Source organism: Bacillus sp. EB106-04-04-XG123, from assembly GCF_058791855.1.
Window position 1 is genome coordinate 862,193 of the sequence record NZ_JBYTDZ010000002.1, and the last position, 57,671, is coordinate 919,863.

General features: G+C 36.9%; 54 protein-coding genes, 2 pseudogenes and 1 other annotated feature (2 of these 57 running past the window's edge). Of the genes and pseudogenes, 11 read left to right on the forward strand and 45 right to left on the reverse strand.

The features are described from left to right. The 3 genes from licT to AC3WTB_RS09770 all read right to left on the reverse strand — a co-directional run. A protein-coding gene (gene licT, locus AC3WTB_RS09760; RefSeq protein WP_059377348.1) for a BglG family transcription antiterminator LicT crosses the window boundary here: on the reverse strand, positions 1 to 405 show its 5' portion. It extends 438 nt beyond the left edge of the window; only the first 405 of its 843 coding nucleotides appear in the window; the start codon lies at positions 403 to 405; its stop codon lies off the left edge, out of view. Between the two features lie 35 nt (positions 406 to 440). Then, positions 441 to 2,318, reverse strand: coding sequence for a beta-glucoside-specific PTS transporter subunit IIABC (locus tag AC3WTB_RS09765; protein ID WP_126682547.1), 1,878 nt, complete (start codon positions 2,316 to 2,318; stop codon positions 441 to 443). Between the two features lie 359 nt (positions 2,319 to 2,677). Next, positions 2,678 to 3,154, reverse strand: coding sequence for a YxiF family protein (locus tag AC3WTB_RS09770; RefSeq protein ID WP_330545827.1), 477 nt, complete (start codon positions 3,152 to 3,154; stop codon positions 2,678 to 2,680). 245 nt (positions 3,155 to 3,399) lie between these two features. Here AC3WTB_RS09770 and AC3WTB_RS09775 point away from each other — a divergent pair, with 245 nt between their 5' ends. Together AC3WTB_RS09775 and AC3WTB_RS09780 are read left to right on the forward strand one after the other, a co-directional pair. Continuing rightward, positions 3,400 to 4,488 carry an NAD(P)-dependent alcohol dehydrogenase gene (locus AC3WTB_RS09775; RefSeq protein ID WP_224931089.1) on the forward strand — a complete coding sequence of 363 codons (1,089 nt, stop codon included), beginning with the start codon at positions 3,400 to 3,402 and terminating at the stop codon, positions 4,486 to 4,488. Between the two features lie 181 nt (positions 4,489 to 4,669). Beyond that, positions 4,670 to 6,130, forward strand: a complete 1,461-nt coding sequence (locus AC3WTB_RS09780; RefSeq protein ID WP_330545782.1) for an aldehyde dehydrogenase family protein — start codon at positions 4,670 to 4,672, stop codon at positions 6,128 to 6,130. Positions 6,131 to 6,170: 40 nt separating this feature from the next. On the opposite strand, the gene AC3WTB_RS09785 is transcribed toward AC3WTB_RS09780, so the two are convergent. The 4 genes from AC3WTB_RS09785 to AC3WTB_RS09800 all read right to left on the reverse strand — a co-directional run bounded on the left by AC3WTB_RS09785 (position 6,171) and on the right by AC3WTB_RS09800 (position 9,206). Beyond that, positions 6,171 to 6,632, reverse strand: coding sequence for a pyridoxamine 5'-phosphate oxidase family protein (locus tag AC3WTB_RS09785; RefSeq protein ID WP_099663852.1), 462 nt, complete (start codon positions 6,630 to 6,632; stop codon positions 6,171 to 6,173). A gap of 127 nt (positions 6,633 to 6,759) precedes the next feature. Then, complete coding sequence (locus AC3WTB_RS09790) at positions 6,760 to 6,984, reverse strand: non-oxidative hydroxyarylic acid decarboxylases subunit D (RefSeq protein WP_047202077.1); 225 nt, start codon at positions 6,982 to 6,984, stop codon at positions 6,760 to 6,762. Further along, positions 6,984 to 8,411, reverse strand: a complete 1,428-nt coding sequence (locus tag AC3WTB_RS09795) for a non-oxidative hydroxyarylic acid decarboxylases subunit C (protein WP_047202078.1) — start codon at positions 8,409 to 8,411, stop codon at positions 6,984 to 6,986. The genes AC3WTB_RS09790 and AC3WTB_RS09795 overlap by 1 nt, the downstream gene beginning before the upstream one ends. Positions 8,412 to 8,636: 225 nt before the next feature. Next, positions 8,637 to 9,206, reverse strand: coding sequence for a non-oxidative hydroxyarylic acid decarboxylases subunit B (locus AC3WTB_RS09800; RefSeq protein WP_126682551.1), 570 nt, complete (start codon positions 9,204 to 9,206; stop codon positions 8,637 to 8,639). Between the two features lie 132 nt (positions 9,207 to 9,338). Between AC3WTB_RS09800 and AC3WTB_RS09805 the strand changes: the two genes are divergently transcribed. Beyond that, positions 9,339 to 10,235, forward strand: a complete 897-nt coding sequence (locus tag AC3WTB_RS09805) for a LysR family transcriptional regulator (RefSeq protein ID WP_251180873.1) — start codon at positions 9,339 to 9,341, stop codon at positions 10,233 to 10,235. A gap of 81 nt (positions 10,236 to 10,316) precedes the next feature. Here the strand turns inward: AC3WTB_RS09805 and AC3WTB_RS09810 are convergent, their stop codons facing one another. The 4 genes from AC3WTB_RS09810 to AC3WTB_RS09825 all read right to left on the reverse strand — a co-directional run bounded on the left by AC3WTB_RS09810 (position 10,317) and on the right by AC3WTB_RS09825 (position 16,169). Next, positions 10,317 to 11,093: a family 1 glycosylhydrolase gene (locus tag AC3WTB_RS09810; protein WP_461199773.1), complete on the reverse strand. Its 777-nt coding sequence runs from the start codon at positions 11,091 to 11,093 to the stop codon at positions 10,317 to 10,319. Between the two features lie 118 nt (positions 11,094 to 11,211). Then, positions 11,212 to 12,447 (reverse strand): TerD family protein, encoded by a 1,236-nt coding sequence (locus AC3WTB_RS09815; RefSeq protein WP_151284964.1) that lies wholly within the window; start codon positions 12,445 to 12,447, stop codon positions 11,212 to 11,214. A 374-nt stretch (positions 12,448 to 12,821) separates the two neighbouring features. Beyond that, complete coding sequence (bglA, locus tag AC3WTB_RS09820) at positions 12,822 to 14,261, reverse strand: 6-phospho-beta-glucosidase BglA (protein WP_133744906.1); 1,440 nt, start codon at positions 14,259 to 14,261, stop codon at positions 12,822 to 12,824. A 9-nt stretch (positions 14,262 to 14,270) separates the two neighbouring features. Continuing rightward, positions 14,271 to 16,169, reverse strand: coding sequence for a beta-glucoside-specific PTS transporter subunit IIABC (locus tag AC3WTB_RS09825; RefSeq protein ID WP_058838372.1), 1,899 nt, complete (start codon positions 16,167 to 16,169; stop codon positions 14,271 to 14,273). 155 nt (positions 16,170 to 16,324) lie between these two features. On the opposite strand from AC3WTB_RS09825, the gene AC3WTB_RS09830 reads away from it, so the two are divergent. Continuing rightward, positions 16,325 to 17,035, forward strand: a complete 711-nt coding sequence (locus AC3WTB_RS09830) for a GntR family transcriptional regulator (RefSeq protein WP_039182781.1) — start codon at positions 16,325 to 16,327, stop codon at positions 17,033 to 17,035. 50 nt (positions 17,036 to 17,085) lie between these two features. Here the strand turns inward: AC3WTB_RS09830 and AC3WTB_RS09835 are convergent, their stop codons facing one another. Further along, positions 17,086 to 18,045 (reverse strand): hypothetical protein, encoded by a 960-nt coding sequence (locus AC3WTB_RS09835; RefSeq protein ID WP_492333689.1) that lies wholly within the window; start codon positions 18,043 to 18,045, stop codon positions 17,086 to 17,088. Between the two features lie 154 nt (positions 18,046 to 18,199). Further along, positions 18,200 to 20,383: a hypothetical protein gene (locus tag AC3WTB_RS09840; protein ID WP_492333662.1), complete on the reverse strand. Its 2,184-nt coding sequence runs from the start codon at positions 20,381 to 20,383 to the stop codon at positions 18,200 to 18,202. 241 nt (positions 20,384 to 20,624) lie between these two features. Between AC3WTB_RS09840 and AC3WTB_RS09845 the strand changes: the two genes are divergently transcribed. Then, positions 20,625 to 21,521, forward strand: a complete 897-nt coding sequence (locus AC3WTB_RS09845; RefSeq protein ID WP_268501880.1) for a PhzF family phenazine biosynthesis protein — start codon at positions 20,625 to 20,627, stop codon at positions 21,519 to 21,521. Positions 21,522 to 21,560: 39 nt separating this feature from the next. Here the strand turns inward: AC3WTB_RS09845 and AC3WTB_RS09850 are convergent, their stop codons facing one another. From AC3WTB_RS09850 to AC3WTB_RS09880, 7 genes are all read right to left on the reverse strand, one after another. Further along, positions 21,561 to 22,436 (reverse strand): LysR family transcriptional regulator, encoded by an 876-nt coding sequence (locus AC3WTB_RS09850; protein ID WP_492333663.1) that lies wholly within the window; start codon positions 22,434 to 22,436, stop codon positions 21,561 to 21,563. An 8-nt stretch (positions 22,437 to 22,444) separates the two neighbouring features. Next, the gene (locus AC3WTB_RS09855) at positions 22,445 to 22,951 is read right to left on the reverse strand and encodes an LURP-one-related/scramblase family protein (protein WP_144493786.1); all 507 of its coding nucleotides are present in this window, start codon (positions 22,949 to 22,951) and stop codon (positions 22,445 to 22,447) included. A 102-nt stretch (positions 22,952 to 23,053) separates the two neighbouring features. Then, positions 23,054 to 23,395: a darcynin family protein gene (locus AC3WTB_RS09860; protein ID WP_039183409.1), complete on the reverse strand. Its 342-nt coding sequence runs from the start codon at positions 23,393 to 23,395 to the stop codon at positions 23,054 to 23,056. A gap of 70 nt (positions 23,396 to 23,465) precedes the next feature. Further along, positions 23,466 to 24,056, reverse strand: a complete 591-nt coding sequence (locus AC3WTB_RS09865) for a Crp/Fnr family transcriptional regulator (protein ID WP_039182796.1) — start codon at positions 24,054 to 24,056, stop codon at positions 23,466 to 23,468. Positions 24,057 to 24,205: 149 nt separating this feature from the next. Beyond that, positions 24,206 to 25,054, reverse strand: coding sequence for an MBL fold metallo-hydrolase (locus AC3WTB_RS09870; protein WP_492333664.1), 849 nt, complete (start codon positions 25,052 to 25,054; stop codon positions 24,206 to 24,208). Positions 25,055 to 25,120: 66 nt separating this feature from the next. Then, positions 25,121 to 26,287 (reverse strand): MFS transporter, encoded by a 1,167-nt coding sequence (locus tag AC3WTB_RS09875; RefSeq protein ID WP_492333665.1) that lies wholly within the window; start codon positions 26,285 to 26,287, stop codon positions 25,121 to 25,123. Between the two features lie 137 nt (positions 26,288 to 26,424). Continuing rightward, entirely contained in the window at positions 26,425 to 26,727 is a 303-nt protein-coding gene (locus tag AC3WTB_RS09880; protein WP_039182804.1) for an ArsR/SmtB family transcription factor, read from the reverse strand. Positions 26,728 to 26,839: 112 nt separating this feature from the next. Here AC3WTB_RS09880 and AC3WTB_RS09885 point away from each other — a divergent pair. Then, positions 26,840 to 26,944, forward strand: a pseudogene (locus tag AC3WTB_RS09885) (family 1 glycosylhydrolase); the annotation flags it as partial. Positions 26,945 to 27,200: 256 nt separating this feature from the next. Here the strand turns inward: AC3WTB_RS09885 and AC3WTB_RS09890 are convergent. Then, positions 27,201 to 28,047: pseudogene (locus AC3WTB_RS09890) on the reverse strand (MBL fold metallo-hydrolase). A 231-nt stretch (positions 28,048 to 28,278) separates the two neighbouring features. On the opposite strand from AC3WTB_RS09890, the gene AC3WTB_RS09895 reads away from it, so the two are divergent. After that, positions 28,279 to 29,688: an ion channel gene (locus AC3WTB_RS09895; protein WP_492333666.1), complete on the forward strand. Its 1,410-nt coding sequence runs from the start codon at positions 28,279 to 28,281 to the stop codon at positions 29,686 to 29,688. 116 nt (positions 29,689 to 29,804) lie between these two features. Here AC3WTB_RS09895 and AC3WTB_RS09900 read toward each other — a convergent pair whose 3' ends face one another. The 11 genes from AC3WTB_RS09900 to AC3WTB_RS09950 form a co-directional block, all read right to left on the reverse strand. Then, positions 29,805 to 30,710, reverse strand: a complete 906-nt coding sequence (locus AC3WTB_RS09900; protein WP_492333667.1) for a DNA adenine methylase — start codon at positions 30,708 to 30,710, stop codon at positions 29,805 to 29,807. 6 nt (positions 30,711 to 30,716) lie between these two features. Then, the gene (locus AC3WTB_RS09905; RefSeq protein WP_492333668.1) at positions 30,717 to 32,261 is read right to left on the reverse strand and encodes a hypothetical protein; all 1,545 of its coding nucleotides are present in this window, start codon (positions 32,259 to 32,261) and stop codon (positions 30,717 to 30,719) included. Between the two features lie 235 nt (positions 32,262 to 32,496). Continuing rightward, the gene (locus AC3WTB_RS09910) at positions 32,497 to 33,003 is read right to left on the reverse strand and encodes a DNA polymerase III (RefSeq protein WP_087978686.1); all 507 of its coding nucleotides are present in this window, start codon (positions 33,001 to 33,003) and stop codon (positions 32,497 to 32,499) included. Positions 33,004 to 33,052: 49 nt separating this feature from the next. Then, positions 33,053 to 33,304, reverse strand: coding sequence for a hypothetical protein (locus tag AC3WTB_RS09915; protein WP_058336409.1), 252 nt, complete (start codon positions 33,302 to 33,304; stop codon positions 33,053 to 33,055). Positions 33,305 to 33,306: 2 nt separating this feature from the next. Further along, the gene (locus AC3WTB_RS09920; RefSeq protein WP_492333669.1) at positions 33,307 to 34,911 is read right to left on the reverse strand and encodes a ribonuclease YeeF family protein; all 1,605 of its coding nucleotides are present in this window, start codon (positions 34,909 to 34,911) and stop codon (positions 33,307 to 33,309) included. Positions 34,912 to 35,121: 210 nt separating this feature from the next. Next, positions 35,122 to 35,988, reverse strand: a complete 867-nt coding sequence (locus AC3WTB_RS09925; protein WP_144457305.1) for a flagellar hook-basal body complex protein — start codon at positions 35,986 to 35,988, stop codon at positions 35,122 to 35,124. Next, entirely contained in the window at positions 35,982 to 36,647 is a 666-nt protein-coding gene (locus tag AC3WTB_RS09930) for an EcsC family protein (protein ID WP_144626521.1), read from the reverse strand. The genes AC3WTB_RS09925 and AC3WTB_RS09930 overlap by 7 nt, the downstream gene beginning before the upstream one ends. A gap of 21 nt (positions 36,648 to 36,668) precedes the next feature. Continuing rightward, positions 36,669 to 37,367 (reverse strand): helix-turn-helix transcriptional regulator, encoded by a 699-nt coding sequence (locus AC3WTB_RS09935; RefSeq protein WP_144457309.1) that lies wholly within the window; start codon positions 37,365 to 37,367, stop codon positions 36,669 to 36,671. Positions 37,368 to 37,518: 151 nt separating this feature from the next. Further along, positions 37,519 to 39,207, reverse strand: coding sequence for a recombinase family protein (locus AC3WTB_RS09940; RefSeq protein WP_492333670.1), 1,689 nt, complete (start codon positions 39,205 to 39,207; stop codon positions 37,519 to 37,521). After that, positions 39,204 to 39,329 (reverse strand): hypothetical protein, encoded by a 126-nt coding sequence (locus AC3WTB_RS09945; RefSeq protein ID WP_260775064.1) that lies wholly within the window; start codon positions 39,327 to 39,329, stop codon positions 39,204 to 39,206. Before AC3WTB_RS09945 ends, AC3WTB_RS09940 begins: the two co-directional genes overlap by 4 nt. 49 nt (positions 39,330 to 39,378) lie before the next feature. Continuing rightward, positions 39,379 to 41,139: a DUF927 domain-containing protein gene (locus tag AC3WTB_RS09950; protein WP_492333671.1), complete on the reverse strand. Its 1,761-nt coding sequence runs from the start codon at positions 41,137 to 41,139 to the stop codon at positions 39,379 to 39,381. Positions 41,140 to 41,311: 172 nt separating this feature from the next. Between AC3WTB_RS09950 and AC3WTB_RS09955 the strand changes: the two genes are divergently transcribed. Further along, positions 41,312 to 41,764, forward strand: coding sequence for a sigma factor-like helix-turn-helix DNA-binding protein (locus tag AC3WTB_RS09955; protein ID WP_340994320.1), 453 nt, complete (start codon positions 41,312 to 41,314; stop codon positions 41,762 to 41,764). 40 nt (positions 41,765 to 41,804) lie between these two features. Here the strand turns inward: AC3WTB_RS09955 and AC3WTB_RS09960 are convergent, their stop codons facing one another. From AC3WTB_RS09960 to AC3WTB_RS09970, 3 genes are read right to left on the reverse strand one after another with little or no spacing between them, the layout of a single operon-like run. Beyond that, positions 41,805 to 42,101: a hypothetical protein gene (locus tag AC3WTB_RS09960; RefSeq protein ID WP_340994322.1), complete on the reverse strand. Its 297-nt coding sequence runs from the start codon at positions 42,099 to 42,101 to the stop codon at positions 41,805 to 41,807. A gap of 5 nt (positions 42,102 to 42,106) precedes the next feature. Next, complete coding sequence (locus tag AC3WTB_RS09965; RefSeq protein WP_492333672.1) at positions 42,107 to 42,616, reverse strand: DUF1643 domain-containing protein; 510 nt, start codon at positions 42,614 to 42,616, stop codon at positions 42,107 to 42,109. Between the two features lie 10 nt (positions 42,617 to 42,626). Continuing rightward, positions 42,627 to 43,076: a JAB domain-containing protein gene (locus tag AC3WTB_RS09970; RefSeq protein WP_492333673.1), complete on the reverse strand. Its 450-nt coding sequence runs from the start codon at positions 43,074 to 43,076 to the stop codon at positions 42,627 to 42,629. A gap of 160 nt (positions 43,077 to 43,236) precedes the next feature. On the opposite strand from AC3WTB_RS09970, the gene AC3WTB_RS09975 reads away from it, so the two are divergent. Continuing rightward, complete coding sequence (locus tag AC3WTB_RS09975) at positions 43,237 to 46,119, forward strand: DEAD/DEAH box helicase family protein (protein WP_424624296.1); 2,883 nt, start codon at positions 43,237 to 43,239, stop codon at positions 46,117 to 46,119. A 62-nt stretch (positions 46,120 to 46,181) separates the two neighbouring features. On the opposite strand, the gene AC3WTB_RS09980 is transcribed toward AC3WTB_RS09975, so the two are convergent. The 9 genes from AC3WTB_RS09980 to AC3WTB_RS10020 form a co-directional block, all read right to left on the reverse strand. Further along, complete coding sequence (locus AC3WTB_RS09980; RefSeq protein WP_277722562.1) at positions 46,182 to 47,540, reverse strand: TRM11 family methyltransferase; 1,359 nt, start codon at positions 47,538 to 47,540, stop codon at positions 46,182 to 46,184. Further along, positions 47,540 to 49,453: a DNA methyltransferase gene (locus tag AC3WTB_RS09985; protein WP_277722561.1), complete on the reverse strand. Its 1,914-nt coding sequence runs from the start codon at positions 49,451 to 49,453 to the stop codon at positions 47,540 to 47,542. The genes AC3WTB_RS09980 and AC3WTB_RS09985 overlap by 1 nt, the downstream gene beginning before the upstream one ends. Positions 49,454 to 49,621: 168 nt before the next feature. Continuing rightward, on the reverse strand, positions 49,622 to 49,984 hold the full coding sequence (locus tag AC3WTB_RS09990; RefSeq protein ID WP_277722560.1) for a hypothetical protein: 363 nt from the start codon (positions 49,982 to 49,984) through the stop codon (positions 49,622 to 49,624). A 271-nt stretch (positions 49,985 to 50,255) separates the two neighbouring features. Beyond that, positions 50,256 to 50,735: a 23S rRNA (pseudouridine(1915)-N(3))-methyltransferase RlmH gene (gene rlmH / locus AC3WTB_RS09995; RefSeq protein ID WP_492333674.1), complete on the reverse strand. Its 480-nt coding sequence runs from the start codon at positions 50,733 to 50,735 to the stop codon at positions 50,256 to 50,258. An 80-nt stretch (positions 50,736 to 50,815) separates the two neighbouring features. Then, positions 50,816 to 50,986 carry a CxxH/CxxC protein gene (locus AC3WTB_RS10000; protein WP_008360116.1) on the reverse strand — a complete coding sequence of 57 codons (171 nt, stop codon included), beginning with the start codon at positions 50,984 to 50,986 and terminating at the stop codon, positions 50,816 to 50,818. Positions 50,987 to 51,147: 161 nt separating this feature from the next. Then, positions 51,148 to 51,978, reverse strand: coding sequence for an energy-coupling factor transporter transmembrane component T family protein (locus AC3WTB_RS10005; RefSeq protein WP_039182811.1), 831 nt, complete (start codon positions 51,976 to 51,978; stop codon positions 51,148 to 51,150). Next, the gene (locus AC3WTB_RS10010) at positions 51,969 to 53,684 is read right to left on the reverse strand and encodes an ABC transporter ATP-binding protein (protein WP_260775077.1); all 1,716 of its coding nucleotides are present in this window, start codon (positions 53,682 to 53,684) and stop codon (positions 51,969 to 51,971) included. The genes AC3WTB_RS10005 and AC3WTB_RS10010 overlap by 10 nt, the downstream gene beginning before the upstream one ends. Before the next feature lie 19 nt (positions 53,685 to 53,703). Then, positions 53,704 to 54,261, reverse strand: coding sequence for an ECF-type riboflavin transporter substrate-binding protein (locus AC3WTB_RS10015; RefSeq protein ID WP_024424020.1), 558 nt, complete (start codon positions 54,259 to 54,261; stop codon positions 53,704 to 53,706). A 14-nt stretch (positions 54,262 to 54,275) separates the two neighbouring features. After that, a complete protein-coding gene (locus tag AC3WTB_RS10020; RefSeq protein WP_260775078.1) occupies positions 54,276 to 55,136 on the reverse strand; it encodes an SAM hydrolase/SAM-dependent halogenase family protein in 861 nt (286 codons plus the stop codon). A 111-nt stretch (positions 55,137 to 55,247) separates the two neighbouring features. Beyond that, positions 55,248 to 55,518, reverse strand: a binding site (T-box leader). A gap of 192 nt (positions 55,519 to 55,710) precedes the next feature. Between AC3WTB_RS10020 and AC3WTB_RS10025 the strand changes: the two genes are divergently transcribed. Further along, entirely contained in the window at positions 55,711 to 56,400 is a 690-nt protein-coding gene (locus AC3WTB_RS10025) for an ABC transporter permease subunit (RefSeq protein WP_039182821.1), read from the forward strand. Further along, on the forward strand, positions 56,401 to 57,282 hold the full coding sequence (locus AC3WTB_RS10030) for an ABC transporter ATP-binding protein (protein WP_251180855.1): 882 nt from the start codon (positions 56,401 to 56,403) through the stop codon (positions 57,280 to 57,282). A 102-nt stretch (positions 57,283 to 57,384) separates the two neighbouring features. Here AC3WTB_RS10030 and AC3WTB_RS10035 read toward each other — a convergent pair whose 3' ends face one another. Further along, positions 57,385 to 57,671, reverse strand: partial view of a hypothetical protein gene (locus AC3WTB_RS10035; RefSeq protein ID WP_059375747.1) — the 3' portion only. 22 nt of this gene lie beyond the right edge of the window; 287 of the gene's 309 nt are visible here — the last part of the coding sequence; the start codon falls outside the window, past its right edge; it ends in the stop codon at positions 57,385 to 57,387.

The following is a 57,671-nucleotide window of genomic DNA, read 5'->3' on the forward strand; positions in this document are numbered from 1 at the left end:
ATGCAGACCAATACTGAATTCTTCGGGGTAAAATTTCTTCACTTCCCACAGCAGGCGATTTTGTATCGTTAAATTTTCCTTAAAGCGCTTCGTAGCCATGAAAAGGTGATCGGTTAAAGAAATATAAAGATGCTCATTTAAGTGTGTAGATAAACGGCGCTTCGCATAGGATATAATCTCATCTGTCATGATTAAAAATTCCTCTGGGGTCTCCCTCATAAGCTCAGCTAAATCATTAGACGTGCTTTGATCTTCTAGCACATAGATCTTTTGAATATCAGACTCTTGAATAAGACTGCCTGGCTTATTTTTAAATCCAATCGCCTTACCCATTACGATGATTTCCTTACCGTCATCTCTTTTAGCGAGAACCACACTGGTATTCAGCACTTTTATAATTTCCATACCATATCACCTTCCTGGATACATTCAAAATCGATTTATAAGACCGTTAAAAGTGGCTGCTGATGACCAGAAACAGGATTCGTTTTTCCCTCTTGGGGTAAAATTTCTAAATAATCAGCTGTATTTGTAATAATGACTGGTGTTGTTGTATCATAGCCAGCCTTTTGTATATTCTGTTGATCAAATTCAATCAGAAGTTGACCTTGTTTCACTGTATCACCTTTTTGAACATGTGAAGTAAAATATTGTCCATTTAAGTTTACAGTATCAATACCAATATGAATCAGAACTTCCACACCAAGGTTGGATTTTAAACCAATGGCATGATTTGTATGGAAAATCATTTCTACTTGTCCATCAAAAGGAGCAAATACTTTCCCTTCACTAGGTTGAATCGCTGCCCCTTTCCCCATCACTTCTTCAGAGAATACTTTATCATTCACTTTTGCTAAAGGAATGATGTCTCCTTTAATTGGTGCATAAATGACTTCACGATTTCTTGTGCTTTCTGATGTGGAAACAGGCTCATTTTTCTTCTCGATGTTTTCAGTTTCTGCATCTTTAAAGCCGATGATGTAAACAGCAATAAACGCAACGACCGCTGAAACGACTGCACCAATAATGGCAAACGTAAAGTTTGAAGTCCCTTTTTCAATGAAAATCGGCATTGTTGCGATACCAGGTGAAACCATGACAAACGCCTTTAGCTTAATCAATCCAACAAAAATACCTGAAACCCCTGCTCCAATCATACATGCGAGTAATGTTTTCTTAAGTTTTAAATGAACGCCGTATAATGCAGGTTCTGTTATACCAAATAAAGCAGAAATTCCTCCGGACATCGCAATTTGTTTTAACTTAGGATCTTTGGTTTTAAATGAAACAGCCAAAGCACCTCCACCTTGCGCAAAGTTCGCTGCTAGCATAGCCACTCCGATAAGAGCGTCGTATCCTGGTGAAGCAAGAGAGGCGATAACAACTGGATAGAACACCTTCTGCATCCCAAACATGACGATAAAAGGTAAGAAAACGGCTAAAATCGCAACAGCTGCCCATCCCGCAGTTTGCTGGATCCATAAGACCCCTGCGGCTAAGCCTGCACCAAGATACATACCGAGCGGCCCTAAAAACAGTAAACCAATCGGAGCGACAATAATCATCGTAATTAAAGGAACCATAAAGATTTTGACAGGTCCCGGTGATAATTTATCTGCCAGCTTTTCTACATAAGACATCAGCCAAACAATGAGTATGATCGGAATAACCGATGCTCCATAAGAAACAGCTTTTAGTGGGATGCCTGCAAAGACAACTGGATCACCACTGCTAAACAGGGCTGTTAAGTTCGGATGTAACAAAACCCCAGCCAAAGCCATTGATACCATAGGGTTTGTGCCAAATTTCTGTGAGCTTGTATAGGCTAACAAAATAGGTAAGAAGAAGAACGCTGCATCTGAGATGATTTTCAATACCAAATAGGTTTGGCTGTCTTCTTTCATCAAGTTCAGCATCGGCAATAAAATTAATAGAGCCTTCAACATTCCTGCACCAGCGATCGCAGGGATGATCGGTGCAAAAATGCCAGTGATCAAATTGGCAAAACGATTGAAATATCCTTTCAAGCTATGATCTTTATTCTGTACAATCTGTCCGCTTGCTTCCGGATTTTGATCAATCAGTTTTGCAAACTCTTTATAAACATAACCCACATCATTTCCAATAATAATTTGATACTGACCTGCTGTATCTGCTACTTGAATGACGCCATCAAGACGGCTAATTTCTTCAGAGTTTGCGCGTGAAGAATCTTTTAAAGTCAGCCTTAATCTCGTCATACAGTGGATGGCATTTTGAACATTTTCGCTTCCGCCAATATGTTTTAGAATGTCTTGAGCTAAGTCTTTATGATTCATTAAAGTCACCGCTTTCATTTTTGATTATAGGCGCTCAGGGAACAAAAAAAGACCTGGATTGGGTGGGAATATACAAATACAGATATCCCATCCAATCTAGGTCTTGCCTGCCGAACAGTAACACGCCTTATTGAATGTACGCATTATTCTATTTTTAAATTTTCATCGTTTCATGAAACCGCTTTTAACATGTTAATATCTTTATAGTAATTAATTATCTTCACAAAAGCAATGTTTTTTCTCGAAAAACAATAATAAATTGATTAAATATAGATCAAAGAGCACTGTTATATCATCTAATCGTACCTATTGAAAATGAATGGTATTGTCATGCTCTTTCTAATAAAGACCGTCTAAACTTAAAGTCCCCAAGTACTTAACTCATAAAAATATTCCGTCCGTTCAATGCATAATCCAAAATGAAGATCCTCTGTGACTAACATAAAATCTCCATATCCAATTGAAAATTTCGTTTGCTCAAGAAGCTGGCTTAAATGGCTAAACACTTCGTTCACGTTTACTAAAAGAGCTTCAATTTCATGCTCTCGAAAAAACATGATTCTAGCTTCTTTGGGATAACGTTCTGCATTCTTGACCAATTCCTTTAACATTTGTGTAGATTTTTTTATATGTTCTCGATAGTTATCCCCATGTATTTGAATCTTATTTTCTCTTGCATAAAGGAAAGCAAACACCTTCTGACAAAACAATTGATTTTCTTCGATATCTAAAAAGGGGTGTTCTGGAAGTGTCATGTAGCTCAATTCGTTCATTAAGTGCTTTCTTCTGCTTTTTCTTTTTAAGGTTTCGATTTTTGTTTTTCTGTTGTTATTCATAAAAATCAACTTAACAATCCTTGTTTTTTTATACTATCATCACAAGAATTATCTAATAAAACAATCCATTTGTTCAAATTAGGACTTTTTTCTCAAACGGGTACAACCCTTACCACGCTTTCATCGTCACCCTCTTCTTGTCAATTAACCGGAAATCAATCACTTGTAATCTAAACAGTTACAGCATATAATTTCTCTGATTTCTTAATTCACATTAAGAAGAGTTCATAAAAGGGGGCTTTATGATGGAAATTAAGGCGGCTGTCATTGAAAAACAAGGTGAAGATTTTGTATTTGAACAACTAAAGCTAGAAAACCCAAAAAGTAATGAAGTATTAATTAAAGTGGTAGCAACTGGAGTTTGTCATACAGATGCTGTCGCTCGCGATATGGGATTATCACCCTTCCCTGTAGTTTTAGGCCACGAAGGAGCTGGAATTGTAGAAGCTGTCGGAGATAGTGTCAAGTCCGTTAAAGAAGGAGATCATGTTGTCTTATCATTTGCTTCTTGTGGAGAATGTGAAAACTGTTTAGCTGCACATCCTACTAGCTGTATGCGGTTCAATGAACTAAATTTTGATGGCAAGATGGAAGATCATACAAACAGAATACACAAACACAATCATGCAGTTTCTACTTTCTTTGGACAATCTTCATTTGCCACATATGCAGTTGTTAACGAACGAAATGTCGTTCAAGTAGAGAAAGATGTTGATTTGGCTCTTCTTGGACCATTAGGTTGTGGAATCCAAACAGGAAGTGGAACCGTTTTAAATAAATTAAAACCTGAATTTGGTTCGACAATTGCTGTATATGGCTGTGGAGCAGTCGGATTAAGTGCCATTATGGCTGCGAAAATTGCAGGCTGTAAACAAATCATTGCGATAGATGTACATGAAAACCGATTAGCACTTGCCAAGGAATTAGGTGCTACAGATGTCTTTAATGGAGCAAAAGTAGATGCTGTACAAGAAATTAAAAAAATAACAAACGGTGGAACTAATTATGCTGTTGAAACAACGGGTGTACCACCTGTTGTTCGTCAATCATTACATGCTCTAAAGCCGCTAGGTGTGTCCGCAGTTGTTGGAGTCACACCAAAAATGGAGTTTGATGTCCATAACGATATCATGGCTGAAGGTAAGACATTAATGGGTGTGATTGAAGGCGATGCAGTTCCTAAGTTATTCATTCCGAAGCTTATTGATTTCTATAAAAAAGGGTTGTTCCCATTTGATAAGCTAGTGAAATTTTATGAATTCGAAGATATCAACCAAGCCTTTGCTGATTCGAAATCTGGTGCCGTTTTAAAACCGATTGTGAAAATTAGCTGAACATGACAATAAAGAACCTTCCACTCTGGAAGGTTCTTTTGTTCATCCTATCCTATTAAAATTCGAGGAATAAGATACTTAATAGGTATTTTCTTTATACAAAATGGATATTTCCCCTCTTAATATATCATCATTATAATTAAATAATGGCTGAAATTGATAGACACAAGGGGGAATCATTGTGGATTTATTCGCAAAAAAAATAAATCAATATATTGATGGACAATGGAGAAAAGGTTCATCAAATAAAATTCAGAAAGTTTATAACCCTTATACTTCAGAGGTCATTACTGAAGTACATATAGCTTCAGAAGAGGATATTCACGCAGCCTACCAAGCTGCAAAAGAAGCTCAAGAGCATTGGGGAAAAGTACCAGCTTCAAAAAAGGTGAGCGTGCTTGAAAAAGCATATCAGTTCTTTGAAAAACATAAGGATGACATACTAGAAACGCTCTGTAAAGAAGCAGGGAGTTCCTTCGTGAAAGCCAATATCGAACTCGAAGCTACCATGAATGTTTTGAAACAATCAATGGATTATCCACACCAACTAGAAGAGAGATCAGAGCTTCCTGCTTTAATAGAAAACAAAACAAATTATGTCTATCGAGCACCTATAGGGGTAGCTGGTATTATCAGTTCATTTAATTTTCCTCTTCACTTATCTATGCGCTCTATTGCTGTTGCAATTGCTACAGGAAATTCAGTTGTACACAAACCAGACATGCAAACAGCATTATCAGGTGGTGTCGTCATTGCAAAAGCGTTTGAAGACGCTGGTCTGCCAAAAGGGGTTTTCAACTTAATCCTGACCAATACAAAAGAAATTGGAGACTCATTTATCGAACATCCCATTCCAAAAATCATCTCTTTTACAGGTTCAACTGGCGTTGGGCGTCGTATTGGTTCAATTGCGGGGAAAAACCTGAAACGAACAGCCTTAGAGCTTGGTGGAAACAATCCGTTTATTGTATTAGAAGACGCAGACATTGACCAAGCGATAAACGCTGCAATTTTCGGTAAATTTTTACACCAAGGGCAAATTTGTATGATTATTAATCGCATTCTCGTTCATCGTAATCTTTATGATACCTTTATTGAAAAGTACACTGCAAGAGCAGCTTCATTAAAATGTGGGAACCCCGTAGATCCTTCTGTAGTGATTGGGCCTCTCATTAATGAGAAACAAGCTGATCATGTCATGTCGATCATTGAAGAAGGAAAAAATGAAGGTGCCAAATTAGTGTTAGAAGGAAAAAGAGAAGGAAATCTGATCACACCGTTTGTATTTGCAGATGTCAATAACGACATGAAGATTGCACGCAGTGAGATATTTGGTCCAGTTGTTTCTATCATTCCTTTTGACAATGAGGAAGAAGCAATCCATATCGCAAACGACAGTGAATATGGTTTAAGCGCTGGTATCTTTACAGAGAATATTGAAAAAGGGATTACATTAGCAAGACGCATTGAAAGCGGAATGGCTCATGTGAATGATCAAAGCGTAAATGATGATAGCCTGGCGCCATTTGGCGGGGAAAAGGCTTCTGGAATTGGTCGCTTCGGGGGCCAATGGGCTCTAGAAGAATTCACCCGAGTCCAATGGGTTTCTGTACAAAATCAACCAAGAAAATATCCTTTCTAAGAGAAAAAAGGGATGGGCTTAACTAAGCCATCCCTTTTACTTATTCTTTCATTTCTTTCACTGTTTGTTCCCAGCGTTCAATGACTTCTTTCTCATTGAATAAGTCGATGTTGATGCCGGAGATTATTTGTGCATATTTTGCTACATCTTCCCTAGCTAAAACAACCTGAGCAGAGAATCTTTCTCTTACATAATGGCTGTCAGGCGTCTTATCTAGCCTTTTCAAAAACAGTCTAATATAGTGAACCTTTCCTTGACATACCATTACCAAAGTCGCTTTCTGTGTACGAATGATATTGGATGTAGTCGTTGTATTTGGCCATAAACCAATTCTTAATTCTTGGCAGTTTAATGCAACAATTTCCCCCACACTAATCATCGCATTATGTGGCCAGCCATCCTCTCCTACAGTCATTAACATCATAGCTTCGTGCTGTTTATCTGACAGCTTTTTTCCATTCAAGAATTCAAATACCTCAGGAGACAATTCCGTTTTACACATGCTAACACCACCTTACCTTCACCTATTAGACGATACTGAGCCAAGATTCATTAGACAATCTATCGTTACTTTTTTTACTAAATAAGAAGATCTCTAAGCGGTATATAGAGATCTTCTTATTTTTACATTAATCTATTAACTTTGGGATTGGAGGAATTTGATCTAACTCTTTAAATTTAGTTGCATCCAACTTGAAACGTTTATCATATTTTTCGGGGTCTGTGATATTAGGACCTTCTGTATTTCTCCAAGATAGGGTACAAGTATCGCAAATATATACTTCCCAAGCATCCTTAACAGGAGACTTTGTTAATAAGCTTACTTTTTCAGATTCACATCTCGGACACTTCATTATTTATTTCCTCCCTTTTTTATTAAATCACGGAGAATGGCAGACCATTCTTCTGCTTTTTCTGGGGTAGCCAAAAGTTCAGTATCTCGGGCAATATCAGGTGCAATCGGAGTTGTCGCATCAATGACTAGTTTTGTGTGCATACCAGCAGGGTCAGAAGATGGATCTAATGGCATTCCAGGTGCATATGGAATTTTGAAAACATCTTTGTCTGGACGTACCCGAGTGGTTAATGCCCACATCACTTGTTCTAAATTAAACGGATCAACGAATTCATCTACGATAATCGCTATTTTCGTATAAGGCATTCCGTGAGGAGTGGATAATAGCCTCATCGCAACCGCCTTACCGTATCCACCTAAACGAGATTTTGTCGATACAATAGTTCCTATACCGTGTGTATACATTGCGTTTACTGCCTCAACTTCTGGGAAGTCACGCTTTAACTGTTTATACAATGGTAAACTTGTATTTAAAGCCATTAAATAATCAATTTCCGTCCATGGCATACCTAAGTATAAGTTTTCAAAAATTGGATTTTGACGGTGAGTGATTTTAGTGATTTTTACAATCGGCTGCAAACGTGCTCCTGAATAACTTCCAGGAAATTCGCCAAATGGGCCTTCTATTTCTCTTTCACGAGGCATAATGTATCCCTCTAGAACAACCTCACTTCTCGCTGGAATATCTAATTGACCTTGCTCACTTTTCGTTAATTCAATTGCTTCTCCTTTTAAGGCTCCGGCAAAATCATATTCGGATTGAGCATATTCTATCGGTGTACTCGCCATAAAGCTCAAGACAGGATCGTTACCTAAACAAATGGCAATTGGTAAAGGTTCATTTTTTTCTTCTGCATGTTTTAGATGGACCGCTATATCGTGAAATGGAAGTGGCTGAATGCCTACTTTATCTTTACCCTTTACTTGAATACGGTAAGTTCCGGCATTTTGTTCCTCATAGCTTTCAGGCTTATTTGGATCCTTACTAACCACAAGAGCTTTAGAAAGATAAAAGCCCGCATCGAATTCATTAATACGAAACAGTGGCAGCACATCAAATAAATTGATATCTTCCTCAATTACAACTTCTTTCACTGGTGCATCTTTTTTATCTACCCAAACAGGTTTAATCGGATATCTATCCCAAATTCTTTCTAGTTCAAAAAACTGTTCTTTAACCGGTGTGTTCTTGTCCATGTTAAGCATCAAGGCATGGTTTTGCCATGAACCGTGTACATTTAGGACAACAGGTGTTTTATATCCTTTCACTTTTTCTACAAGAACAGCTGGTGCATTCTCCATATCCGGGGCAGAACGGCCAATTGCGCTTAAATCTGGTTCAGGCATGACTTCATCCTTAATACGAACTAGTTGATTTTCTGATTCTAGTAAATCTAGAAACTCTCTTAAATCTCTATAGGACATGGGAAATCCTCCTATTCAGCAATTTTTATGTGATGTGTTTTCCCTTACATCACCATTGTACGCCCCATCATATGATATTAAAAATATCTATTAAATATTTAAAATATACCTTAAAGGTATGCTTTTTAACTAAAATGAAGTTCAACATGAAAATCAAATACAAAAGGTTCGTCCTAAAAGGACGAACCAGATTGAAAAAGCCTCTCAAATCATCTTTTGATCAGCTTACTTCGCTTTTTGTATACCTTCCCATCTCTTAGCTTCTGATAATTGAATACCAAACTGATCTAAGGCTCTGTAAACAATGTGGTTAACAATATCATCAATCTGTTGAGGATGATTATAAAAAGCAGGCATTGGAGGAAAAATGATAGATCCCATTCTTGATAATGTCAACATATTTTCAAGATGAATATCATTAAGAGGTGTTTCACGGGTCATCAATAACAATTTTTTTCTCTCTTTTAAAATGACATCAGCAGCTCGCGTAACAAGATTGTCTGCCAGCCCCATTCGAATTGATGCAAGAGTTTTCATACTACAAGGTGCCACAATCATTCCATCTACTCTAAAAGATCCGCTTGAAATTTTCGCACCTAAATCCTTATATGAATATGTGAAATCAGCTAATTCTTCAACATCCTTTACTGTGTAAGATGTCTCAACATTTATGGTTGCGGCTGCCCATGAAGACATGACCAAATGAGTTTCAATATCTGTGTGTTTGAGAATTTCTAGAAGACGAATACCAAAAATGGCTCCTGTAGCACCAGACATTCCAACAATAATCTTCATATACGCTTCACCTTCTTTAATATTAATGATTCATATCTCTAAATAAAGTATACTCTCCAGTTTAATATATTGATAATATTCATATTGTTTATATATAATACTTACAAAGTATAAAAAGACAGGAGAAGACATATGGATATTCGACAACTGCGATATTTTATAGCCATTGCAGAACAAGGTACAATCTCTAAAGCTGCAGAATCCCTGCATATGGCTCAGCCGCCACTTAGCAGGCAATTAAAAATGATGGAAGATGAATTAGGTGTTGTTTTATTTGAAAGGAATAAAAAGAAGAAAGTCACTCTAACCGCTCAGGGAGAACTATTTTTAAAAAAGGCTAGAGAAATAGTTTATAGCATGGAGGATGCTATTCATGAAATTAAAGAATTTAGTGAGGAAATAAGCGGAACTCTTTCAATTGGTTCTACTATTTATTGTGCACCGATTTTACTTTCAGCTCTTACCGAATTTAGGAAAAAGCATTCGCATGTTAAATTTAATATTTGGGAAGGAAACTCTGCGCACTTAATGACATTATTGAATAATCGGCAAATTGATGTTGCAATCACAGGAGGACCTTTTCCTAAAAAAGATATGAAAGTGAAAAGTTTGTATACAGATCCTTGTGTATTAGTTGTCCCTAAAGAATATAAGATAGATGAAAAAGAAATAAGCATACAAACACTTTCTGACATTCCGCTTTTATTACTCCGTCCAACAGAGGGAGTGGGATTATTTGATCAAATAGTTGATACATTTCAACAGTTAGAATTAACGCCTAATATATTATGTGAATGTCACGACTCTGCTATGTTATTCAGTTTAGTCAGAAAAGGATTCGGGGCGACAATCTTACCTTTATCCATGGTCAACCATCCACTTACGAAAGAATTTAAAAAGATCTCCATTCAAGATCATCCATGGATTTCAGATCCTTCATTAGTTTGGAGATCAAATAGCTACTTATCAGCTTCGACAAAAGAGTTTTTGAAGTTTTTTGAGGAACAGAGCAACTACACCGACTATTAAGTATAGAGGAGTCTGGGTGACTCCATACAAAAAAAACCGAACAAGCGATACCATGCTCATTCGGCTCTCTATTACCTATCTTTACACTTCTTCACCGTTCGTTCCGATGACGTTTTGATACCAAGTAAACGAATCTTTTTTGAGGCGCTTCATTGAGTCATTTCCTTCGTTGTCGCGGTCAACGTAGATCATGCCGTAGCGTTTTTTCATTTCGCCTGTTGTGAATGACACGATATCAATGATGCCCCAAGGTGTGTAGCCGATGAGGTCAACACCGTCGCATTCTATTGCCTTTTTCAGCGCCTCGATATGAGAAGCGAGATATTGAATTCGTTCTGGATCGTGAATAGAACCGTCTTCTTCCACTTGATCAATGGCACCAAATCCATTCTCGACGATGAATAGCGGGATTTGATAGCGATCGTAAAAACGATTCAATGTATACCTTAAGCCTGTCGGGTCAATGGACCAGCCCCAGTCACTTGATTTGATATAAGGGTTATCTACACCATGAGGCAGTGCTCCGTTGTGATCAGACACCGTATCACTTTCTGACAAAGCATATTCATCTTTTAAATTTTGATCAAGCTCTCTTAGATCTTTGACCGTCTTTTTTCGTTCATCTTCCGCATCTTCTATTTTTTCGTCAAAGTTTTGGCTATCAAATACTTTTAGAGAAATGAGGTCATCAATGTCTTGAAAAATCGTTTTCAGTGCCTTTTTTTGATCTTTTACAATGCTTTTGGCATTTTTGATGCCCATATGTACTGCGTTGTCTAAAAAGTGTTCTTCTACAAAGGTATCGCCGCCAAAGTTTGTATCATCCAGTGTCCCAAAAACACCTCCATTATTGATCATAAAGTCTATTTTATGGTGGCTTTCAAAACGGAAAAATAGGCTAAATGACGTTTTCAATTTAAAGATCAATAAAATAAGCTAGACAATGCACTTTGCTCTGTCTAGCCATACATTCGTTTTATTTATAATCATTGATTGGTCCTTTATCCATCAAAACATCAATTTCATTAGAAGACTTCATTTTTAATTTAGGCCTGCGCTCGGAATTTGGTTTGCTGTAAAGCTCTAGCGGACGGATGATCACACCATCATTTGTATTTTGAAGCATACCCGGCACACAAGAATAAATCCGATCATTATCATTCGCATGTTTGGCATGAATTGTCACAGACGTTCCTTGGTGATTATCGATACTCATAGATACCCTATATCTATAAAAGGAACCTGTTCCGTTTGATTGAGCAGAATAAACAACCGGAACGATAGCAAGAATATCGTCATTTAACCGTAATTTAATGACTTCTGTTTTCATCAATTCACGGTCTCTACCGACATCTCCCATATGCTCTACAGCCCCGTTACCGTAACTTTTGAGAGCAGGAACACCTTTTGCGCCAAACATGGCCACATCTATTTGTTTTCCTGACTTTGTATAAACCAATGCATAAATATCATAATCGGTTCCAGACTCCCAGGATACTGTAGCTGTAATCTCAGGCGTTTTTTCAATGATGATCGGTTTATGACCTTTGTCTAGACTAATTTTACCTTGAACTTTCTCTAAGCTAATTGGTGCAGCGACTTTCTCTTTAGCAGCTGGCTTCATTGGAGCAGGCTCATCAATTAGTTTTTCAGAAGTCATTTGAGGAGGTGTAGAAACATCCTGTTCATCAGGTTCAACATCTACCCCAAAAAGCTGACATAACCCTTCTAATCCAGAATCGAAGCCACGCCAGATGGATCGTGCTTTCGTTTCACCATTTCTGATATATAGCTCTACTACGACAATACCCTTTTCATTTGTAAAGCTTACTGGTGTAAGGTATAGTACCTCATCGCCTGTTTGAATTTCTGCTTGCAGATTCTTCACTTGAGAAAAACCAATTCCTTGATCCTCTGTTAGTGTAATCGCCACCTTTGTGATTCCAGCAGGCACTTTGCTCATATCAAAATTCAATTGATGCCTTTTCAACTGACCTGATATCTCTGCTGGTAAAAGTGTCGCGACACCCGTGGCACTCTCCGGCTGATTGTAAAAAATAATGCCATGATCTCCTTGAACTAGATCTGAATCTGTTAAGAGAAACGCTGTTAAAGAAATATCAATTGCAGATGATACTTCATAACTGATGGATACTTGTCCCTTTGGAGAGTTTAGTACAGTATTGGCACCCATTTGCAGAGTTTGATTCATTTCAACAACTCCTATTCTATATCTACCATTTATCGCTTTTATAGATCAATTATACCAAATGGTTTAGTAGAGCCTATTAATATCTTTATCTCATTTCAATCTCTGCCATGATATGAGACAATGCCAATTAAAAACAAACTACTCTCGAAAGGAGAATCAATGTGTATAAAAAAATCATTCCTGCTGTTATGGTGATATTCGGTTTTTGGATTCTTCTTCAAATTTCCTTGAACATTAAGATCTTTCACAATCCAATGAACTATTTTGTCGCTATTACTCTCTTTTTTCTTTGTATTCAGGCATTAATAAAACATAAACAATGAAAAACCCGAACAAGCATATACCACGCTCGTCCGGGCTTCTATTTTCCTTTATTACACTTCTTCACCATTCGTTGCGATGACGTTTTGATACCAAGTAAACGAATCTTTTTTAAGGCGCTTCATTGAGCCGTTTCCTTCGTTGTCGCGGTCAACGTAGATCATACCGTAGCGTTTTTTCATTTCGCCTGTTGTGAATGACACGATATCAATGATGCCCCAAGGTGTGTAGCCAATAAGGTCGACACCGTCGTATTCAATGGCTTTTTTCAGTGCTTCGATATGAGAAGCGAGATATTGAATTCTTTCTGGATCGTGAATAGAACCGTCTTCTTCCACTTGATCTATCGCACCAAATCCATTCTCTACGATGAATAACGGGATTTGATAGCGATCGTAAAAACGATTCAATGTATATCTTAAGCCTGTCGGGTCAATGGACCAGCCCCAGTCACTTGATTTGATATAAGGGTTATCTACACCATGCGGCAGGGCTCCGTTGACAATGTCTCCGTTGTGATCAGACACCGTATCACTTTTAACCGTTGTCGACATGTAGTAGCTAAAGCCTAGATAATCCACTTTCCCTTTTCTTAAGCTTTCTTCATCTCCTTTTTCAAATGGAATGTGATAGCCTTCGCGTTCGAATTCTTTTAATGCATAGCTCGGATAGTAGCCGCGCACCTGTACATCTGGGAAGAAATAGCGCTGTCTCATATATTCCTCTGCCAGCATGACATCCTCAGGGTTTGAGGAATATGGATAGATTGGCACGTGAGACACCATCGCTCCAATTTGGAAAGCAGGATTAATTTCTTTTCCTTTGGCTACTGCCCATGCACTTGCAAGTAATTCATGATGTCCTGCTTGATACATGACTTCTTTGGCATTTTCGCCTTCTTTGACTGAAACCCCTGAATTTGTCCAAAGGAACAGCGGGTTGTTGACATCCATTTTGTTATTGATTTCATTAAATGTCATCCAGTATGTGACCTTGTCTTTGTATCGATTGAAGCATACTTCTGCGAATTTCGCGAAATACTCAGCGACTTTTCGGCTGCGGAACCCGCCGTACTCTCTTGCTAAATGGAGCGGCATCTCAAAATGAGACAGCGTAATCACAGGCTCGATGCCATGCTTGAGCAGTTCATCAAATACATCATCATAGAATTGTAACCCTGCTTCATTCGGTTCTGCTTCATCTCCCTTAGGGAAAATCCGGCTCCAGCCAATCGATGTACGTAAACATTTTAAACCCATTTCGGCAAACATTGCGATATCTTCCTTATAACGATGGTAGAAATCGATCGCTTCATGGTTCGGATAAAATTTATCTTCTTCTATCGTTTCAGTTATTTGTCTCGGTACTCCGTGAGCACCTGCTGTCATCACATCTACAACACTTGGGCCTTTTCCTGCTTCATTCCATCCACCTTCAAATTGATGTGCAGCTAATGCTCCGCCCCATAGAAAATCTTTTGGTAATGTCATTATTCATTCCTCCTATTTCACAATTGTGATCATGACGTCTGTTGGCTGACATGTCGATTGTTCTTCTACAATCACATCTTCGTACGCTTGTGTATTGGTGATGATGACTGGTGTGATTGTTTTTAATCCTTTGCTTTCAATGGCTTCTTGATCAAATGTCATCAACAAGTCACCCTTCTTCACCTTACTGCCTTCTTTGATATGCAGAGTAAATGCTGAGCCATCTAGGGAAACCGTATCAATTCCTACATGAACTAGTAACTCCACCCCGAATTCTGAACGCAGTCCAATCGCATGCTTTGTTGGCGCAAGCATGACGACACTGCCGTCAAACGGTGCATACAGCTTGTTGTCTGTCGGTTCAATCGCAAACCCTTTGCCCATCGCCCCCGAGCTAAATACGGCATCTGGCACTTCAGATAACGGGATCACTTTCCCTGCAAGCGGTGCAGGAATGGTCTCTTCATTATTCATCGAAGCATTCATTTTTTCTCCAACTTGCTCTTTATCAGACGTTGCACCGGCTGTCTGTTCCACTGTATCTTCCCCATAACCAAACATTTGAATAAGCACAACTGGTAAGATCAGCGCAATTGCGACACCAATCAATATGCCGATAATTGATGTTGGATAATCTGAACTAATTCCGTTTACAATCGTCAGTGGACCAGGCAAACCTGCATACGCAAAGTAATAAGGCGTAAAGAAGCTGGCAGCAATGGCACCGACCGCTCCAGATATACATCCGAAAATAAATGGTTTTTTGAAACGCAGGGTAACCCCATAAATCGCAGGCTCAGTAATTCCAAAGAGACCCGTGATTCCCGCTGAAACCCCGACTTTTCGTGTTTCGCGGTTTCTTGCTTTTAAAATAACCCCTAACACTGCGCCGACCTGAGCGATAACAGCGATGGTTTGATATGCCTGGAAGGAGTCACGTCCATATTGTTCAAAGTTGGCGAGCACCATTGGTGTGATGCCCCAATGAACACCGAAAATGACAAGCACTTGCCAGAATCCTCCGATAATAGCACCTGCTAAAGCTGGGACATTTTCCGCTAAAACATTGTATCCGTTTGCAATCCCATTTGCACCGGCTGTCGAAAGAGGACCAATTAATAGAATCGTTAACGGAACCATGACAACCATGCAGATAAATGGGACAAATAACGGTTTGACCACCTCGTGAATGCGTTTGTTTAAAAATCTCTCTACATATGAAAGGATCCATACCAAGAATAGCGGCGGCAAAACAGATGACGTATAAACCGTTTCAGATAACGCTATGCCTAAAAAAGTAACGCCTTCCCCTGATGCCACGCGTCCAGCAATCTCCGTCCAAGCTGGACTGACAAGCGCTGCTGTACACGCTACGGCGATATACATATTCGTTTTAAAATGCTTGGCTGCTGTGATGGCGATAAAGATAGGCAAAAACGTAAACGGCGCCCATGAAATAAAGCTAAAGACTTCATACGTTCCCGTTTTCGAGAAGCTTGGAAATAATAAATTAATGAGGATAAGTGCACCTTGTAAAATACCTGCTGCTGCCAAAATATACACAAATGGCGCAAACACAGCAGACATGGTCGCGATGACACGGTTCAGCACCGTTCCCTTGTTTTCATTTGGCTGATCATCATCAGACGGCTGCAGCTGAACAAGGCTTGAAAAATGCTCATATACCTCACCAACATGCTGACCGATAACGACCTGAAATTGACCGCCATTTTCCACCACGGTAATGACGCCAGGCATCGCATTGACTGCTTCCTTTGCCTTTGGATTCGAACGTTTCAAGACCAAACGCAGCCGCGTGGCGCATCTTGCAGCACTCACCACATTTTCTTCTCCGCCAACTGCCTCTAAGATGTCTTCTGCAAGCTTTTGATAGTCCCTCACTTTTGACATATAAAACCCCCCTTTATCACTACTAGTATATGTACATTATAATTATACCGGTACAATTTATCAATACATATATAATTTTAGATAGCATATCAAAGGAAATTAGGTATGTGCTATAATACAAAGACAATAAATCGTGAAAACAAAGAGGAATAGCCATGTTAAAGTATCAACAAATTGCGAGCGATATTGAAAAATATATTGTCACCCATGAGATGCAACAAGGAGATAAGCTCCCTGTACTCGAAACACTCATGAGTCAATTTGCTGTGAGCAAAAGTACCATTATCAAATCGTTAGAATTACTCGAAAAAAAAGGAATTATCTATCAAGTGAGGGGCAGCGGCATCTTTGTTCGAAGACACCGGCGCAAGGGATACATCAGCCTTTTATCCAACCAAGGGTTTAAAAAAGACTTAGAGGAATTTCAACTGACATCAGAGGTTTTAATGCTAGACACCATCAAACCGTCCGAAGAAGCTGCACTTAATTTGAACATTGAACAAGATGAAGATGTTTTTTACCTTAAACGCATTCGTTACATCAACGGACAAACCTTATGTTTAGAAGAATCCTATTACCGAAAAACGATTATTCCTTATCTCAACACAGAAATTGCCGCCGATTCTGTTTTTAAATTCGTCAGTGAAGGTTTGGGGCTCAAAGTCGGTTTCTCCGATATGTACTTACAAGTAGGCAAATTGAATGAAACCGAAGCGACGCACCTCGGCCTCAAACAAGACGATCCCGCCCTCCGCGTCGAGACGGTCTTTCACCTCACAAACGGCCAGCCCTTCGACTTTTCGAAAATCACATATAACTACACACAATCCCAATTTTTTATTCAAGCCAATAATTATTATGGGTGATGGACGGAAAAAGCCCCTCATAAACTGAGGGGCTTTTTGCAAATAACCTATCACTTGTAATAGTTATAATCATTGAACGTCGCGATCATATCTTCTTGTGTGCCTTTCTTCCCGCGATTTGTATTAAAATATAACGTTCCGTCATCAAAATCAACAGCTTCTATTTCAAAAAGAGTAAATGCACTGCTCGTAATTCGAAATGAAAGGTCTTTTCTAGTAAACAACTCTTTTGAAAAATCTTTTGCAGGTGTTTCCTTTTGCTCTTTCAGGATTTGATTGATATTTAATGGATATGTGAGAATGACACTCACATTAGAAGCCCCTCCATTGGAGTCTGGCTTAGATAATGGTACATATAATGTTCCTTGATAGAAAGAAATGCCTTGAAGAATGTACTTAGAAACATCCACCACTGATTGATTTACAATCGCTTTCGTATAATTTAATGTAAACGTTGCCTCATATTCAAATTGTCCTTTTTGGTCATTAAAATTCCCAATAAAAAAGCGATTGCCAGACCTGACAATAAACTTGTCCGCTCCAACAGAATATGTGATGCCGCTAATTGATAAATTCGCCCCTTGGTACTGAAGGACATAGGATTTAGCCACTTTGTACGTATTTTTCTTCGTGTTCACACTTAACTTCACTATCTTTTTTACATACTTTACACCATCGGCCATAGGCGCTACATATAAGCTAACTTGCTCATCACCTTTTTGAGCTTTCACAGCTAAGTCATTAGCATGTCCTAAGTCATTACTAGTACTGTTGGTGTCAGAGTTTTTAAGGAGCTTAACAATTCTATTGCTTGAAGAGCTGTTCATTTTAATAGCGTACAATTGCGTCAAGTGATTTGACGTATTTATTTTTGCAGCATAAATCATATTATTATTACGATCTACAGCCATCCCTTGCATAGAAGTGTAGAACCCAGAACCGGACATTGCAGAATACGTTGTATATGTGTTGAAATATCCGGATTGTGCCTGAACAGTCACGGACCACATACTGCAGCAAAAGATGACAGCCGTTAGGATAAAACACTGCAATTTTTTCAATATAAACACTCTCCTATCATTGGAATTTATATCGTTTGGCTTTTAAAAATAAAATCGTCACCATAGAAATGAATGACGATTTTTTTTAAATGATCATTAAACTCTACTTTTCAGCTTTAAACGCCTTTACCGTTTTACTACTTTCCGACATGCCTTTCCCAGTGACGGTGAAGTAGAGTTTTCCTCCCTTAGCGCCTAGTTGTTTAAAAGTGACTTTTACAACTTTGCCTTTAGTAGCTGTTGACTTCCCAATAAGCTTTCCCGAAGAATGATAGATTTTGACAACATCTTGATTGGTGAGTTTACTGACCGTAACCACGTCTTTTTTCTTTTTGTTGTTCACAATGTTGATTTGGTTGCTTTTTAACGAAGCAGACGGCTCACCTTTAAAAGAAATGGTTTGCTTTCCGCTTTCCAGCATCTTATCGCTGCTACGCGTGATATACACTTTACCGCTCTTAGTCCCAACTTGTTTAACGTACAATTTGATGGACGAGCTGGTAGCTGGTTTTGATGCAGCTAGTAATTTCCCGCTTGTTGAGTAGACTTTAATTACATCTTTTTTCTTCAATTTACTCACTGTAATGATGTCATTTTTATTTTTAAGATTATTGATTTTGACTTGGCTGGCTTTTAAAGCCTCTGACTTTTCACCCTGATAACGAATTGGTACTCGATTTCCCTCTTTTAAACCAGGCTCTTTTATACTGATATAAAGCGTTCCACTTGTTTGACCCAATTGTTTGATGGAAATTGCCATGTTCGAACTTGAAGCAGTCTGCTGGGCTATCTCTTTACCGCCAGAGGCTGGTTTAAATATTTTGATGACTGATTGCTTTTTGATTCCTTTTATCGTCACCGTATCGTTTTTCCCTTTATTGTTCGCCACCTTTACTTGAGATGCTAGAAGTGGAGATGTGACGACTTTTTTGACGGTGAAGGCTGGCAAGGCGACCTTTCTCTTTCCACTTTGCAACGTGATTGTTACTTTAGATCCTTGTTGTAATTTTCCCGTTTTCAATTTAAAATCTTTGCCCGGCGTAATGTTGAATGGTCCAAATTTCTTTTTCGTTGTGCTAGCGCTGAGTTTCGACATTGCTTTTATTGTGTTATTCGCTGAATCAGATTGCACCTCTACAATAGCTTGATCGCCAAACGTACTCATGCCATTAATGGTCTCACTTGAATCATCGATTTCTTCCACAAAAACTTTCTGTACATCTTCCTGAGATTGATCCGTTTCACTCGGATTATCAGCCATGAACGACTTGACTGTAATGAAGTCACCACCGATTAACTTTGAAACAGGAACATCATAGACGCCATTAGAGTCTGTCTGACCTTCCCCAATGACTCTTCCCTCTCCATCTAAAATATTGATCATACTTTCAGGAGTTGCAGTTCCGCCCACTGAAGTTGAAAGCTGAGTAAAAGGATCAATAGTCGGAGCGGTTGATCTCAGTTGGAAAGTGGTCTCATACAAAGCATTATCATAAGAAGGTTCCAACACTTGAAATTTACTTTGATTTAATGACTTTATTGTGTTTTTGTCTAAATTCAACTCAAAGTTGCCATCACCATCTGCAGTCATCGATTGAATGATGTCACTTGATTTTTGATTTTTAAAGACGATCTTTGCATAAGGAATTCCCGTTTGGCCTTTCACTGATTTAGACCATTTTGTCGTAGGAATAAGTGAGATTTTCTTAGGATTCACAATTTTTTTGTAAACGTCGATATTGCTGCCAGTCGTCATTTTCACTGTTAGGAATGTCCCTGCACTTAGGGCAGGCAGCTTCAAATGAATGGCATCATTGAATGTGCCTGAGGCAATTACTTTGCCATCTTTCATGACCTCTACTTTTGTGTTCTTCACAGTTTTCCCAGTTAACTCCTGAGAAGTATCATATATCGGATCTAATGAGCTAAAAGATTCCTTGAAAACATACACTTTGTTTGAAGAAAGCATTGTCCCATTTTGGTCATACGTATCTAACTCCGCCGTTTGACCTGAACTAATGTTCCAAGAAAACAACTTAAAGTTTCCATTACTATCTGCTTTTGCGTAGTGCATATATTTAGATTTCCAGTTACTCGGAACACCCCAATCTACGAATGCAACGATTGCGTTTGGCGCTGTTTTACCTGTCAGATAATTATCACCATATTGATAACGATCAACCGTTGTTTTCGTTCCACCCTCTGTGGCACTCACACTTTCTTGTATATGAAAACTCAACATCATCACACATAGAATAGAAGCTACTAATTTCAGGACCATTTTCATAAATATATCCTCACTTTTCCTATTAATGTTTTTATATACAAATATTATACATTTCATCTAGTATAGATACAAGAGTTAATAACATGACTAAAGACTTATCAAACTACCAATTTAATAGGTACAGTGAACCTCCTCTCTTACATGAACATCTCCGATTTAAAACATCAAAAAGATTCATTTTACGAATGCATCAAACAAACTTATGATAAACGTAACAAAAATGTATAGGAGGGTTCGTCAGATGAGAGACATTAGAGTGTATCATGTTGATGCGTTTACAACTGAGAAATTTGGAGGAAATGCCGCTGGGGTGGTGTTGGATGGTGAGTTTTTAACAGAAGATGACATGCAGAGCATCGCCAAGGAGTTGAATTTACCGGAATCCGTCTTCTTGCTGCCTGCCCATGATAAGGAAGCCGATTATCGGGTCAAATACTTCACGCCGACGGAAGAGGTCAATTTTTGCGGGCATGCGACTGTTGGATTGACTTGGCTTCTGGCGACGGAGCTAGGGCTGGCTAAAGAGAGATCAGGGGTCGTGTTAGAAACAAAGATCGGCAAGGTTCCTGTCGTATGGCACGAAGAAAATGGCAAGGTCGTTGATGTGGAAATGACTCAGGTGACACCGAAGACGCGAGATTTTGTCATTGATTTAGAAGAGCTTAGTGACATGCTTGGTGTGAGCATTGACCGCATTGATCCATCCTTTCCTATCAAATTAGCAAACACCGGTAACTGGCATCTGCTTGTTCCGATGAAGGACCAACAGGACATTGATCAAGCAGCACCAAACTTAGCGGCTTTAGCTAGAATGAATAAAGAGCATGTCATCTCGACAACCCACCTTTATACGTTCCACACCTCAAAAGAATGCGATCTTTATACGAGAGATTTTGCACCTGGGATTGGTATACCCGAAGATCCTGTGACGGGGGCAGCAAACGGGGCATTGGCTGGATATCTTTATTTGGAGGGCATCATTTCTCAGCAAGAAATCACTCACCTGAACATTGCCCAAGGCGATGCCATCGGCAGACCTGGCTTGCTTCGTATCACAGTCATTCCAAATGAATCAAAGCCGGTGATCAAAGTGGCAGGCGCAGCTGTCATCACGATCCGCGGCGTGTTGTCTTTATAAAACACCAGCTTGAATGGGGACTTCCTGTTCAAGCTGATTCTATTTAAAATGATTTTTGACCGTTTCGATCCACCTCTTGGTCGATGGGGAAGCTGCTTTGAACGATTTGAGCGCCAAGTTGACCTCACGAAAGACGCTCGTCTCCAGTGGAATGACTTTCGTATGAGGTATGTGCGGCGGTAACACTAATTTTGGAATAATCGTGACCCCAAGCCCTTCTTGCACCATAGAAATGAGCGTATTGTTGTCTTCAATTTCAAACAAAACATGAGGCTTCACGCCGCCTCTTTCTTTTAACAGCTTCTTGACGAGTATGTCGCAGCCCGCTTTCGGCATGATAAAGGCTTCATCATGTAATGAATCAACTTCGATCACATTCTTCGTATGAAAGCGATGATTCTCTTGTATGAGCACCACCAATTCATCTTGAAAAAGTGGAATGGTCTCGAATTCCCTCGATGACTGCGTTAAAAAACCAACATCAACCGTGCCTGAAGCGATCCATTCCTCAATCTCCTCATAACCGCCTTCATATAACTCCAGCTTGATATGCGGATAGCATTGCGTAAAACGGTGAATAAGGCGTGGTAGAACATTTGAAGAAAAACTAGGAAATGTCCCAATCTTGATGCTCCCCACTTCCATCCCTTGAATTAGCGCCGCCTCCTGCTCAAGCAATGCCGCATGATGCAAGATTTGCCGGATATGAGGCATCACCCGCTCACCTGCGTCTGTCAACGACAGCCCGTTTCGATTCCGTCGAAGCAGCACAATCCCGAGTTCCGACTCAAGCTTTGCAATATTATGACTCACCCCAGACTGCGTCAGCCCAAGCTTCTCCCCGGCTTTTGTAAAACTGCCGCATTCGACGACTGTTAGAAATACTTTGTATTGGAATGTGATCAGTGTGCTCACCTCACTTATTAATTCGTCGTGGCCGACGACGAAGACCTAGACGCTGCTTCATCAGCTTTCACACAATCAATCGCAACAACGAGCGCAATCATCACAGGCTCCATTTCTTCTTTCAAAATATCAACCTTATAGCTGTCACCCCAAGTAAACCATTCCTTCTTCACCTGACCGATCACTTCGCCGTTCTGGAGCACCTGGAAATTCATATCCCACCAGTTACCTTGTACTTCAATCCCAGCAGCATCAATTGAATATTTTGCTTTAAAAAACGTAAACTCTTTTTTAATCGTCAATACCTCTTGACCATCAACTTCTACTAAAAACTTCGGTAAAAAGGTAAACATTTTCTTCGTAATCACAGCGATTTCATCTCGTTCTGTATTCAAAATGGTAAACGTCTTTGGCATCTTCATAAAGCTGCCTTCGACCACATACACATCGTCCTCCTGCTGATCCTTTACCGTAAACCTGCCGCTCAGACTAAATATTTTTTGTTTCATATAAAGCTGTTTCATATGTACCTCCGATTCAGTTCAAAAATTCCGTTCTTACATTACCTCTGATTATACCAAAAAATAGAATGTACAAAAAACCACCTGCTATCAGGTGGTTTTCGATTACTGATCCATTTTCAGAGACTCTTTTTCATATGTTTGAAAAGCATTTTCCATTCCCATGATGACTTCTTTAATTTTGACATAACCACTTGTGTAAGGAATAGAATCCCTAATCTCTTCCCACATAAAATGATAGAACTTCAGGTCTTCCGTTTCACACATCACAAAATCTGTGTAATCTTTACCTGGAAGAGCTTCAGCATCAAAAAAGCGCACCGTCACATGTTCCTCATATTTCTGCATCAACTCTTGCAGCGAAGCCGCATGGGTTCTGCGCTCCTCTCGTGGTAAAGCAAGCCAAGATGGGTAGAACTCTAATAAAACAACCATCATATATTTCATCATCATACCCCCGATTCTTCTATGATGTGATGATTGTACGTCAGATCTAGAGATTGTGCATTAACATAGGTTAATGTTCAGCAGGATGGAGCAGCCTGCTCAACGAAACCGGAGAAATACCAATATATGAGGCAATATGATATTGAGCGATACGTTGATGTAACCCGGGATATTTCAATAAAAACGCCTGATATCGCTCAATTGCTGGCAAATAAAGCAGTTCCCTCTCACGCTCTTCCTTTCTCGTATACAGCCTCTCTACACTAACCCGAACAAACCGCTCCCACATATGACTTCTATCCATCAACATTTGAAGCAGATCATACGGAATTTCAATCACAATAGAATCCTCCATCGCTTCAATCGAATAAGGAGAAGGCTGCCTGTTGATCATACTTGCATAAGAAGTAGCAAAATCATCTTCCAACGTAAAAGCCACGTTGTACTCCCTTCCATCCGGTAACAAATAGAAGAGACGGAAGAGCCCCGTTATGCAGAAATAAGCGTGTTTCACAAGATCGCCAGCCTTGACCATGCATGTACCCGCTTTTAATTGTTTAATTGTTGTTCCATCTTTGAAGGCTTGCCAATGATTTTGTTCGATTGGATATTTGGATATTTTGGTTTTGAAAGTGTCGTATGGGTCAGTTATTTTGTCCATCTGTTTTTTACCTCCTAATAAGGAAAACTCAAGCCTACTTGGGGATTGTTTTTATTATCAATGCTAAAAATAAGTCTGTCACAATACGTGATGCAAAAAAAGTCTCGTTTGAGGGAAATCACTCAAATGAGACTTTTTTTAGTTATGATTTAATACCCATTTACAAAGTAAGCAATAGTTTCTAATTCATCTTCTTTCAGTTCTCTGTTCACGTAATGTTGATATTCTTTCGTGATTTTCTGCTTATCTCCACCACATTGATCAGTGAATTTCGCTATCATCCGAAGTTTGTCTGTTTCCTGACGAAACTCCTCTTTTGTCCACGGTCTTTGGTGTGAAGGAATATACGTATCGGCATCAAAAGCATCTAACTCATCTAAAAGACGCAATATTTCTTTCACCGTATAATGAACTTTTTCGGCATACATTTTCGGATAAATGCAATCACCAAGAAAAAGGATTTTCTCTTCTTTCACATACACGATCACGGAATCTGCCGCATGGTCGCCTCCAACATGCTGCACGATGCAAGTGACCCCGCCAAGATCAATCTCTATCCGACGGTCAAACGTCACATCCGGTAAAACCACCTGAATTTCTCGATGATTCTTATATTCTTCTTTAATGGCCTTCGCGCAAAACTCAATCTCCGTTCCTTCCCTCACCCGCTCATCAATCGCCTCATCTGACCACGAAAACGGAACAAGCTCCTCCATTTCCTTTCTTGTCTTTGCAGAAGCAATTGAAACCGTATCAGGCAGCGCAGGCAGACCAAAGATATGATCCCAATGCCAATGCGTGAGGACAACCATATCTGGCTTGGCGTTCTCGTGTTTAAAAGTTTTCTGGATAAAATAGTTCGCATGATCTTCTGAATTGCCTGCATCGATCATTAATGTTTTGTTATTGCCTACGATCATGCCTAGGATGGGGCGGTCAGTAAGTGCTACTGGTGTGATGTACCAAAAACTCTGACCTATTTTTTTAATTGAGTGCAAAGGTGCTTCCTACTTTCTGTCATTATTTTTTAAATTGAATCACGTTTTTTCCCATCGTTCTACTGTTTAAGTATATCGAATTTCTTTACTCGAAGTAGCACGCGAAGCCAATATTGTTACAATGATCGCGATTGCAACGCCTAAAGCACCTGCCCAAGTAACGGAAGATAGAGAAACCCTCTCTACAAAGATACCTCCAATAGCTGCACCTGCAGCCATCGCCAATTGCATCATTGACTGATTGAGACCTAATAGTATACCTGATGACTCTGGCTCCATTGTAGCTAAGTGATATTGTTGAGTCGGGCCAGAAGACCATGCAGCAAATGACCATAATATTAAAATGAGTAATACTCCAACATAAGAATGCGTAACTAGTGAGAGCAATATGAGCATGATGACATGTAATGCCATTCCACTAATCAGAGTAAAATTCACACCCCATCGATCGGTACTAAATCCACCAAACTTTGACCCAACTAGACTAGCAATCCCGAATACAAGGAGAACTCCACTCAGCAATTTGCTGCTTACACCCGATATATTTAAAAGGTAAGGGGATAGATAGGTGTAGGCAATTGAATAACCACCTAGCCAGAAAAAGGTGATGGCTAATCCTAACACTACTTTTGGTTTTTTAAAAAGAGCGAGTTGTTGAATTAAAGGTACAGGTTTATCCCCTTGGATTTTTGGAATCGTAAGAGAAATGATCACCATGGCTAATAATCCGAGTAAGGCTATTCCTCCAAATACAGCTTTCCAACCGAAGAAATCACTAGTCATTCTGCCCAGTGGGACTCCAATGATCAATGATGCTGTAAATCCCATTACTACTGTAGCAATAGCGGTACCTTGCTTACCTTTTGGTGCAATTTTTTCAGCAATTGTTAATGCAGTAACTACGACCATCCCCGCTCCAAGAGCCATAATAATTCTTGACACAATAAATAATTGATACCCAGGGAGGACGAATGCAAGAATATTACCTAGAATAAAAACGCTAAGTGAAAATAACATTAACTTGCGTTTATTCATTCCCGATGTTAAAGCCATTAATACTGGGGTGAAGATGGCATACACAAGAGAAAAAATCGTAATTAACTGGCCAGCTGCAGCTATCGTAATCCCTAATGATTCAGAAATATTATCCAAAATGCCAGAGATGATATACTCTGATGTACCAACTAAAAAACTGACAATAGCTAAAATGTAAATCTTTACAGTGTTTGACAATATAGATCACTCCTTATATATAATACATTCACATATCTAGAATTGTTAATATGTATGGACAAAAAAACATATTACGATAAGTCGATTTGTATTTAATAAATGAAACTGAATTCTGATGTATGAATTCAGTTCATTTATTAAATATTTTTTTCTAGAATCTCAGCAATTTGTTTTATGGCATTTTCATCTCTTTTATAATACGTGTATTTACCTATACGCTCTGTCGTGATTAATCCAGCTCGAAGTAAAATTGAAAGGTATTGAGATGCTGTTGATTGCGTCATTTTCAATTTATCTGTTATTTGACTAACACATACCCCTGTAGTATTCATATCAATCCCTTCATGGGGTGTAAAATGACGATCAGGTTCCTTTAACCATTGTAAAATTTGCAGTCTTGATTCATTGGATAAGGCTTTGAAAACTTCTATTGGCTCCATACAAATCATTATATCGATAAATAACGATATGTCAACATGTGTTGTTTGAGATCCTTAAAATTTCTATTTTCCTTCTTCCTCTGGTACAGTTCACCGTGGTGCCTTTACATTCATTGAGCCTGTGATTACGCTGTCTCACTTTGAGATGCCACTTCATTTGGTAAGAGAGTATGGCAGGTTCGGCAGCCTAAAAGTTGCTGAGTATTTCGTGAAATTCATACTTCAGCAAATGCAACTGCTGTAGGTGTTTACCTCATTCCGTTGAATTTAAAGGAATTATCCGTATTGATGAGAATGATGAACTGCAAATTGAGCCGACTTGGGATTGTGTCATTATTATTAATGCCAAAAACATGTCTGTCACAGTTCGTGATGCAGAGATGTTGTAGGTTTGCCGTAGAAATTAATAAGTCTCATTTGAGGAAAATAGCTCAAATGAGACTTATTTAGTTTAGTAACCTTACCATAATTATTTAATACCCATTTACAAAGTAAGCAATAGTTTCTAATTCATCTTCTTTCAGTTCTCTGTTCACGTAATGTTGATATTCTTTCGTGATTTTCTGCTTATCTCCACCACATTGATCAGTGAATTTCGCTATCATCCGAAGTTTGTCTGTTTCCTGACGAAACTCCTCTTTTGTCCACGGTCTTTGGTGTGAAGGAATATACGTATCGGCATCAAAAGCATCTAACTCATCTAAAAGACGCAATATTTCTTTCACCGTATAATGAACTTTTTCGGCATACATTTTCGGATAAATGCAATCACCAAGAAAAAGGATTTTCTCTTCTTTCACATACACGATCACGGAATCTGCCGCATGGTCGCCTCCAACATGCTGCACGATGCAAGTGACCCCGCCAAGATCAATCTCTATCCGACGGTCAAACGTCACATCCGGTAAAACCACCTGAATTTCTCGATGATTCTTATATTCTTCTTTAATGGCCTTCGCGCAAAACTCAATCTCCGTTCCTTCCCTCACCCGCTCATCAATCGCCTCATCTGACCACGAAAACGGAACAAGCTTCTCCATTTCCTTTCTGGTCTTTGCAGAAGCAATCGAAACCGTATCAGGCAGCGCTGGCAAGCCAAAAATATGATCCCAATGCCAATGCGTGAGCACAACCATATCGGGCGAAGCGTTCTCTTGTTTTGAGGTTTTTTGGATGAAATATCTTGCATGATCTTCCGAGTTGCCTGCATCGATCATTAATGTTTTGTTATTGCCTACGACCATGCCTAGGATGGGGCGGTCGGTGAGTGATACTAGTGATGTAGGAGAAGGTTTGGCCTATTTTTTTGATTGTGTGCATGAGTATACCTCCTTTCTAAGAAAGTCTTCTATATATGATGACTGTTCACCTAACTTTATCAAAAATCTCGATTTTTTATTATTAGTTCATTAACAAATGAATTTATAAAATCCCTCTAAATTATAAATAAAATCACCGATATATACAAAGAAAGGACAATAAAGATAAAAGTTAATTTTTTTTAAGATCTCTACCTTACAATCTTTTATTCATATTTAAAGGGGGATAGATTTGAATAATCTAAAAAAGATATTATTTGCATTATTTATTTCGTTCTTTTTATCGAATTCTGCTTCAGCAAAAGAAGATATTATTACAAATGTAATTTCTGTAGATACATTAGAGATTAACAAAACATCTACAATCAAATTGCACGGAATATCAAAAGAAATCTATGAAGAATACAAAGAGTTTGCAGAAAAACATAATATGCAGTCAGATACTGATTATCATATGATGGGAGAATCGGAATTATATACAATAGAAGGTAATACATTTGTTGAAGAAGACGCCCTTAAAGATTTGAAAGAACTACTTATCAATAGAAGTGTACATATTAAAAAAGTTAGAAACGATAGTTATTTATTATATTTTTCAAAAAAAGATCATTATAGTATTAATCAATTATTAATTGCTAAGGGTTTTGCATCGGTTGATAAAAATATTATTTCTAATTATAAGATGGATTTTTTAAAAGAGGAGTTAAATGCTAAAACCAATAACTTAGGAATTTGGAACATTAGCTTCAAAGCAGCATACTCTAGAAGTGCTGATTCTACATATTCTGAGATAATATATATTCTGTTGTCTGCATTTCTTTTCTCCAATATATGGGTGTTGATGTTCTCACTGAAGAAGTTATCTTCTATACCCAGTTGGAAAGGACTTTTCTATGGTTTTTTTTCTTTATTATTAATACCCTTTCCATCAACAGTTATTACAATCCATTCATATCTAGGTGCTAAAGTATACTTATTATTCATTTTGTTGTTGATAGGAAATATTTTTCATCACTTGACAAAATTTATAATAAAGCATAAAGAGGTTTTAACCATTAAGAAGCTCATAGCACTAATGATAGGTTCTGTATTTATAGTAATTTCTTATTTTACCTTTGTTTATGATGCATTCGACAATCCTCGTTCAATAACAGTTCTAGAACAAGGTTTTTCTCAAGAGAATATTATTTCACATACCACTGTTCCTGAAGATAATTATTTATTAGTAAATGACCAAACATACTTTTTAAATAATCTTTATGACTATTTATATTTTAGTATAACAACATTTTTTGGTGGGTCCTACGGTGATATAGTTCCCCATGGAAACATCCGGTATATTGTAATTATTGAAATTTTCACTAGTTTTATACTACAAATGGTTTTTTTCGGTTTAATAATAAACATTATCTATGAAAAATTTAGTAGAAATAAATTTAAATACTCGTCTGAAAAAGAATTTTATATTCAGAAAGTTTCTTTTCCAAATAATGTACGTAAGCATAGTAATCTTGAGTTAACTGAAATTCTCCAGAAAAAAAACCTTCTAAAAGAAACTAAGAAAAAAACAAACAACTCGTTTTTTTTATCTATTATAACAATCATATTAATTTTAATTTCTCTTATTAAGAAAAAAAAATAGTTTAATATAGTGCCTGTACTTAATTAAAAAAGTCTTTATGAATACTCAAGCAAACAAAATAAATTGAATAATTTTATAAATTTATTCAAATAATATACAAATTAGAAAAAATCCCATCAACAATTGATAGGGATTTTTTCGAAAACAACTTTATCAAAATTTGTAACAACTGTTTTATTATTGTGAAATAAATATTCACTCTCTTTACGGGAGTTTCTTGCAGAGTATTGAAGAGTGTAGATTTTTTTTGGAAATGATTTATATATATCTAAAATATTTTCTTCGAGATCATATGTTGTAATCCAATGAAAATCATGTAGCATCATAATTTCTTGGGCTAGCTCCTTATGATCTTCATGTTTAAAAAAATTTGTATAAAGGTTCTTTCCTTGCTTATAATAGGGCGGATCGAAGAAAATAAAAGTATTTCTTCTATTTAATTCCTTTATTACATATTTAATAAACAATTTAGCATCAAAGTTATACAATGAGATATCATTTCTTCTTTTAGATATATTAGAGATTTTCTTTATTAATGCAACCTTGTTAAACCTACAATCCAATTTATATTGACTTAATTGTTGTTTCCCCCCTATAGGACCGCCTGTTATAATTCCAGAAGTGTTCGTACGATTTAAAAAGAATGTCGCAAACCCTAAATCTAATAAATCATATGCTTCTTTATTTTGATATATTAATTTTTGCCTTTCCCATTCCACCATATTAATAGGAGTCTCTAATATTCTTTCAATAAACTCACTTGTATGGAATAAAATAGAATACCATATGGCGTATATCGCGCGATCATAATCGTTTATAACTATATGTGCGACCTTATTTTTTAATAGTAAATCTATTGCAATCCCAGCCCCACCTGCAAATGGCTCTACATATATAGTATTATCAATACTATTAATATCAAGCAAGTTATTAACGAATTTTGACATTTGAGACTTCCCACCTGGGTATCGAAGAGGGGAAAGAATATTTGGCATAAAAGACACCTCATACATTTCTTTCATCTTTATTTATTGTATTTTATTATTTAAGTCTTCTATCATATGTTGTAAAAACAATTTCCATCTACGTTCAATATCCCACAGAATATCGACAGATGGCAGATTATACTTCCCATGCGATATTGAATTCAGTTCATCATGATCCTTTTTCGAAAAAGCTGTGGTTATAGTTCTTTGGTAATTTCTATTAATACTTAGAAACGTTTTATTATTCACACAGTACTTTAACAAATCTGTAATTGATGGGTCTATCTCGGTTTTTTTCCATTTTCCAAAAAGCTGATTTTCCACTAAATACTCTTGTAAGGTGCACTCCAATAGAGTCCTAGTTAAATAGGTAGCACTTAGACTATGAGTCGAGATTCGCAATCTGTGCAATTCATAAAGTGCTCTGCTAATTCCTGGGTGTCGCCCAGTGTAAATAATACCTTGAAATAAAAACGAACTACTTTCTGGTTTGGACTGCTTCTTTTTATCAGTTGGTTCAGGTTGTAACAGCTTAGTCTCATTATCGTTTTGAATATTGTTATCCTCTCTGTATTCCAATCTTGGCCCACGATTATTATGGTACTGTTCGTCCGCTGGTTCTTGCTGAGAATCTTTGTCTTGTCCTTCTCCTGATGCACTAGAAGAATCTTTGTCTTGTCCTTCTCCTGATACACTAGAAGAATCTTTGTCTTGTCCTTCTCCTGATACACTAGAAGAATCTTTGTCTTGTCCTTCTCCTGATGCCTCATTAGATTTCAAAATTGGGCTAATAGGCAGTTTTACACTTTTCCAACTTTCATCATCTTTGAAGTATTTATTGTAAAACTCCTGACGATCACCTTTATAATAAACGTCACTTACATTTATTTGCTTTGATTTGATTAAATATAAAATAAAATAGATTTTTTTAAGACTATCATTATTCACCAATTGGATTTCTGGTTTGTTTTTATTAATAATTATTCCCAATAAAATCCTCATATCGGGATCACCAAAAATTCTTTCCATTGTTGAAAATGAGCGTTCTACTTTTAATATATTATCTAGAAAATCAACAAGATATATTTTATAATCATCATTTTTAAATCTAGATTGTGCTTTATAATTCCATTGCAGACGTCCTGTACCATCATTCTCACCAGTGTGCTTATTTTGAATAGTCCTTTTCATCGATTCTTCCTCAGCAGGAATATCATATAAAACAGACTCAACTTCATAAATAGGATTGTAATTATTATCATTTGCGATTTTTTTTATCCGTTTTAACAAACGATCCCTTTCACCTATATCGCGAGGTAAAAAATCTGGATTATTTAGCAGTTTAATGCACGATATACGTCTGTTTCCATCCATGATTTTATATTTTTGAGGGATGTCTGCTTCTATTATAATTATTCTTTCTGATATTTCAAAGCCATACTTTGCAATTGATTTCATTAAATTAAAGAATTTCCTCTCTTCATTTAATAATATTTTTATTGCACCCTCTTCATTCTCTTGTGGCTCATCTCTCGGATTTTCTTCATTAATATAGAGATCATCAATTTTTACTGATTTAGGCTTCAACCTACTTTTCCCCCTTCTAATTCTTTAAACTTATATTTTTAATTACCTGACTTTAATTTTTGGCTGAAATATAAGTTTTCCTAAATTCCTACTCACTTATGATAAGGCTCACCGTGATGCCTTTAAATGAGGTTATTAAAAAAACCTTGGTGGAGACCAACCTCTACCAAGGTTCTTAAAATATCATTTTATGTTAGAAGATCTCTAGAACTACATTTAAATTAGAAAGTGCCTATCATTCTTCACAAAAACTAATGATTTCCTTAGGTACAGGTTCAAATATTAATACCTCTGGCTTTGGATAAGGCCTTTTCCTCAAATAATCTTTGAGTGGGATCATACTTTTCCAGTACTGCTCAATCCAATAATCAATCGTTTCTCCAGTGTCAAAATTTAAAGCTTCCTCATCAAACTCTTTCATATCTTCATAGAATGCTTGATCATAAATAGAAAGTGAAATTTCACTATCAAATACAAATATCTTGTCCGTAAATATAGGAAAACAAAAAGACTCGGAAAAACGATTGATTATATCAGCGCCTATTGCTTCTTTGAAATTAATCCATTTAGGAATATCAGAAGGTCTTAAGTTTTCTGTTATCTCTAATTTCACTCTCCCACCATTACTATATCTATGATTTGACTTCGTAGAATATTTAATGCCACTGTTCATGACTTCCTGCTGTGAAACATGAAACTCATGACTCTCGGGAAAATATGCATGGTATAGTAAATCACTCATGTATCTCATCTTCTTATTTCTTGATTTATGAGTTTTGATTGAACCTTTTTTATGACTCAAAAGCAGTTCTTTCTGGGAATACTCCTCCCTCTCTGATTAGGCAAACTGCTAACCTTTGAGCAGCTCTATCAAAATAAAATTTTGAGGGAATATTCTCATCTGGTATAGCTTCTATTTCTGAAACTTTTCTCGTCAATTTATTCAATTCAATTTTCCCCATACTATTTTCATTTGGACCAAATCTATATATGACTGCATCTTTACTTTCAAATTCTTTTAGTAACAAGACGTATGAAGCCATCTTCATTCCTCCTTTAATGGATACCAAGGACGACCAGACTCTACTGTTTTATCATGTGCTGTCCTATAATTAGTTTTAAAAATCCCCTCGAACTTTGATTCAAATATTTCATGATTTAATAGTGCAATATCATTCTTATTATAACTTCCTTTTTGTAGCCTGTCCCATGCCTGTGCAATTTCATAATCAGGATCAAAGCGTCCGACACCATGCTCCTTTATGTGTTCCTTAATAAATAAATGCTCTTTAATTCTTTGAACTCTTTCTTTAGTCATTCCTGTATTTTTAGAAATTAACTGAACATCAATTTTAGATTTTCTAAAATTAGCATACATTTCTTCTGCTCTATCAAGTTGTTTTAGATAATCATCGATTGAAATTTCCCTACCACCAGTTTGAATCCCACTTGTACCCTTAGTCCCCATCTTCCCCTGAAACCCTTTCGCCCCAAACGGCAAAAGCATTCCAAGTGCCGCATTCATACTCGCTTCCTGCTGTTCTTTCGAGATCTTATTTCCAAACATGTCTCTCCCTGTAATCGCTTCGCTGAAGCCGTTCGTGGCGGTAAGGCCATATAAACCTTTTTGAGATGTTTTTAAGGTATCAAAGGACTTTTGGGACGTCTTGTAGATGTCGACTGCCCTAACTGCGGCTGATGTGGCTTGGGTGGTTTTATAGACCGCTTTGCCGCCTTTAAAAATGCGACCTGCCCAGCCAAAGATTGGGATGTAACCTGCTGCTGCCATGCCGCCTGCCGCGACTCGCTGGCCTGCGGTGAGCTCTTCACCTGTGATTGGATCGACGCCTGTAGCGGCACGTTTTGCATCGTTCACACCTGTCAATTCATTGACAATATTCCCGCCATAATCAAGGGCTTTTTCATACCAAGGACGGTTGGCGAGTGCTTCTTGTTCCTTTGCGATCTCTCGGGCCTCTTCTTGTTCTTTTTTGATGTTCAGATATTCAGAAGTTTGCTTCTCAATATCGCTTTTTGCCTTGTAGATTTCGCTATTTTGATACGCTTTCTTGTCAAAATTCATCGGCGAAATCGCTTTTCCGTCATTTGTCGCATTGATCATTTCAGCGTACAATGCCATTGTAGCCTGTTGCTCTGTCTCTGACAAAGCATATTCATCTTTTAAATTTTGATCAAGTTCAATCAAATCCTTAACAGTGTTTTTCCGTTCATCTTCCGCATCTGCAATCTTTTCATCAACGGTTTTACTATCAAATACCTCTAGAGATATGAGGTCATCAATATCTTCGAAAATCGTTTTAAGTGCCTTTTTCTGATCCTTTACAATGCTTTTGGCATTCTTGATGCCCATATGTACTGCGTTGTCTAAAAAGTGTTCTTCTACAAAGGTATCGCCGCCAAAGTTTGTATCATCAAGTGTACCAGAAACACCTTCATGAAAGGCTTTTTGCTTATCAATGAAGCTAATAAACATGTCCACATTGCCAGCCAGCTCTTTGTAGAAGCTTTTAATATTATCGGCGCCTTTTCCAGTGAAATCGTCACCAAGGTTTGCCACGCCCTGGAGCGCCTTTTTTAAATCTACCATTTGTTCGCGGAGTGCCTGATAGTGTTTTGCCCTTGTATCCATGGCTTTTATAAGTGCTTTTGCATCAAGTATTTTATTCAGGGAAAGTCACCACCCTTTATTTAATTCACATGTATTATTTTACTATCTCTATCTATTAATTGGAAATATTTCGAGTTCATTAACAAAAATAGCAAAAAGCCACACGCTAAAGCTGTGCAGCCTTTTGTGACTTTTAGGTTTTCACTGGATTCGACTTTGTCCTACTTCACATCATCTCTTAAGCTGCATAAGTTCAGCCAATACATCATCAGAGGTTGTCAGTGTTCTTGCGTTTGATTGAAACCCCCGTTGAGAGATAATCATCTCGGTCATCTCATCCGATAAATCTACATTAGACATTTCTAATGTACCTGATCTCAATTTGCTATCATCATTTGGATCATATTGCTCATCACCAGAACTTGCAGTTTTACGATATAGGTTTCCACCGATCTTGTCCAGTCCTGCTGGATTATTGAAGGTTGCTAGAACAATAGGTCCTGCTTCTCTTAATGTACCTTCATCACCTACAATCGTATAATAAACCGTTCCATCTTTCCCAATTGATTGAATATTAACATTTGGGCGTTCCTCTCCAGAAGTAGCATCCCAATCAGATGGCTTTGGAATTATAATAGATTCTAGAAGAATCGTGTTATTAAATGGTGGCAATATTTCACCTGTTTGATTATTTCTAGCTAATCCTTTAATCGGAACACCATCTTGATTCACGAGTACACCATCAGCTCCAATATAGAAGTTACCTGCTCTTGTAAATGTTCTTGTATCATCCGCTCCTTTTTGAACTATAAAATACCCTTCTCCTTGGATAGATACATCTAGTGTTCTTCCCGTGGTTTCAAGACTGTTTGGAGCATGTTTAGTATGAATTGCACCTACAGATACACCTAATCCAACTTGTTTAGAATTCTTGTTTAATGAAGCAGTTTCCAGTGTTTGGCTCATCATATCTTTAAAAGTAACCTGATCTTTCTTATAAGATACAGTGTTTACATTGGCAACATTATTACTTATAACATCAAGTTTTGTTTGAAAGGCTTTTAAACCAGAAACACCAGAATACATTGACCTTAACACGTCTCTTCCCCCTCTGCTTTTTCTCGTAATGTGTCAAAAGGAACAAATACTTCTTTTGCTACCTTTGCAATGATCATATTTCCACTAGCATTAAACGAACCATTAATCACACCACCAGCAATTGGGACAAGTTTAATTAAGTTAACAGCACCTTTTGATCCGAACTTTGTTACAAGTCTAAAACCAACTTTTTGATTAATCTTCACTAGTAGTTGTCTAGGGACTTTGTGTATTGTAGTTACAACCAATTTTCCTCCTATAGTTAAACTCAATTTTTCGATTAGTTCTATTCCACTCTTTCCAATTAAACAAATGTATACAAATGTTTTCACTTTATCGTCTTGCAAGTCGTATCCTCTTAAATAAGCAATACACGCAATCATACGAATTTGATTATATAAATTAGTTACCATATCTGTTGGGACAGCAACAGGCAGAGTCATTACACCACCCACACCAGTTAAAAACCCAGTTGCACCGACTTTTGCGGTCTGCCAACGTATTAAAGCGTTTACTGCATCTTCTCTAGATCGATGCTTTTTCAAATAATCCTCCGCTAACTGCTTTGCAGAAAGTGAGGTTGAAAAACCATTCAATGATTTCTCAAAACACCAGTCAAGTAGCTGCACCATTTTGTGTTGAGTTAATTCTTTCCCCATAGAATTTACACCTTTCTATATCTAAATCATTTTCTTTAGCATTTCTCCATCAACTCTAAAATGAGAAGGGACCTGAAATTTTTCCGATAATACATCAATCTTCATCTCCTTCTGTATGAGAAAAACATTTGGTAAACGCTCTTTTGTTATTTTTTCTTTCAAAAATCCTGTAAGATAGAAAGAGTTTTGGTGTAATAGAATATCTACTGGTGCAAAGACTATCTTTCCCTTTTCTGAGCTTAATAATTGTATCCATTTTTTCTTTTCAATTGCCTCAGTCAACAATTTTAAAGTGTTCAATACTGACGTTGCATCTTTTTCAGTATCACATTCATGCAAGTACCTTGAAAAAAATTGAGTTGTTTGTTGATCTTGGATAGGGATTGAGAAGAGAATCTTTTCTAATAATTTTCTTGATTCATTTGATGTTAAGCTGCTACTGTCTAACACAATTTTAAAGAGAGCCATCATTTCACCTTTATGTAATTGCATACTCTCGTTTATTGATAGAGTATAGCCTCCTAAACGCCGATCATAGATGAGTTCTAATTGATAATGAAACCTTTCAATATAATATTTCAGATCAGCAACGTCTCTTTGTATCGTCTTGAGCGTCACTTGAAAACGATCTGATTCAACTTGCTTTTTAATCACTTCTTTGTTTAAAAGTTTTTCATACAAGAACAGCATCCGATTAGTTTTGTTTCTTTCAAATTTCAACACATACACCTTTTCTGCAATTATGTTGGTTGTTTTTTACTATAACCAAATACATGGACACAACATGTCCATTCCAAAAAATCATTAGACTGTTTAAAATTCCCCCATTCCCCCTATGATTCTGAAACATACCTTCAAACATCACTTCCTCTCACAAATGACAGATATCAAAACAAATAGAAAAAGGAGTAGCAAAATCATCCTCATTGGATGACTCCGCTACTCCTTTTTCGTTATGAAAATATTTTAAGACTCGATGATTCAACGTTATTTGAATACTTTCAATTTCCCTTTTATCAGATATTGTGATTTGATCAATCATCAACCTCATTAACTGTTTCATTTGTTCGTTGGTCAATTGTTTTTTTAATCTCGTATGAAACTCTTTCATTATGGCTGATACAATATTATAATCTATTGGTTTCGTGTGACTTTCACCTAACTTCTCTGTAATGAGGCGCATTCTCTCCTCTAGCTTTTCTTGATCAGAATTGATGTTTTTCAATCGATTTTGCAAATCTAATTTAGTAATTGTCCCGTCCTCGTAAATCTCAATTACTTTTTGTTTCTTTGATTGCAGGTTTGATAGATCAATTTTCAACTGTCTATATTGTTTCTCTAATTCAGGCATTTCATTATTTTCACTATTATTGAGTTTAGAAAGAATAGCATTAATAACCTTCTCATTATTCGCCACTTTAGAAATCTGATTCAAAACATATTTGTCTGCATAATCAGCACGCACTCCATTTGATTGACATACAGTAGACCCTTTATTCTTCCACGCACCACAAACATAATATTCTAATATTCTTTTTGTTCCATCTTTTCTCTTATTGGTTGTTCTTCCTATAACCATTCCTGACCCGCAAACAGGACATTTCATAATGCCCGTTAAAGGGAATTTGCCATTATGGATTCGATTTGGTTTTCCCGATTTGCTTTTCATAATAGATTTTGTCTTTTCCCATGTTTCTTCGGTAATGATTGGCTGATGTTTGCCTTTCTCTATGACTGGATGAGGATTAATATTATTGCGTCTCTTTTCTTCCCAATCTCTTCTTACATTAAAACGAATCATGCCTACATATAATGGATTTGTTAAAATTGTTTTTATCGCTGATATTGAAAATGATTTATTCTTTTTAGTTGTGAAACCTTTTTTATTCAAATGATTAGCAATAGATTTATAGCCATGACCTGTGTTATACATGTGAAATATTTCTCTTACTATTGACGCTTCTTCCTCATTGATGACCAATTTAGATTGTTTTCTTTTACGGTTATCATCAAAATGACCAACCACATCGTAGCCAAGAACCTGTCCACCGTTCCATGATCCTTCTCTTGCTCTTGCAATCATTCCCATCTTTACGTTCTCTGCTATGTTTGCTCTTTCAAACTCGGCTATAATCGCCATCATTTGGAATTGCATAACACCAGATGGCGTTTCGGTTTCATGACGCTCTGTTAAAGAACGAAATGAAATATGCTTCTTCTTTAACAAATCAACGATAGTTAACAAATCTAACGTTTTCCTTGAAAATCGATTCATTTTCCAAACAAGAACCATATCAAAGGCATGTTCATTTGCATCTCTAAGTAATTGCTGTAATGCAGGTCTGCCTTTTATTGATTTGCCGCTTATACCTCTATCATCATAAATTTTGAATACTTCATATCCTTCACGATCACACATTTCTTTCAATACTCTAATCTGTTCTTCAATGCTATACCCTTCCTCCGCTTGCTCTGTTGTTGATACTCTCACATATAACGCAGCCTTTTTCCGTTCTAATGTCGTATTTAGATCCATTATTGCTTTTGTCGAATTATTCATCTTCCTTCCTCACTTTTCTTTGATTCTTTGTCAATATCACTAATTGCTTCTCTTACAACATGAGTCATCATTTCTATAACAATATCAAAATCTTTATTCTTATCTTCGTAAAATAAATCCATTATCCTCATCCTTTTTTATGATATATATTTGAACAATATATTAATTCATTCAGTTAAATAAAAGGGGGAATGGGGGAAAATCCCCCCCTGCTGCTTCTAATATAAAATTCTCATATGGCTTTTCTAAAGATAAAATATCCTCAGAAAAAACAATACAGATCGTATAAACACCATTTTTTGATTGATTACTCGCTCCCTTTATATTTTTACGAATTTTCAGTTTGTTATTTTCGTGATGTAGCACACCTTTTTCTTTTAATGCATGTAGTACCAATTTGTCATTTGGATAACCCAAATAAGTTACAGCTTCTTTAAATACATTGGACAAAGTGTATACGTATGTTTTACCTTTTTCGTATTCAATTGTGCCCCAAACTTCAGAGCCACCTCCACTAGATCCTTTTTGATAATATTTTCTACTATGTTGAATGACATGGTCCATAAACTGTCTATGAAAATTTTCACCAATATTTCGATCTTCACAAGATTTTTTCTCTTGATCAATTAGCATACTCTTAATCTGATCACGACATAATTTATATCCAAATCCTTTTTCTAAAAGATCAACAGTTGTTAATATAAGAGACATTTTTCCAGAAATGCGGTCAACTAAATGACTAACAGGCATCTCTTTTTTTAATTCTTCTTTATTTCTTTCTAGCAACTCTTCCAATTCCCTAGATGGATAACGATTAAGGAGTCTTGCAAATGCTTCTCCAAAGAATCCATAGTTTTGTTTCACTGCCTTTTTCACATTTTCTGCATGAGTGGCATCTTTAAACCAGTTGATCCCTTCAAATTCAAACAATCGAACCCGAAGCCCAGCATTTTTTTCTGCTCTATTAATAATGGATTGCTCTCCAGTAGTTATAATCGTTGTACACCACGTGCCACTTTTCTTCATGGTGGAATCTTGATTAAGGCGTGTTCGCTCTTGATTTTGTGAAAATTCATAAATAAGGGAGCTTAATTTCTTGCTTTCCATCTCATTCATCGTTGTTTCATCGAAGACGATTGGCATTCCAAAGTTGCCAGTCAATGAGGAGATGAGAGCATTTTTTGTTCCATTAAAAGAACGGATAAGACCTTGATGATTATTATTTGGATTACCAAAAGGTGATACTGCAAGCATACTAGCGGTAGTCTTGCCAGTAGATGAGAACCCATGGATGTGACACATGAGCGACCAATCCCATAATGATTCACCTGACTGATTAAGAAATCCTAACAATGAAGCAGAGAGACCTATGCAAAACATTAGCTCGAGAGGAGCATGTCCTAAAACGTACTCTTTTAATAAATCTTCATACCCTTCAAGAGACCCCTTTGGTTGTAAATTGATTTCACCCGAATACCTTGATTCAATTCTATTATTATTGATAAGTGAATGGCTTTTATAGTTCATAAATCCGTTTATTCGATCCCATCCTAATCCTGTATGGAAATATCTTGGATGAATGCTCTTCTCGTGCTCACTAAGGAATGAAAAGACTTCTTTTGTCTTTTTATCACCAATAATATCCATGCCTTGATTCAAAAATTTCTTTGTGTTTTTTCCATCTAAATCCGATCTTTCAATATCCATTATGATCCAACAATCAATTGACCAAAAACTGATTTTCATTTTTAATTCGCCTGTCTCTAAACAGCGTTCTATGGATTTAATTTTAGCTGCTTTGGAGATATATCTGTATTCCTCCGTTTTTTTATCAAATTTAAATAACTGATTCCCTTGAACACGATAAGGGAATAATTCAATGTCCTCACTGGGTGGTACTAGTATAGCTGGTTCACAATCTTTACGTATCACTAAAATCCCTCCTTAATAAAATCAAAAACACCATACTCAAAATCATAATTTTAGAAAGGTGCCTATAATATATTGTTCTTTTATAATCAATATAATTAGATGAATGCCATATTGTACTTTTAAATTGATCCACGTTACAATTAAATAATGATGCTGAGAAGGAGGGTATCATTTGATTTCAATAGACAAAAAAAAAGAAATTTATAACTTATGGTTTATTAAACGCTTAACACAGCGGAAAATTAGTCACCAGTTGGGAATTAGTCGAGGAACGGTTAGCAAAATTATCAAAAGGTATCAGAAAAAAATGTATGAACTCAACCTAGATGCAGATGCTGATCTATCGGAATACATAAATATGATTGATGTAAGCTCCACAATACACAGAAAACGAAAACCTTATAAATTAAATGAAGATACTTTATGTACTATTGAAGAGTTAGTTATTCATAACGAGAAACTTAATAGAATCGGATCAATTGACGCATTAAACATTAAAGAACTCTTTGAACATTTCCAATCACTTCATAAAGAGAAGTCCAATATTATTACGGACTTCTCTCTTGATTATTTTTATAAAATTGTCAGAAAAATAAAAAGTAACATTCATGAAAATGGACTCTGATTTCATTAGTGATCAACTTTAGAACATCCATAAATACTTGTTAATCTGTGTTGAATATTTGCTCATCGACTTTCTTCCCATCTTTTAAGCAAATAAAATAGAGTGGCTGATTTGTTATTGCCTTTAATGCAATACCTATCAACCACTCTGAGTCTTCTTTATAAGTATATGTGTGAATCAAAACAGGATTCGGAAGTAATTCTAACAAATGATTTGGAAAGAGGGCAGTATCAAGTTCGTCATGATACAGTAAAACCGTCTCATTTCCTAAATTATTTGATTCCATTTTGACTCCAAACTTCTTTTTAAATAAATTGATTAATTGCTCGGTATTCATTCTATTTACCCCTTCTCTCTGCTATAGGGAACTAACTTCCATTGATTCTTTAATGCTGGATATAGAGGATGAAAACCTTTTTTTCCAGAATTCGATTCTATCTCTAAAATATTTGCTTTCTTATCAAGTAATAAAGCTAAAATCATATCTAGTCTTTTCATTGCTCTCTTATTGATTTCGGCTCCTTTCCCGATCGCAATAATTACATCATCTGAACTTTGGACTGCTTCTTGTATGCATTTCATATTTGTGGTTATAGATTCTTTTGTTTCTTTTCCTTTGATTGTAGGGAACAGATTTACGATATTTACACTACCATAGCCCAATTTAAAGAGATTATTCGTAACATACATGGTTGTTTGATCTAACAATATTTCATTTGCTTTGCCTGCCTTTTTCATGATGACAAGAGCCTTTTTCTCGTACTGATTCCATTCTTTTTTGATTAAAAACTTATTGTGCAAACCATCATCATAAATGACTTCTGTCCTGATCATATTTTTGATTAATTTCATTTTCCCGCTCCTATTGAATATATCCTTTTTCATTTAGAGATGTATATTTTCCATCGCCAATAATTAAGTGATCTAGTAGAGTAATTCCTATAAGTTTCCCCGCTTCAACAAGACGTCTAGTCACCTCAATATCTTCTCTAGATTCTGTTATGTCTCCAGAAGGATGATTGTGAGCTACAATTATACTAGCAGCGGAAGATAATATTGCGGGTTTCATGACCTCACGAGGGCTTACAAGAACAGCGTTCAAGCTACCAATATGGCAAATATTAATACTTAATGGTTGATTTTTAGTATCCAATGACACTACTATAAAGTGTTCACGATCTTTCCCCTTGAAGAAATCCTTTACCAATTCATACGCATTATTAGGAGAACGAATCCTCCTATTTTCATAAAGAATACTTGATTCTTTAACAAGTTTAATTGAAACAATATTTACTCTTTTTGATGATTTCACTATTTAACCTCATTTCTAAGTTAAGTATTTCTGGTCTTATTTATAATATATATTTGATTTCTTATTATTTAACTTTTAGGTTGACTTTACGACAAAAACGGAATACACTGCATGTATGATTTACACGTTTAAAATTTTTTTTACGGTAAGGGGGATGTGTATGATGAAAACCAGTACTCAACTTTTAACAAGAATATTTAACTCTTGGATTGAATTAGAAAATGAATTAGAGTCCATCGAATTAAATACCGAAAAGGGAGATTTAATGGAGTATTTCGCAAAATTTTATCTCGAATACTTTAGTTCTCTTTATGAAATAAATAAAGTTTTTATGAGACATGAAATACCTGAAGAAATTATTGACACTCTAAAATTAGAAGCGACTGATAGAGGTGTTGATGGAGTTTATATTAGAAATGATGGTAAATTAGTCGCTTACCAAGTAAAGTTTCGTACTAATAGAGAGCAACCCACTTATCGTGAGTTAGCTACTTTCTGGACTGAGTCAGAATATGCGGATTACAGATTGATTTTCAGTAATGCAAATTCCTTACCAATTGAAAATGTTAGACGGAAAAAGCAAATGGCTGTGTTAGGAAATGATTTGGATAACCTCGACAGTAGTTTCTTTGAGGCCTTGTCCATTAATTTTAAAGGTCAACAAATCCCTGAAAAACCACTTCCTACACCATTCCCTTATCAGACAAAAATTATAGATGATGTAATATCTAGTTTTGAAGAATATGACAGAGGTAAGGTTATAGCAGCATGTGGAATTGGTAAAACTTTAGTGTCAAAGTGGATTCATGATGCAATGGGTTCTAATTACACTCTTTTTACTGCACCTTCTCTTTCCTTAATTAAGCAAACAATTGAAGAATGGACTACGAAAACGAAACATCCTTTAACATTTTTGGCCGTTTGTAGTGATGAATCTGTAATATCAAGTTTACATGAAGACACAAATGAATTAGGTATAAATGAGGTTAACTTCCCTGTTACAACAGACCCAGAAGTTATTAAAGACTTTTTAACAAAAGAGTCCCAATATCCAAAAGTTATCTTTAGTACCTATCATTCAGTCGATGCTATAATGAACGCACTGATTAAGCTTGAACATGAATTTTCATTCGACTTAGCTTTGTATGATGAAGCTCATAGAACAGCTGGAACTAAGGATTCACGAATGTTTGTATACGCTTTAGAAGATAGATACATCCCAGTGAAGAAGAGATTATTTTTAACAGCTACAGAAAGAAATATCACTCAAAGAGTCAAAAATTTTGCTCAAGAATCAGGAATTGAAATTTTCTCTATGGATGATAAGTTGAAATACGGGCCAACATTCTCGGAATTAAATTTTGGAACAGCAATAGAAAAAAAGATTATTGCTGATTATAAAATAGTGGTATGTGCAATGGCAGAGGATGAATTATTAGAACTAGCAAAAGAAAACTCCTATGTACAGGTAGATATAGGTGATGGAACCTCTTCAACCACAATTGAAAATTTATTAAAGCAAGTAATTCTTGCTAAAGCAGTAAAAGAATTAGGCATAAAAAAAATTGTAAGTTACCACAGTAGAGTAGATATTGCATCAAAATTTGTAAGTGGGTCTAAGAATCAACTATCTTTAAGAGACGTATTTTCACAAGTAGCTCCATCGATTAAAGACTCTTCTTTATATCTAAACCATGTTAATGGGGGCATGTCCGCTGGAAAAAGAAAACAAATTCTGTCTGACTTTGAAAAAGGTGAATTTGGTGTAATTTCAAATGCTAAATGTTTAACTGAAGGAATCGATATACCAGCAATAGATGCTGTATATTTTGCCGATTCTAAAGATTCAACTGTTGATATAATTCAGGCAGTTGGAAGGGCATTGCGTAAGAAAAAGAACGATGATAAAACTTCTTATATACTCTTACCTGTAATTTTACCTTCAAAAGAACAGTCATTTAGTGGATTAAAATCGGAAACATTTGATACTTTACACAGTGTAATTCAAGCTCTTCGTGACCAAGACCATACACTTGCTCAAATTATTGATGAAGTAAATTATAGTATGGCTGCATTAGGATATAGTCCAAAGAGAGGTGTTATCAACAAAAAATTACAACAAAAATTAGTGCTATTTGCGCCTAATAAAATTCGAATTGAGAACTTTGAAACATCACTACAGTTTAGAATTGGTGAAATTAATAAAAAAGATTCTAAAGATACAGCAAAAGTAATCTTTACAGGTGCTAAAGGTGAAAGAAAAGGGAGTATTAAACGTGTATTTACTTCCATGGGAGACTATAATATGGATGCATATAAAAGTAGCCTAGTTATCCCTACACTAAGTAAATTTTCTTCTATGCAGGAGCAACTTTCTAGTAGTGATATTAAAATTAATAACAATAATGTTTCACACACTTACCGCTTAGGTGCTATTGAAAAAAGTGCTAAGGTTTTTTCAATAACTGAAATTGGTAAAGCAATAAAAAAAGATAACAACATCTTTGAACCAATCTTTAAAAGTCAACTTTTGAGATACCATATTTTCAATAAAGAAACCAATGAATTTCTATTTCCATACAGGGCATGGCTTAAAGTAATAAAAGAAACAAACAGGATTAGAAAACTTGATTTTATCTATGGGCTTTACCCATTAAAGTCGACAGAAAGCTCTGTAATTGACAATGCAATCGACCAAATTATTTTCCTTCAAAACACATACTCTGCTGTTGAAATACTCAATGATGATAATAAAGAAAAAGTTTTAGAAATCCTAAACAAAAAATTCGACATTGAAATAGACTACAAGGATGTATGGACTTCTAGAGGTACTTCTTATAATCAGTTTAATTATTTTGTAAAACATCTCCTTTCATTTGATAACATCTTTCAGATGAGCCCAACGGAGAAGCATGTGATTGAAATGAAACCAGGAGCAAAAATCAATATCGAAACCTTGTTAGAGGAATCCAATGAATTGGAAGAATTAGCATCCAAAACAAAAGACGTTGACCTATTAAGAAAAAAATATATAACACTCTAATTTCATACAAAAAAGGGAATTTCTAAATAATTAGAAATTCCCTTTTTATATTTTTATTGTTCCTACTTTTTTTCTAATACTACTATACTTTCCCTTAAAGATTCTGCTAAGTAAGGGTATTTCTGAAGCTGTTGTCCTGATGTTTTGGCTTTTCTACAAATGATAATCTCTTTAACATTAAAACCAACTTGTTCACCTAAATATGCTAAAAATAAGTCTGTTGGGACAATTTTCCCTAGATATGAGCTTTGGTCGACTACTATGCAACATTTATGACCAGATTCTAATACCTTGCCGCACTTTTCGAGCACCTTCCCCATATCGTGAAAGTATCCCCTTATCATTTGGGGTACTTTTCTAGTTCTACTGTCTTTTTTTCCAGTATAAGTTTCTTTTAAAGGAATTGCTTCTTCAATTTCAATAGCCATTAAATCAATAATCTCGTCTACTTCAATAGGATCTTTGGCCGCTGAAACAAATGACCTGATTGCTAGTCTTCGTAAGTCACTTAAACCTTTTACACCTAAACGTGGAATAAAGTCACCCATTCGAAGTTCCATCTTATAAGATTCAAAGTAATCAAATGAATTAGCGTATGGTGGCGAAAATACGATCAATCCTGGCTTTTTATTGATTTCTTCTGAGAACTCATGTACGTATTTATCTAACTGTGTTGCAGATCCAAAGTAACCCTTTCCTATATTACAAAATGAAGATTCGCTGATATCTGCCATAAGTAACTTCATTTTATCATAGTAAAAATCAATAACTGAAGTTACTTTAGAAAGCGATTTTTTCAACCCATTTCCATCCCTTTTACGGTCTGAACTGTCCTCAATTATTGATAAGAAACCAGAGAAGAAAAGTTCTTTCACACTAGGTTTAGATATATTATTAACAAATTCTTTTATTGCTAGAAGTGCTCTAAAGTTATCTTCCCTAAAATATTGCTGTATATCCTCGTAATCAATTATTTCTGTCTGATCAAGATCAATAGAAGGAATTTCCTCAATCAATAACTTTACTTCTTCAATATCTGCTTTTGAATAGCTATTCGTCTTTGCGTTTGTTACTGCAACAGACATCGGATTGACATCAATCCCCATACTATCCAAATTATTAACTGCAGCCTCTACTAAGGTAGTACCAGCACCACAGAAAGGGTCAACTATAAATTCTTTTTTTGTATCAATTGTGAACCTAGTAATCATCTCCCTTACTAATGTATGTGAATAGCCTTCTCTATACTTAAACCAACCATGTAAAGGAATAGAATTGTTTTGGGAAAAGTTAACTAACTGATTAAAAAATATGACTTCATCTTTTATAATGTATTTCTCTTCAAGATATTTTATAAAGTTACTTAACCTCTCACTATTATAAATTGTGTTCTCATTTAAAACTTTAACTAATGACGTCATTATTTCTTTTCCTCTCTTAAGCACCACTTATTTTCTTCAAAAATCAGTTCCGCTTTAAGAATTCTATCTATAATATCATTAGACTGCTCTTCAATTTGAGCAAACCAACTATCGTTTGCATTAATATCAATTACAATTAAATCTGATAGGACACTGATTAAGTCATAAAACAGTTCTTGGTAGAGTTGCGCTGTAGTATAACTGTATTTCTTCCTAAATAACTCTTTAATTTTGGAGGATATGGTTGTTTTTATATACTCCATTGGCTCGCTATTTCGTAAAGATTCATTAATTTCATGCTCACCTTTTACAAATGAGTAAATAAAGTCTCCATGAACATTACCTGAATATTTTAGATGAGAAGTGTTTTTATAAGACTGCACAAAATCTTGGAATATAACTCCATTTTTTGCTATAATAAAGCCTGCTCGAATAGTTGCTTTTAGCATAGCTATCCACACTTTTAAGTTTTTATTATTAAAAGTAAAGACTAAATATCCATCATCTTTTAAAACCCTATTACATTCATGAAAAACTTGATACAGAACCTCTTCATAATGATGAACATCTTTGAAACCATTTAAAACTTTTTTTCGATTCATAACAGCTTCTTCTCTATTAAAGATAAAGTCATCTAACTGCTTATAAGCTTTAAGCCAAACATTCCAATATGAACTCAATTCACCGTATTGAACATTGCTACCATATGGCGGGTCTGTAATTACTGCAGATATACTTCTATCAGGAATAGGCAAATTAGAAGAACTTTGATTTAAAATCATATATGAACTACCATCATCTTCTATTAGCTCCTTAAAGTTTTGAGCTAAAGTTGGTTTATCTTTCATTTTATCTACTGTGAAATCTAAGCCCTTCACTACAGCACTCATTCTACGTTCAAGTGCTTTTATAACATTTGCTTCGATGTACTGGTTAGGCAACCAATAAGCATGTTTGTCCATTGAAGTAGGATTACCATTTTCCCAATTTTCAGTGACTCTAGACATATTATTTGTATATCTCAAAGAAGAACTAAAAGCAAAATATAGACAGTCTAATAAATCCTTAGATACACTACTCCTTAAAGAAAGAATATCATTGTATATTAGAACGTTTACTATAAAATTCCTTTCAGTAAATAAATCGCTGAATTTACTTACTCCTTTTTCGAACAGTTTATCTTCATGAGTTCTATCCCAATCATTAGGTATATCCCCATCTGGTTTAACTAATTGTGAAGTTAAGTAACAGGAGTAGTCTTTTTTAAGTATATTTCCAATTTCCCGATCAGTAAGTACATGTACAAAAGTATTTGAGTTTTCTTTATTACTAACTTTTAATCTAATTGGAGTGCTCGAAAGAGGTTTACATTCAGTTCTTTTAACTCCTATTTTAGTACCCTTATTAGTTGAGCAATCTTTATTCGGACAGTTATAAAAGCCATTCTTATACTTTCCATCTTCCTTCATAACTTTATTTTCTTCTCTTAAAACAATTGAGCTGCTACAAATTGGACAAGAAACAACATATGCCCATTCAACCCACTGAATATCATAAGTTGAATCTTCTAATTCAAATTCATAGAAATGGTTATATTTTTCTTTAGCTTTAGTTAGAAATTGCTCAAAAAGTTTTTTTAAGTCGTCTATAGGCACATATTTAACTTGCATTTCTGTAATAAAGGTTGCTAACGGATTAAGGTCAACTCCAATAACCTTTCTACTTAAAGCCAAGCTTTCAAATACAGTTACTCCTCCACCACAAAATACATCAAGAACGACATCACCTTCTGATGTATAATGCTGAATTAAGTTTTGAAAAACATTATATGGTCTTCTTGCGAAGTACTTATGCATTTTATATGGTGCTGTATGCGAGCTTGCTTTTACTGATTTTGATATTGGTTCAATCAAAAGTAACACCTCATTCAAATATAGAACGTACATTCCTTTAATACTTAATTATAACACACGCTCTACTAAGCTTTCTATACTCTATAGCAACTCTTAAAAGACTTCATCCATAAATAAAACCAAATGGGTTCTTCATTAACAAAGTTCCATCTGGTTTTATTTAAATTATTATCTTTTAACCCTCTGTTTTACTTCTTCCATTTTATCATAAAAATCTTTTTCTATATCACGTTCAAAAAAGTTTGCTAATTTACACAAGTAAGCAACACAATCAGAGATTTCTTTACCTAAGTCATCAGAAATCTTGCCCTTTGCATACTTAAAAGCTTCAATTTCAGCTAAACCTTCAATTTTTTTCTCATTTGTAGTAGTAAAAAGCTCCCTTAGAAGCTCAGCTATTTCAGCTACTTCAGTAGAAAGTAACATATGATTCATTAGTAGGGATTCTTTACTTCTATCATAATTATCTTCCTTTATATGATAATCGAGTTCCTTTTGATATTTTTTGGTAAATTCCTGTAATTCTCTCACTATCAATACTCCTTTATGTATTTCTATAACATTATTAAACATCAGGAATAGTTTCCATCATAACTTGCCTTCTAAACCTTTCTAATTATATCAGAATGAAGATTTACATTTTGGCTAATTATTTTTGTGAATATGATTATAAACATATCATAAATAGATATTCCTCTTTGTCTGCTCGCTTTAAGGATTTTAGTTATGAAGCAACGAGTGCCATTAAGCATCTTAAGTTGCCTTTGATATACATATCAGATATAAATTTTATAAACCTCATTTACTTATGGTACGGCTCCCCCCGCACAATCCGAAACGCCCGATAAATCTGCTCCACCAGCACCAGCCTCATCAACTGATGCGGAAACGTCATCCTCGAAAACGACAATTTCTCATTCGCACGCTGCATCACAGCATCGCTTAAGCCAAGGGATCCGCCTATGACGAAACATACTTTGCTTTTTCCGTATGTTGCCAGCTTATCTATTGTATCGGCTAATTCTTCGGAACTTTTCATTTTTCCTTCGATGGCGAGGGTGATGACATGGGCGTCTGGGTTGATTTTGCTTAGGATGCGTTCGCCTTCTTTGTCTTTGATGATTTTCATGTCTTGATCGCTGAGATTCTCGGGTGCTTTTTCGTCCGCGAGCTCAATGATTTCGAATTTCGCATAGGCTTGTAATCGTTTTGTGTATTCGGCTATGCCTTGCTTTAAATATTTCTCTTTTAATTTTCCTACTGTGATAATTGATATATTCACAGGTCATCCCCACCTTAAGAACAAGTTATTCATATAAGTTATCAACAATTGTGGATAAAATTTGTGTATTTTGTGTCCGATCATTCGTTCCCCACTATATATATTGCAGGTTCATCGCACAATTCACAGGTTGTGGATAAACTGTGTGTATGTTCGATTTTTCTGAATTCTGGCGGCGTTTCGTGATCATCTATGTACATGTCTAATACGGTTTCTATGTGTTCTGCACAAGCATAAAGTGATTTGTTCATAAGTTTCTAATTCCTCCAATATGTTGTTTCGTTATTCACAAGTGTTTCGCTCATTGTTCAATATAACCGATTTATTCACATGTTAATAGTCTTTTACCATTTTCCACACCTTTTATCCACAAACCAAACAAAAAAGCCTCCACTCCTGTGAAGGCTTCTTTCTATAAAAACGGATTATAAAATCTCGTTCCTCTAACAAATGTAATCACTAACGAAACAATCAGTACCACACCAACAAATATGAACGCCACATAATCTGCTTTTTGAAAGTCTTTTGTCGTAAACCATGTACGCTTTTTATGCTTTCCAAACCCGCGCAGCTCCATCGCATTGCTGATCGTTTCAATCCGCTCCAAGCTGGAGAAAATCAGCGGCATCACAATCGACAGCGCATTTTTAATGCGTTTTCCAAGTTTCTCATTCTTCGATAAATCAATCCCTCTTGCTTGCTGAGAAATCGCGATCGTGCGAAAATCCCGCTGAATATCTGGAATATAGCGCAAGGCAATCGCTACCGCATAGGAAATCCGGTAGCTGACCCCAATTCTGCTGAGCGATGAGGCGAATTCACTTGGATTTGTTGTCACAATAAATAAAAGCGCTGCTGGCATCACGGTCACGTATTTTAGCGTAATGTTCAACTGATAGAAAAGCTGTTCAAGTGTGACGTTGTACCAGCCGGCAATATGAAACAGCTCATGCTTTGCTCCGTAGATGGCGACACCTTGCTGAGGCGCAAAGATGTAAATGGCGATGTTATTAATCACTAGGAAAATCGCCAGGACGATCACCACGAAGGAAATATCACGAAATCGCACGTTTGATAGCTGAAAGAACACGATACTAGCAACTAGCATAAACACTAAAACGCCTGTATCATACGTGAGCATCGCTGCGGATGACCAGAGGATAAAGCAAATGAGTTTGGTGGCACCTGTCAGCCGGTGAATCGGCGACGGGCGATCGATATAGGACAGCATGTCTACAGCCATGTCATTCGTTCCTTTCTGTCAACCTCAATGAAGCGATCCACGAGTTCATTTGGATTCGGCCAATCAGCTTTCAGCGCCAGTTCATACAGCGAAGTTTCCTTTAAGCTCGCCTTTTGGACAAGCAGCTGATCTGTCAGTACTTTGGCTGGTGTATCATCTGCGATTTTTTCTCCATCTGAAATGACAATGGTTCTTGTTGTGTATTCTAGCATTAAGTGCATATCATGGGTGATCATGAAAATCGTGACACCCTGCTGATTTAATTGTTCTAAAAACGTCATCATCTCTGTGTAATGTTTAAAGTCCTGTCCTGCGGTTGGTTCATCTAGGATGAGGATTTCTGGCTCTAATACAAGAATTGACGCAATGGTGACGCGTTTTTTCTGTCCAAAGCTGAGCGCTGAAACCGGCCAGTTCCGAAATGGATACAGCCCACACACTTTCAGGACCCGCTCCACCCGTTCTTTGATCTCTTCTTCCTTTACGCCTCTTAAAACGAGACCGAGTGCGACTTCATCAAAAATCATTTGTTTTGAAATCATTTGATTGGGGTTTTGCATGACGACGCCGATTCGTTCGGAGCGCTGTTTGATCGTATCTCCTGTGATGTCATCACCATTTAAAAGAATTGAGCCTTTCGTTGGCTTTTCAAACGCACAGAGCACCTTAGATAATGTTGTCTTGCCTGCTCCATTGGCTCCTGCGATGCTGATCATTTCTCCTTTTTTGACCGTAAAAGAGATGTTGCTCAGCGTGTTTGGTCTTGTTGGATAATCAAAACTCAGCTCACGCACTTCTAGTAAATCCTGTGCTGCAATCTGCTCTACTGATGGTTCAGACGCTTCCATCCACTTCTCAATTTTCTCTTTTGCCTCATCGTCTAAGATGAGACGCTGTAAATCAGCGATTTGATCTCCAGGCGCGACCGGAATGCCTGCATATTTCATCGCCTTTACATATAAAGGCTCACGTAAATACGCCGCTTCTAGAACATTTGAGGCGAGCAATTCATCTGGTGTCATATCCGCTACAATCGTTCCTTCATTGACAACGATGATGCGATCCACATGACGGAAGAGGACGTCCTCTAATCGGTGCTCAACCATCACAATGGTTTTTTTCGTTTGTTTTTGCAGCCGGTCAATGAGGTCGATGACTTCTTTACCTGTTGCGGGATCAAGGCTTGCAAGTGGTTCATCAAACAGCAAAATGTCGACATCGTTGACCAGTACGCCCGCAATGGCGACACGTTGTTTTTGTCCACCTGACAGCTCATGCACGGACGATGCCAGCTTGCCGTCTACCTCTGTTAATCTTGCCGCTTCCTCGACACGTGTTTTCATTTCTTCACGTGCGACTTGATCATTTTCAAGTGTAAATGCGATATCTTCTCCAACGGTCAGCCCGATAAATTGTCCATCAGGGTCCTGAAGCACCGTTCCGACAAGCTGGGAGAGGGTGAAAATGTTCTCTTTCTCTGCATTTTTCCCGCCGATGTGAAGACTTCCTTCCATAGAACCTTTATAAGACGCAGGAACTAGCCCATTGATACAATGGGCTAGTGTGCTTTTTCCCGATCCAGACGGGCCTGCGATGAGAACTTTTTCTCCTTCATAGATGGTCAGGTTGATATCCTTTAATGTTGGTTCTGCCTGACTGCGATACTTGAATCCGAAATGTTCGAATTGAATCATCGGTTTCTTCATTTATGTGTTCCACCTTGCTTCATGATGTTTCTTTCGATAGACTGCCGCTTTTGCTTCTCGTTTTTGCATAGGCTGCAATGATGATGGTTCCTAATACACCAACTGTGATGATGTTTGAAATCCCTGCCACGATGCCTTGAACAAATACTTTGTTCGCAGGTTCTGCATAGATCACAATGTCGAGCACAGGAGCAATGATAAACCAGCCTAATGCTTGTGCGCCTGCTTGTACGGCGTTGAAGAGCGTGATTTTCTTCCAGCCGAAGTCTCCCTCTTCTACTTTTAAACGGTTAGAAATGAAGCCGATCAATAAACCAACCACACCCGAAACAATAATCCAGCTCCACCAAGGGCCAAATGTGGTCGCATCTTTAATGAGATGGCCAATAAAACCAATCAGTGCGCCTGCAACAGGACCAAATAGCACGGCCATTAATGCAAGGAATGCGTATGAGGTTTCAATTTGTGTATTCGGAATTCCAGTTGGAATGGAGACAAATCGTCCTAAAATCACAAAGACGGCTGCGCCAATTCCAATAGCAACGACAGTTTTCGTTGAAAGTTGTTTTCCTGCCATGATGTATCCTCCTCTTATTCGTATATAATGCGCGGAGCTTTGCGAATCGAAAGGCGCCAGCCTGTGCCTGTACCGATGTTATAAGCCTTTGCAAATGACCCTTGATTGATCGCCACGCCTAAATGGTCTAGTGAATTGACATATACGAGTGGTTCGCCTACCTTTAAGTCGGCAAAAGATCGTCCATAGGTCATGATATTTTTATACACATTTTTTGGCCCGTTGGCAATGGTAACTTCTATTGCATCCCCATAATTAATTGAAAGCTGTTCAAATAGCGTGTGATGAATGTTTGTCCATAGGTTTCCAAATCTCACATCTAAAATATCAATCGTCCCTGTGATCACATCTTCTTCCGCATATGCCTGTACGACTGGAAGATGGATAATATCATCAATATTCGCCTTTGGCCCAACCTCTTCAAAAGAAATGACACCTGATGCAATTCTTGCCCCTGTATAAGCGTAAATATCTCTCCCATGGAATGTATGTGATTTTCCCGACTTTGGCAGCCGGTTAATGGTTTCATCTAAATAACGGGCTTCCACAATGCCAATATCCTGCGCGACGTGCGTGAGTGTCCCGTTATCTGGGGTAATGATATAGTGTGAGCTTGTCGTTTTGACAACAAGACTTTTTCTCTCTGACCCAACACCTGGGTCAACGACGGAAACGAATACCGTCTCTTCCGGCCAGTATGTGACGGTTTGAAGCAGACGATAAGAAGCTTCCCAAATGTCATACTGCGGAATATTGTGTGTTAAATCAAAAATGCGGATGCGGATGCTGACCGTATTTGCGACTCCGTACATTGCACTGACAGCTCCATCATCAATGCCGAAATCTGATTGTAAAACCAATGCATGTTCACTCATGTCAATCTCCCTTTCATTTGAAAAAATGGATGTGGTGTTTCACGTGGAACATTTGAACAATTGTATGAAAAAAAGTGGACAATAAAAAATACCCCATCCTTATCTTTGAATCATAAGGACGAGGTATTTGTCTCGTGGTACCACCTTTATTTACTGTTTGCTCGCGCTAAACAGCCTCTACAAGTACAAAGCTCCAATCTGGCTCATATACTGTGGTTTTGATAACGAGTACCAACTCTCGTCGTCACCTACTAATATCATAGATATGTTCAGCACGAGGCTCAGAGACCATTTTTCGAATCATTATTTTTGCTTCTTTTCAGCTACCGAAGCTCTCTGTGGAAAAATTGATGATTGTACTTTCTCTCGTCATTGCCTGTATAATTATCTTGAATTAAAGCTATCATACATGATGTTTTTTCATAAATCAAGATATTTTTCTGAACATTTTTAAAAATGAGTCAACTGGTGCTGGAAGAGTCTTCTTTTTATGAAATTTAAACAAATGTTAAAGAGCAAGATATGGTGTCTTTCTATTCTAGGGGTATAATAAAGGTGAAGGGAGGTACAGCGTGTGTGGACCATCTGTATGAATGAGTTTAAGCAGCTCTTCAAAAGCACAAAATCTATTTTAACAATTGTTATTATTTTCATTTTATCTACTTTTGTTTCAAGTCTTCCGTTTATCGCTGCTCATCAGGAACAATGGGAACTGGCAAAGGATCCTTATTCTATTGGGAATGAACTGGTGATTTCTTTATTTGGTTTTTTCCTTATTTTTTTGTTGTCTCATGATATTTTAAGCCGCGAAATTCATTTGAAAACCATTCGTTTTCTCGTCAGTAAAACAACCCGTTTGAACATCATCATCGGGAAATATCTTGGACTGATGCTGTTTTGGCTTAGCTGTATTATGACGACATATGTACTGAATATGGTGATCTCACACCGTTTTCTGTTCTCTGATGCGTTAAAAATCTTAACCTTTATCAGTGTCGGTATCTCATGTGCTTTATTTTTGTCCATGCTCTTTCCAACACCGCAGAAATCAATGTTTGTCGGCATGTTATTTTCCTTTCTTTTCCCAATCGTCAGTATGATTTCTGTTCTTTCTTCTGAACGAATGATTCATTGGTTCCAATATATGACGCCTTATTATTATGCGCGCTGGAGTGAACCGCTGACCTACGTCCTAATGAACACGGCATTGACCGTTATCTTACTCATTGGAACTGCACTGCTGTTTCAAAGGAGGGATGTGTAGATGCTTCATACAAAAGGGCTCACAAAAAAATATCGTACAAAAGTCGCAATAAATGATATTAATCTTGATGTCAATCAAGGCGATATCTTCGGACTCATTGGACCAAAGGGATCTGGTAAGACGACGTTTTTCAATATTATTACCGGAATCTCCCGCCCTACCTCTGGTACGTTTACAGTGATGAATAAGCCTTCGCTAAAAAAAGTGAGGCAGCATATCGGTGTTCTACCTGAATATACGGATTTATATGAAGGTCTCACGGCTCTTGAGCATATTGCCTATTTATCAAAAATCACCGGAACACGCCAGAAAACGAGTGATTATGAAGAACTGCTCGAATTTGTCGGCTTACATCATGATCATCAGGAGAAGGTAAGTGCCTTCACACCTGGTATGAAAAAGCGGCTTGGAATGGCGCAGGCCATTGCCCATCAGCCGGAATTTATTTTACTCGACGAGCCTTTTGCCGATATTGATGCAGATTCGATTTTCCACATTCAGCGGGTCATTGAAGCATTAAAGGATGAAGGAAAAACCGTCTTTTTAACAGCTGACCGCCCAAGGTTCACCAATAGTATTTGTACCAAAACTGCATTCATTTCTGAAGGAAAATTAGTGTCCCCACATACTCATCCTCAAGAGAAAACCATCACATCCTCAAACATACGTGCAACCTTCAAGCATGCATGGATTGATGATGAGGTGAAACCTGTTCTCACGCAGTACCTACAAACTGTCGGAACAGATCTTGTGATCAGTGATGACGAGACCTCATTGTTAATTCGTTCAGAAGCTCAAGTTCCAGCGATCATTCGCGCTTTCGTGAAGTGTAAAGTCGATTTGTACAGAGTCACGGCTCAGGATGCCATGATGTCCTCATAAAAAAGTACCGTACGCTTTCTGCACGGTACTTCTTCTTTTTTTATGGCTCTGGTAAACTTTAGTGTCGATCATTAATGAAATTAAGAGGGAACCAGCCCATATTTAGTAAAACTCGGATACATTTTTACAATGTTCCTCTAATTCAACTATTGTAATTAACTGTGTTTTTGGATATTGGCTTGTGTTATCTGCGGAATACGTTAAATGAACTAATGCGAATTTTTTTAGTTCACTTATCCAATAAACTATATCATCGTTATCTTCCCTTTTTGCAACTGCGACAGCCTTTTTTCCGTAGAGAATGTGATTTGGATGAACTTCTTTCTTTAATTCTGCATTAAAAAACTCCGACATACTATCATTAATTATCCACCAAGGTTCATCCATAA

Excerpts from the sequence above, each read along its gene's own strand:
- AC3WTB_RS09945 (WP_260775064.1), bottom strand. The coding sequence starts at position 39,329 with ATGGATTTATTTTACGAAGATAAGAATAAAGATTTTGATATTGTTATA.
- AC3WTB_RS09860 (WP_039183409.1), bottom strand. The coding sequence starts at position 23,395 with ATGAAATATATGATGGTTGTTTTATTAGAGTTCTACCCATCTTGGCTT.
- AC3WTB_RS09765 (WP_126682547.1), bottom strand. The coding sequence starts at position 2,318 with ATGAATCATAAAGACTTAGCTCAAGACATTCTAAAACATATTGGCGGA.
- AC3WTB_RS09800 (WP_126682551.1), bottom strand. The coding sequence starts at position 9,206 with ATGAAGATTATTGTTGGAATGTCTGGTGCTACAGGAGCCATTTTTGGT.
- AC3WTB_RS09930 (WP_144626521.1), bottom strand. The coding sequence starts at position 36,647 with ATGGGGAAAGAATTAACTCAACACAAAATGGTGCAGCTACTTGACTGG.
- AC3WTB_RS09880 (WP_039182804.1), bottom strand. The coding sequence starts at position 26,727 with ATGGAGCCAATAGAAGTTTTCAAAGCCTTATCCAATGAATCAAGACTG.
- AC3WTB_RS09785 (WP_099663852.1), bottom strand. The coding sequence starts at position 6,632 with ATGTGTAAAACGGAATTGTCTCCTGAGGTATTTGAATTCTTGAATGGA.
- AC3WTB_RS09910 (WP_087978686.1), bottom strand. The coding sequence starts at position 33,003 with ATGAGTGATTTACTATACCATGCATATTTTCCCGAGAGTCATGAGTTT.
- AC3WTB_RS09900 (WP_492333667.1), bottom strand. The coding sequence starts at position 30,710 with ATGAAAGAAATGTATGAGGTGTCTTTTATGCCAAATATTCTTTCCCCT.
- AC3WTB_RS09915 (WP_058336409.1), bottom strand. The coding sequence starts at position 33,304 with ATGGCTTCATACGTCTTGTTACTAAAAGAATTTGAAAGTAAAGATGCA.
- AC3WTB_RS09805 (WP_251180873.1), top strand. The coding sequence starts at position 9,339 with ATGGATATTCGACAACTGCGATATTTTATAGCCATTGCAGAACAAGGT.
- AC3WTB_RS09845 (WP_268501880.1), top strand. The coding sequence starts at position 20,625 with ATGAGAGACATTAGAGTGTATCATGTTGATGCGTTTACAACTGAGAAA.
- AC3WTB_RS09830 (WP_039182781.1), top strand. The coding sequence starts at position 16,325 with ATGTTAAAGTATCAACAAATTGCGAGCGATATTGAAAAATATATTGTC.
- AC3WTB_RS09810 (WP_461199773.1), bottom strand. The coding sequence starts at position 11,093 with ATGATCAATAATGGAGGTGTTTTTGGGACACTGGATGATACAAACTTT.
- AC3WTB_RS09865 (WP_039182796.1), bottom strand. The coding sequence starts at position 24,056 with ATGGACAAAATAACTGACCCATACGACACTTTCAAAACCAAAATATCC.
- AC3WTB_RS10000 (WP_008360116.1), bottom strand. The coding sequence starts at position 50,986 with ATGAACAAATCACTTTATGCTTGTGCAGAACACATAGAAACCGTATTA.
- AC3WTB_RS10010 (WP_260775077.1), bottom strand. The coding sequence starts at position 53,684 with ATGAAGAAACCGATGATTCAATTCGAACATTTCGGATTCAAGTATCGC.
- AC3WTB_RS10030 (WP_251180855.1), top strand. The coding sequence starts at position 56,401 with ATGCTTCATACAAAAGGGCTCACAAAAAAATATCGTACAAAAGTCGCA.
- AC3WTB_RS09960 (WP_340994322.1), bottom strand. The coding sequence starts at position 42,101 with ATGAATACCGAGCAATTAATCAATTTATTTAAAAAGAAGTTTGGAGTC.
- AC3WTB_RS10020 (WP_260775078.1), bottom strand. The coding sequence starts at position 55,136 with ATGAGTGAACATGCATTGGTTTTACAATCAGATTTCGGCATTGATGAT.
- AC3WTB_RS09855 (WP_144493786.1), bottom strand. The coding sequence starts at position 22,951 with ATGAAACAGCTTTATATGAAACAAAAAATATTTAGTCTGAGCGGCAGG.
- AC3WTB_RS09775 (WP_224931089.1), top strand. The coding sequence starts at position 3,400 with ATGGAAATTAAGGCGGCTGTCATTGAAAAACAAGGTGAAGATTTTGTA.
- AC3WTB_RS10015 (WP_024424020.1), bottom strand. The coding sequence starts at position 54,261 with ATGGCAGGAAAACAACTTTCAACGAAAACTGTCGTTGCTATTGGAATT.
- AC3WTB_RS09840 (WP_492333662.1), bottom strand. The coding sequence starts at position 20,383 with ATGAAAATGGTCCTGAAATTAGTAGCTTCTATTCTATGTGTGATGATG.
- AC3WTB_RS09980 (WP_277722562.1), bottom strand. The coding sequence starts at position 47,540 with ATGACGTCATTAGTTAAAGTTTTAAATGAGAACACAATTTATAATAGT.
- AC3WTB_RS09825 (WP_058838372.1), bottom strand. The coding sequence starts at position 16,169 with ATGTCAAAAGTGAGGGACTATCAAAAGCTTGCAGAAGACATCTTAGAG.
- AC3WTB_RS09965 (WP_492333672.1), bottom strand. The coding sequence starts at position 42,616 with ATGAAATTAATCAAAAATATGATCAGGACAGAAGTCATTTATGATGAT.
- AC3WTB_RS09795 (WP_047202078.1), bottom strand. The coding sequence starts at position 8,411 with ATGTCCTATAGAGATTTAAGAGAGTTTCTAGATTTACTAGAATCAGAA.
- AC3WTB_RS09920 (WP_492333669.1), bottom strand. The coding sequence starts at position 34,911 with ATGGATACAAGGGCAAAACACTATCAGGCACTCCGCGAACAAATGGTA.
- AC3WTB_RS09835 (WP_492333689.1), bottom strand. The coding sequence starts at position 18,045 with ATGTGGTCCGTGACTGTTCAGGCACAATCCGGATATTTCAACACATAT.
- AC3WTB_RS10005 (WP_039182811.1), bottom strand. The coding sequence starts at position 51,978 with ATGGCTGTAGACATGCTGTCCTATATCGATCGCCCGTCGCCGATTCAC.
- AC3WTB_RS09975 (WP_424624296.1), top strand. The coding sequence starts at position 43,237 with ATGATGAAAACCAGTACTCAACTTTTAACAAGAATATTTAACTCTTGG.
- AC3WTB_RS09790 (WP_047202077.1), bottom strand. The coding sequence starts at position 6,984 with ATGAAGTGTCCGAGATGTGAATCTGAAAAAGTAAGCTTATTAACAAAG.
- AC3WTB_RS09770 (WP_330545827.1), bottom strand. The coding sequence starts at position 3,154 with ATGAATAACAACAGAAAAACAAAAATCGAAACCTTAAAAAGAAAAAGC.
- AC3WTB_RS09815 (WP_151284964.1), bottom strand. The coding sequence starts at position 12,447 with ATGAATCAAACTCTGCAAATGGGTGCCAATACTGTACTAAACTCTCCA.
- AC3WTB_RS09940 (WP_492333670.1), bottom strand. The coding sequence starts at position 39,207 with ATGAATAATTCGACAAAAGCAATAATGGATCTAAATACGACATTAGAA.